Source organism: Chryseobacterium oncorhynchi (assembly GCF_002899895.1).
Classification (GTDB): Bacteria; Bacteroidota; Bacteroidia; order Flavobacteriales; family Weeksellaceae; genus Chryseobacterium; species Chryseobacterium oncorhynchi.
The window spans coordinates 288,357-346,027 of sequence record NZ_PPEI02000001.1; the positions used below are offsets into that span (position 1 = coordinate 288,357).

Sequence of the window (57,671 nt, forward strand, 5' to 3'; positions counted from 1 at the left end):
TACTTCCAAACCTGCTTTTTTAAGAGCGATAGGCAATGCCTTAGCTGGTGCAGTTGTAAAGTTTTCAGGCTCTTGTGCTGCATCAGCATAAGAAACGATTTTTGCTAATGGCTTAAGGCCTAGTTCTTCCATTTTTTCCTTAGAAACAAGAATTAATGCAGAAGCTCCATCATTTAATGTAGAAGCATTAGCTGCAGTTACTGTTCCTCCTTCTTTTTTGAAAACAGTAGGAAGTGTTGTAATTCTGTCAAAGTTTACCGCTTTGTATTCTTCGTCTTCAGCAAAAATTACAGGCTCTCCTTTTCTTTGAGGAATAGAAACAGGAACAATTTCTTCGTTGAATTTACCTTCGCTCCAAGATTTTGCAGCTCTTTTATAAGATTCTATAGCAAAATTATCCTGATCTTCTCTTGTGATGCTGTAATCCTCTGCGCATTTCTCTGCGCATACACCCATATGTACTTTGTTATAAACGTCTGTAAGACCGTCCAGTACCATACCATCCAACATTTTGATATCGCCTAGTTTTGTAGCAACTCTTGCATTATAATAATGAGGAACTAAAGACATATTTTCCATACCTCCTGCAACAATTACTTCTGCATCACCAGCCTTGATAGCCTGTGCTGCCATTGTTACAGCCTTCATTCCTGAAGCACAAACTTTATTTACGGTAGTAGAAGGTGTATTGATTGAAAGACCTGCTCCTAAAGCAACCTGACGAGCTGGCGCCTGTCCTTCACCTGCCTGCAAAACATTCCCCATATAAATTTCCTGAACATTAGCAGGATCTAAACCGATTTTATCTAATGCTCCTTTCACGGCAGTAGCTCCTAGTTTTGTAGCTGGAACTGTTGACAAACTTCCCATAAAACTCCCCATAGGTGTTCTTACTGCGGAAACAATGAATACTTCTTTCATGTATATAATTTTTATTTTTAGCTAAAATGAAACTACTGCTCCATTTTAATAATTAAATTTATTTTACTTTTATGTAAACTGCGTTAAATTCAGATTTTTCAATCTTAATATTGACTTTAAGAAGATTATCCTGTGTGGCAACCACTTGGTTATTAAAAACATCTCCTATCTGAACCGGATCATTTTTATCAGTTTTTTCCATTACAATTGCTTTATAGTTGCAATCATCTACAAAAACCAATGTTGATTTTATATAATCTTTACCATTGTTTAAATATTCGGTTTGAACATTATCCTTAATGGTCATATACCAAATGCTTTCCGGATAATTAGCCCGTAAAAATTTACCCTCCTTTATATTGGAACATTTAACAGGGTTATCTGGCTTTTTCTGCTCAGTTTTCTGAGATTTGGCTTGTGTTCCTGCCAAGAGTAAAATCCCAACTGAAAATACTTTAAAAAGGTTCATACTTATATTTGTGTTCGTTGATTTACTTTTTTACTATTTCCGGCTAAAACCATCATAAAAGCCCCTAAAAATTCTACAGCCCAACCCCACTTTAGTTTAACAACTCCTGCAAAGGTCTCTCTCCAGGATTTAAAGGGTAAAAAGCTGAAGTATTCTAAAGACTGCATTTTGACAGCTACCAAGGTGAATGCAAATAAAACAATAAGCAGAATACCAAAAAACCTTACGATTTTTGCACTGTTATTTACAATTCCAAAAACGGCACATGCGGCAAAGATCCAACATGCAATAGCCAAATAATGATCGAGCTTCCAATAGTTCCAGTTACCTATGATAGGAACATGCACCAAAGGCAAAAAACTCCCTACCACTACTAATAACAATCCTAATAATTGAATATTTTTCATATTTACTAAAGTGCCAAAATACAAAAAAAAACACATTTTTAAATCATCTGTTTCTAAACATACATTTCACTTCCCTAACAATCATTAGTTATAACAAAACATGTTTAGATTTAAAAATTTAACAATAATAAATGTATTTTATTAAATAATTAAAAAATAAGATTTATTGATACGATAATTTTTAAATCACTTTTTATGCTTATCAGAAGTTAAACTTAATTATGGAATGGTTTTCAAATAAAAAAATTGCACTCTCTTACGAAAGTGCAATTTTATATTTTATTATTTAATTGAATTAATGCTTCACTGAAGATACGTCTTCAGGCTTATGCTTATGTTTAAATAAAACCGCAAAGAATATAGCAAGAACCAATGAGTAGATTGCAAATGAAAGCCATATCTGATGCCAATCTTTTACCATAACAACAGAAGAAAGGCTACCGTCAGAGTTTACCACTGCATTAAAGCTATTTTTCAGAATTCCCAAGAACGTAGGGTTATCTGGAGTAGTTTCTAAATAGGTAGACAGATCTGTAGCTGTTGTAAATTTATGGGTAAAGAATTTATCGATAGCCCAACCTGCAATATAACTGCCAAAAACAGCTCCAAAACCATTGGTCATCATCATAAACAATCCTTGTGCTGATGAACGAATCTTCCTGTCTGTTGTAGTCTCTACGAAAAGTGATCCTGAGATATTAAAGAAATCGAAAGCCATTCCGTATACGATACATGAAAGGACAATTAAAGATAATCCAAATCCGTCCGGAACTCCATAGGCAAAGAATCCAAATCTTAATACCCATGCCAGCATAGACATTAGCATTACTTTTTTGATACCAAATTTTTTCAGGAAGAAAGGAATTGCTAAAATAAATAGCGTCTCTGAAACCTGAGAAATTGACATAATGATTGTAGACCTCTGTACTACGAATGAATCTGCATATTTCGGAAAGTGAGCAAATTCACTTAGGAATACATCTCCATAAGCATTCGTTAGCTGAAGTGCAGCTCCCAAAAGCATTGAAAACAAAAAGAACAATGCCATTTTATAGTCTCCAAAAAGCTTAAATGCATTTAATCCTAATTGCTCTGATAATGGTGAATTTTTATCGATTAATTTTTGAGGCGGACATTTCGGCAATGTAAGAGCATAAATTCCTAGAAATATAGCAACCGCTCCACCGATATAAAATTGTCCTTCCGTCGCTTTATTTCCACTAAGGTTGGTAATCCACATGGCTACAATAAAACCGATGGTTCCCCATACACGAATCGGTGGGAAATCTTTTACTACATCAAAATTATTATTCTTCAAAATCGTGTAAGAAATTGAATTAGCTAGGGCAATGGTAGGCATATAAAAACACATCGCAACAAGCATTACCGAGAAAAAAGAATTCGGGTCTGCAGAATGCGGCAATATGAAAAGTATAACCCCGTAAAGGATGTGTAGTACTGAAAAGATACGCTCGGCATTTATCCAACGGTCAGCGATAATTCCAGTAATGGTAGGCATAAATATGGAAGCAATTCCCATTGTTCCGAAAACAGCTCCAAACTGTGTTCCTTCCCAATGTTTTGTGCCAAACCAGAAGTTTGCCATCGTAATCAGCCATGCTCCCCAGACAAAAAACTGGAGAAAACTGAGGATGGTCAGTCGTAATTTTAAATTCATAGTCTATATAAAATATCTCTTTTTAGTCAATTTTCTTTTTCCTTCTCTTGATTTCCTCCTGGATTTCAAGAGCGGTATCATAATCTTCTTCTTTAACGGCATCATCCAATAATTTCTGAAGTTCTTCCATGGAAAGAGATGTTAAGGCATCTTCGGTTTGTACCGTTTCTGAGAAAGTCTGTTCTTCTTTCGAAACATCTTCCAATTCTAATAAAATCCCAGCCTCGTTTAGCACTTGCTGTGTTGTAAAAATTGGCGCATCAAATCTCACGGCCATAGCAACAGCATCTGAAGTTCTTGCATCAAGGATTAATTCTTCTTCGTTAACCTTATTTTTAAAGTTAATATTTGAAAAGAATACACCATCTACAATCTGGTAAATGATAACAGAAACCAGCTCATAATTGGTAGAAACTATAAATTTTGTGAATAAGTCATGGGTAAGGGGACGCGGTGGATGGATATCTTTTTCCAGTCCAAGAGAGATAGATTGGGCTTCGAAGTTTCCTATAACAACAGGTAATTTTATGTGTGTTTCTTCATGCTCCAGTAACAATGCGTACGCCCCTGATTGTGTCTGGCTGTACGATATTCCGCGAATAATTAGCTGTTTATAATCCATAGCTACAAATATAGATTAATTTTTTATTGTGATTTCACTTTTTTACACAAAAATAAAAGCCCGGAAAGCCGAGCTTTTATTGTATTGTATATGATTGTCAATGGTCAATCGTGAATTCTAATTCGCTGGTGAATTACTAAAATTTACAAGCAAAATGAATTGACTATTCACCATTTCTTATCTATCCTTTTATTGCTTTGATTTTCTCTGTTAATGCAGGAATAATCTGGAAAGCATCTCCTACTACTCCGTAATCTGCAGACTTGAAGAATGGTGCTTCAGCGTCGCTATTGATTACTACGATAGTTTTTGAAGAGTTTACTCCGGCAAGGTGCTGAATTGCTCCTGAAATCCCTACTGCAATGTAAAGATTCGGTGAAATAGCTTTACCTGTTTGCCCTACGTGCTCTGTGTGAGGTCTCCACCCGATGTCAGAAACAGGCTTAGAACATGCTGTAGCAGCTCCTAAAACGTTTGCTAAATCTTCAATCATTCCCCAGTTTTCAGGTCCTTTCATTCCTCTACCAGCAGAAACAACAACTTCTGCTTCTTTAAGGTCTAATTTACCTGAGCTTTGTTCGTGAGAAATCACTTTAGTATCTTCATTGGCTACTGATAAGTTCTTAACTTCTTCTGAACCTGATACTGCGTTTTCTTTAACTCCAAAAGCGTTCTGAGAAACAGTAATAATTACTCCGTTCCCTTCAGCTTTTGCATGCATGAATCCTTTTCCTGAGAATGCTCTTCTCTTTACCTGAAAAGGAGAAAGGCTTTCTGGAGCTTCCAAAACATTGGTAATTAAAGAATAGTTCTTCATAATTGCCAACATTGGTGCTACTGAAGAAGCATCTGTAGTGTGAGGGAAAACAATAATGTTTCCATCTGCTACTTCATTTACAGCTTGTGCAAATGCCTTAGCTGAAAAGTTTTTAAGACTTTCGTCCTTAATATTGATAACATTTGATGCTCCATATTTGTATAATAAATCTGAAGAATCGGTAGGGTTTACAGAGATCGCGGTAACAGTGTCACCAGCTTTATCTGCAACAGCTTTAGCATAAGAAACTGCTTCAAAAGCTGCTTTTTTGTAAACTCCATTTATATTTTCTGCGTATACGAATACTGCCATTTTCTTAAATTTAAAGATTAAAAAATTAAAGGATTAATGATTAGATCACTTTAGCTTCTTCGTGAAGTAGTCTTACCAATTCATCTAAATTGTCTGGAGAAACCATTTTCACAGCAGCTCTTGGAGGAACGCTATCATAAGATACTCCCTGAACTTTTACTTCAGATGAAGTAGGTTCTACTACCTGCAAAGGTTTTGTTCTTGCAGACATAATTCCTCTCATGTTTGGAATGATAAGGTCTTTTTCGTCTACCAATCCTTTTTGACCTGCAATAATTGCTGGCAATTTAACAGAAATAGTTTCTTTTCCTCCTTCGATTTCTCTAATTGCAGTAGCTTCGCTTCCGTTTACGTCTAATCCTACAGATGCATTTACGAAAGGTTGGTTTAGCAATTGAGCTACCATTCCCGGAACAGAACCTCCGTTATAATCGATTGATTCTTTACCGCAAAGGATAAGATCATATCCTCCGTTTTGAGCTACAGCAGCAATTTCTTTTGCCGTAGAATAGCTATCCTTTGGATCAAGGTTTACTCTTACTGCATCATTTGCACCGATTGCTAAAGCTTTTCTGATTACAGGTTCTGTAGCAGCATCTCCTACGTTGATTACTGTTACAGTTGCTCCCTGAGATTCCTGAAGTTTAACCGCTTTTGTTAACGCAAATTCATCTAGCGGGTTGATTACCCACTGAATTCCATTTTTGTCAAATGCAGATTTATCTGCTGTAAAGTTAATTTTGGAAGTAGTATCCGGAACACTACTAATACAAACTAATATTTTCATGTGTACTATTTTATTTTTTCTCTTTTATGCATAAAATCATGACAGTTTATGCAGAGATTTTGTTTCATTTAATTTTTGCTAATATAAATAAAAAATATATTATGCATGCATAATACTTACTAAATTATTATTCAATACATTAGATGTATTTACTACGCTGGTTTCGTTGCCCTAAACTCTATTTTACTAGGTAAAACCCTCGAATTCATCTTTAAAATATCTAATACCAGATTCCCCATATCTTCAGGCTGAATCTTCCAATTATCTTTTTCCGACGGAATATTTCCATTAAAATGGGTGGCTACTGATCCGGGCATAATCACTGTAGATTTGATATTATATTTTCTTAGATCAATCATAGCTGCCTGAGTAAAACCTACGACTCCAAATTTTGAAGCATTGTAGCCTGTACCGTTTTCAAAGAAGTTGGCTCCTGCTAAACTTGAAATAGTAATATAATAACCCTCTGTCTTTTTCAATTCTTCCACAGAGGCTTTTAAAGTATAGAAAACACCTGTAAGATTGGTTTCTATCATATCATTCCATTCTTCAGCAGACAACTCGTCTACAGGCTTAAATATTCCCAATCCGGCATTGGCTATCACATAATCCAGCCGTCCGAATTTTTCAGTAATATGTTTTACTGCTGTTTCTTCACTTTCCAGGCTTCGTACATCAGATACAATTCCTAGTACATTTTCTGAATACTTCTTTAGTTCTTCCTCGGCTTTCAGCACATCCTCACTTTTTCGTCCTGAAAATGCCACTGAGATTCCATTTTCGAGTAAGATTTTGGCGATTCCAAAACCGACCCCTTTTGTTCCTCCCGTGATATAAGCTGTTTTATTTTCTGACATTGTTCACAATTTATTTCTCTAAAATAACAAAAACGCTCCAATTGGAGCGTTTTACTGATACTAAGATTTATCAGGTATTATTTTTTGATGAATTTATCGGTAGTTTTACCGGCTTTCGTTTCAATATTAATGATATAGCTTCCTGCATTAAGGCTTCTTACATCAACTTTATTTTCAACAATGTTTACGTCCACTTTTCTTCCTCCCATATCAAATACTTCAACTTTGTTGATTTTTTCTCCACCTTTAATAGATAAGTAATCCGAAGTTGGATTTGGAGAAACTGTAAGGCTTTCTTTTTTAGCTGCTGTTTCAGAAGTCCCAAGATTTACTCTATTAACCAAGAACGTATCTAGTCCTATGATATCAGAGTTAAGTCCACTTGGCCCTCCATTAGTTACAAAATATCTAAAGCCAAACTTCACAGGAACAGGAACAGTTCCTACACCACTCATTACAAAACTATATTTTGTCCATGTTTTAGGATAAACAAACCCTCCTACTAAATTTGGATTAACTGAAACCCCAAGATTGGTAAAAGAACCTACATCTGTAGCCCCTGTAGAAGGAACCACTGTAGTTGCTGCAGTACTATAGCGCAATTCTAATCTATCTGGATAGTCCTGAGCCGCATCTGTTCCCTTTCTAGAATAGAAACTTACTTCATCGCCATCTTTTACATTAATAACTGGCGTAATTAACCAATTGCTAATATTCCCAGCCCCTGAAGTACTGTTAAAATTTACAATGGCAAAAGAGTTCGCACCTCCAGCCTGTCCTACAGGAAGGGTATTAACGTTTCCACTACCAAATATAGCAGCATCTAAAGGAAGAGTAAAACTTCCCGGACCCCACAAAACTGTAGTAGCAGGAGTACTTTGATTAGTTCTCGTCCAGTCTACAGGAAAAGCACCATCGAATCCATAGCTGAACACCGTTTGAGCATTTAAAGAGCATAGTCCTAAAAAGGCTCCCAATAGTAAAATTTTCTTCATGATAAATTATTTTTTAATTATTGTAAATATATAAAATCCCAACCATACAACCAAATAAACAATTAAAATTTCATAAAAAAAAGAAATAAATTGAATTATATATTTCAATTTAAAGGAAAACATACATACTCATCATATATAAAAAGCTCGACATCCAAAACATAAAATAAACACATATATCAATTTATATTAAAAATTTACATTTAAGCAAATGTTTTGCTTAATTTAAATTCATTTTTATAATCAATTGATTCTTCTATGTCAGAATTTAATCTTTCTATACTCATTATCAAACGAATAAAAGTGCTATACAAAAAAACGCTCCACATGAAGCGTTTCATTGTTATTAAAAGTGATGGTCATTATTTTTTAATAAATTTTTCGGTAAAGTTCCCTTTTTCTGTTTCTATATTTAATAAATACTCTCCAAATTGTAAATTTCTTACATCTACTTTACCATCATTTAATGTAACATCAATCTTTTTCCCAACCAGATCATAAACTTTAATATTTTTGATCTTATTTGAAGAATTGATGTGTATAAAGTCGACTACAGGGTTAGGATATAGTATTATTTCCTTTTTATTAAATCCTGTTTCTTTCACAGACATCACTGTTTCACTATTTATCTTAATATTATCAATATATGCTATCCCCAATCCATTATTATGAACAAATCGTAATTGATCAATATTAAAAGCAGAAACTGAAGCCCCTGTATAAACCAAGACGTCATTAAGGTAATATCTAATATCCGTAAGTGTTCCCACTACCTTGATTCTATACCAGGTATTGGGGCTCCAAATTACCGAGGTAGCTATCAGCCCCGGAACACCTGAAACGGAATTTAAAATCTTCATCTTTCCTGCTTTATCAAAATCCATTCTTACAACATATTTTTCTTCAAGGCTATTCATCGCCTGAAATCCGAAAACAGATCCATTAATCTGGGACATATTGATATCAAATGAAACTGAAAAATTGGTAAAATCCAGTGGTGTTGGCAAGTTATAAAAACCACCAATAATAGGCTCCGATTGCACTCCGAAAGTAGCTTCCCTAACGATTTTCAGGGAATTGTTACCATGCGTTGCATTATCTACACTGATGGTTTGGTGGGTTACATTTTCAGGAACTCCTCCTGTTGGAGTACTGATCCATGCTCCTTGACCGTGAATATTTCCGTTTATAAACCCTTCATTGTTTTCAAAGGAAATAGTTTGCGCAAAGGAAAGCACTGTAAACAAGGCAAATGCGATTGAGTAATAAGTTTTCATATGGTTTCAAGTTTGGAATAAAAATAAGAACTTTCCACATAAAGTGAAATATCTTTAATGAAATAATAACTAAAGCTTTTAATTTCAATGAATTTAATTTTAAATCCCCATTAAAAACACTATTTAAACCACATGATACCATTCGAAATAAAGCAAAAAATGAGGTGCTTCTTTACAGAAACACCTCATTTTATATAGTCTAAGAATTTAATTACTTTGAATAATTTTCAAAGAACAATGGGATACTCTCAATTCCTTTATAGAAATTAAATAACCCATAATGTTCGTTTGGAGAGTGGATCGCATCAGAATCCAAACCAAAGCCCATCAATACAGACTTAGCTCCTAAAACCTTTTCAAACATAGAGGTGATCGGAATACTTCCTCCACTTCTGTATGGCAATACTTCTTTACCAAATGCAGTTTCCATAGCTTGCTTAGCAGCCAAGAATTCTTTGGTATCGCTTTGTAGAACATAAGGCATACCTCCGTGGTGAGGAGTTACTTTTACTTTTACTGTATCTGGTGCAATTTTCTCGAAATACTTTGTAAACTTCTCTGTAATTTCTTCCGGAGTCTGATAAGGAACCAGACGCATTGAGATCTTTGCAAAAGCCTTTGATGGAATAACCGTTTTAGCTCCTTCTCCTGTATAACCACCCCAGATACCATTACAGTCTAAAGTAGGACGAATTGAAGCTCTTTCCAGTGTTGTATACCCTTTTTCTCCTTCTACTCCACTTAATCCGATTGATTTTTTGAATTCTTCAGGATTATCCTTCAGTTTATTCATTTCAGCTCTGTCAGAATCTGATACAACTTCTACATTATCATAGAACCCGTCAATAGTAATATGCCCGTTTTCATCAATAAGATTAGCAATCATTCTGGAAAGTACATGAATCGGGTTTGGAACTGCTCCACCATAAAGCCCTGAATGAAGGTCTCTGTTTGGTCCTTCCACCTCTACTTCTACATAGCTTAATCCTCTTAAACCAGTAGTAACAGTAGGCTGCTCGTTGCTGTAGATATGAGTATCAGAGATTAGAATACAATCACAAGATAATTTCTCTTTATTTTCATTCACAAAGTCTCCTAAGCTTACAGAACCTACTTCTTCTTCACCTTCTAAGATAAACTTAACGTTACAAGGAAGTGTATTGGTTTTCATCATAGCTTCAAAAGCCTTCACATGCATAAAGAACTGTCCTTTATCATCTGCGGAACCTCTTGCAAAGATGGCACCCTCTGGATGAAGCTCAGTTTTTTCAATATAAGGTTCAAAAGGAGGTTTTCTCCATAACTCCAATGGGTCTGCCGGCTGCACATCATAGTGCCCGTATACCAATACTGTTGGTAGGTTTGTATCTATAATTTTTTCTCCAAAAACAATAGGATATCCTTTTGTTTCGCATACTTCAACATTATCAGCTCCTGCATTTCTAAGGTGTTCTGCACATACATCTGCACACTTCAATACGTCATTTTTATAAGCCGGATCTGCAGAAATGGAAGGAATTCTCAATAACTCAAATAATTCATCCACGAAACGCTGCTTGTTTTCGTTAATGTAATTTAATGTCTCTTGCATTGTAAAAATTTGTTTGGTTAAAATTAAAAAAAAAGCCCCGCAGGACCAAGCAAAAACAGAGGATTTTCTGAACAATTAGATTATTTCCTTGTAATTTACCTATGAACCAATTTTTTTAAATAAAAATGCCCTGTAAAGAAACAGGGCAATTGTATATGGTATACTTATAATTAGTGTTTAGCTTCTGGAGCCTTTTCTGTAGTTTCAGCAGGCTTTGCAGCAGCAGTACTATCTTTTTTAGGAGCCGCAGCTTCAGGCTTTGCAGCCTCTTCTTTGTGTTCAGCAGCAGCTTCATGTCCGTGAGCTTTCCCTTCTCCCTGTACATCATCAGAATATCTTTCTACTCCTTCTTCTAGTTTCAGAGTGTTTTTATTTCCCCCAGCAGGTATTTTTTTACAGCTTACAGCTACCGTTGCAATCGCTAAACATATAATTAATTTTCTCATGCTTAAATTTTAGATTGCCCAAAATTAAGAAATCCTGCTTTTTTCGGCAACATTTTTATACTGATTTTAAAATTATTTTCCCTTTTTTGGATTGTGTAAAAATAAGGTAGTCATTTCCGCCGTCTTTTAACCCATATTTCTTCTTGATTTCTTCAGGCTTTAGAGGGTAGTTTTTTGAAATAATATTAAAGTGGCCTTTCTTTTTAATATTCTTAGAATCAATAGCTTCCATTTCAAAAATACGTCCTGGAAATTCTTCTTTTTTTTCAGAAGATGTATAAAGGTGAGTATTGGGATGAAGTTTTTTCAATCCAAATTTTTCTGATATTAAATTAAAGATTCCGGCCTTTAAAATGGAATTGTTTGGGATATAAATGAATTTTTCAGGTTCGGAATACTCTGATTTGGCATTTTCCTCTTCCCCAAAAGTGAAGCTAAAAGCAGATTCACCACTTTCTAGGTTCACACAATTGCAAATAATATCTTTCTTATTTTCTTTGGATAAAAAGATCACAACTTCTTTTACATCATTTTTCAGGGCAATACAATCAATCCTGAAAATATTGGATAAGGCTGAGACAAGATATTTCAGATCAATTAACGGCGAAAGTTTAATGATAACCTGATCTGATATTGATAATAACTTTTCATGAATCTCAAGGATATTCGGAGAAAGATCCTCTAAAAGAAAGACTTTATTTTTATTTTGGTCCCTGCGTGCCGGATCTAAATAAATAGTATCAAAACTTTCTTGATTTTCATTTAAAAAGTCCTCTAATTTCTGATTAATAAATCTTGCTTGCTTTCCTAATGTATTCCAATTGTGCTCTACAATCTCTAAAAGCTCTGTATTTTGCTCTATTAAAGTAATATCATCAAAATTTTGAGACAGGTAATAAGCGTCTATTCCAAAACCACTTGTGAGATCTATGAACTTTTTTCCTTTTAAAATTTCAGATTTATAAAAAGCTGTCTTTTCAGATGATGACTGCTCTAAACTAAGCTGTGGAGGGAAAATAATTCCATCTTTTAATAAAAAAGGAAACTTTTTCTCTGCAACCTGCTTTCCTTTGATTTGCTGTACGATTTCTTGTATGGAAACCTCCGGAAATGGTGATTTTTTCAATAATAATGAGTGCAGATCTGTCTTTAGATTTGCGTTGATATAATTTTGAACGTCTTTGTTTAATAGTTTGTTTCCCACAGATTTGTTCCAGATTGTAAATAATAATATGAATACTTCGATTCCGCTTAGCATGGCATCTCTAATACTAATTGTTTTATTCTTACAATTAATTTGTAAGAATGTCATGCTGAATGGAATCGAAGCATCATTATATTAAAGTTTTCTCTTATAAAAAATATAGTCAGTCAATACAGGGGTTATCCCATTCTGTTTGAGCAAAGAATTGATTTGCCCTCTGTGATAGGTAGAGTGATTCACTGCATGAAAAAGTATTTCAAAAATACTGTTCTCAAATTTCGTTCCTCTTGAATTCTGATATTCTATTCTCTTTTCGAGATCAAGATTGGTGATAATATCAATACTTTTAAGAAAATTCTCGTGATTAATTTCTACCAGAGATTCAAAGGGATTAATCTGCCAGACTTCAAAGGTTACCTCCCTCAATATCCGGGCATTCCAGATCTGTTGTGCATTAAGCGTATGATTAATTAGACTGATCGTTTTATCATCTACGATTTCTCTATTTTCAGAGACCGCTTTAATCATCTCAACATTGAAATGATAGGTATATTCAAATAAATCTATCAGTTTTTCTTTCATTACTAAAAACTATAAGCTTGTATCTTTATGCAATGTCAATACATTTGGAGACGTGGGATCAATATCTTTCGGTTTTTTATTTTCAAAATCAAAGAACAATAGAAATTCATCCTCGTTAACAAATTTAATAAGTCCACTTAAAAATTTACTTTCTTCAAGTTTATTATTGAAATCATAGTAGGTTGCTATTAAGCTAAATGTAACAACTTTTTTTGAAAAATCAGTAGTATATTTTACATGTGCTACTTTGCCTTTATTGGGTCCGTCAGAAATTATATGATTTCTACCATCAATATTCAATCCATTAAGTTCTACTTTTACATAACCATCGGAAAAAAATGTAAATGAACCATAGCTACCAGCATCTGTTCCAATCCATTTCCCATATAAATCTTTCTCAGTTTGAGAAAAGCATAATCCAAAACACAATAAAAGGCAAATTAGAAATTTTTTTTTCATAGTGTATAATGAATGTCTTACTCAAACATTTCAGCCCAACGAACCGCCTTTATTTCTTTTTCGTTGTAAAGTTCTTCAATTGACTTTTTAATGTCTAATTTGGGGTATAAATTAACTCCAATCAGCTTTATCTTGCCCTCTTCGATCCATTGTTGTTCCTGAATAGCATGTTCATAAATCTTTTTCTGAACAATTCCTTGTTTTAAAAGTTCAAGATATCCGCCTGCATCTTCCATTTCCACAAATAAAGCCCAAGATTTATCTGCTATTTGCTGAGTCGTGTCTTCAACATAATAACTTCCGTTGGATGCATCTTCAAATACATTGATGATACTTTCATAAGCCAAAACAATCTGTTGTTTGAAAGAAATTTCTTCAGAATTATCTGTACTTCTGCTTACAAGATAATTGTTGGTATACACTGCATCTGCCCCACCAATCATGGCTGCAGCAAGCTCTAAAGTAGATCGAATCAGGTTATTTTCATTGTCGGAAATAGCCTTATTTCTAAAGGAAGTTTCAGCGAAGATATAAGGAACTTCATCCAGATTGTATTCCTTGGAAAGCTGGTTAAAAACCATTTTAAAGGCTCTCAACTTTGCCATTTCGAAGAAGTAGTTACCTCCTACAGCTATTTTGAAGATAAGTTTGTTCAAAATTTCCGGGCCATATGCTTCTATCAGTTCTTTAGTTTTTGCCAAAGCAATACCAAGTTGTTGATAGATGGCAGCTCCTGCATTTTGATGTAAGGAAATATCTACACAAATACTTCTTTTAAATCCTTTTGCCAGTAATTCTTTCGCTAACTGATCATCAATACTTCCCTCTTTTTCATTAAAAACATCGATAAGGGAGAAATACTGATCTTCTTCTCTGGGGCTAATATGTCCTGCAAGATCTTTATTATTGACAAAAAATGTCTTCTCATCGAGATTTTCTACGTTCTGATCCAGCATAAATGCAAATACTTCGTCTTCCAGACTTTCATGGTATTTAGCCACCAAATGGGTACTTTCTTCAACTTTCGGCAAGTTTGCCAAAGGCTTCTGAACGTCTGTGTAAAAAGGCCTTACCTCTATTCTTTCCAGATTTTCCTTTTCTAAAATAGGGTAAATATCCTCTGTTTTAAGTTGCTTTTTTACTAAATTTTCCCAAGTTGGAAGTGTAGCTGTATCTGACATTAGTTTTATTTAATTTATGAATCGATAATAGTGAATTTCGCTTTGTAAATAAAGTGAAATTCACTATTGCCGCATTCTATTCAATTGTATTATTTTTTCGCGACTTTTGTACTGTCTACCACCAAAATAAAGATTTCTTCATTCGGTTTTTTCATAAAATAATTTTCTCTTGCGTATTTTTCCTTTTCTGACTTGTTGTTCATCAGTTTTTTATAAAAAGCATCATTTTTTGCGTATTCTTTTTTATAATACTCCAATTGCTCTTCATACTTATGAATCTCACCATTCAGTTCATTAATTACAAGAAATGAGGTTTTGTCAAAGAAAACCATCCATACCAAAAACAGACAGATCGTAATGGTATACTTATTCAGGATGTAGGTCTGGATAAGTTTAAACGTTTCAGATTTCGGCTGAATGTCTTTGATAAGTTTGTTTTCTTCCATTTTTTTAATGTTTTCTCAACGAGTTTTTAATAACAGTGGTTAAAAAATCAATCGCTACGGAATTCTGTTTCATATTAGGGATAATAAGATCGGCATCATTTTTAGATGGCTCGATGAATTCCTGGTGCATTGGTTTCAAGGTGGTCTGATAACGGTGTAATACTTCACTCAGATCTCTTCCTCTTTCTTGGGTATCTCTTCTGATACGCCTGATTAGCCTTTCGTCTGAATCTGCATGAACAAATACTTTCAGATCAAATTCTTTCAGTAATTCTTTGTTGGTAAGAACCAAGATTCCTTCTACCACCAATACGTTTTTAGGTTCTACAGTCACATGATCTCCTGTTCTGGAATGCGTTACAAAGCTGTAAATAGGCTGTTCAATAGGCTCATTATTTTTTAAAGCTTTAACGTGTTTTATCAGTAATTCAAAATCGATGGACTTCGGATGGTCATAGTTTAGGGCCTCTCTTTCCGTCAAGGTTAGATTTTGATTGTCGTGATAATAATTATCCTGAGAAAGGATATTCATTCCTTCAATATCAAGCTGCTGAAGTATTTTATCAACAACTGTAGTTTTGCCAGATCCTGTACCTCCGGCAATTCCTATTACAAGCATTATTTTTTTGTTTCTTTATAGTTGGTACAAATATACTATTTTAGATAAAATATGGCAATGTAAGACTATTGAGAAATTAAAAGATTAAATAATTAAAATGTTGAAAAATTTTTCGAAGTGGCTATTATCCTTTATTATCTAGTGTTATTACTCAAGTTTCACCTGCGAATTCAATAAAAAAATCCGACAATAAATTGTCGGATTTTATTTTATACTATTTCGCTTGTTAATTCGCGTGAAATTAATTTTTCGTGCATAGGCTTCAAAACATCTAATGAGCCTGTTTTTACGGTGCATTTGCCTTTATAATGAACAAGCATTGTACATTGCTCTGCCTGTTCCATGGTGTGCTTGCATATATCTATTAAAGAATCAATCACATAATCAAATGTGTGGATATCATCATTATGCAACACTAATTTATAGACATCATCCGTATCATCCAATACAAGGACTTCTTCTTCATATTGACGTTTCGGGTTTTCGTAGTCTTTTATGGTATTATAAAAATTCATTCTAAGTTATTTTAAACTTCGCCAATTTTATCTGCTAAATTATCAATGGCATTGGGCTCCTGATACACCAATTCTACAAGTTCAACACTCTTATTGTTCATCTTCAATATTTTGAAATGATAGTTATCAAGATCAAACTCCTGATTTTCTTCAGGAATCTCTTCTAATGCGTGAAGAATGAATCCTGCTAATGAGTTGTACTCACTTTCTTCTGAAAGAGCAAGTTTTTTAGGCAAGAATTCATTAATCTCGTCCAAAGGTTGCGTAGCTTGTACCCAATAGGTATCATCAGCTATTTTGTCTACTATTTTTTCTTCGTCATCTTCTTCATCCTGAATTTCTCCTACAAGTTCCTCAAGAATATCTTCTAATGTAATAATTCCTTCAGTTCCACCGAATTCGTCGATAACAATAGCGATATGTTGTTTTTTAAGCTGGAACGTTTTCAATAAGTCTGAAACTTTTTTACTTTCCACCACAAAAAAGGCATCACGCATCAAATCTCTAAGATCCTCATGATCCAGATCTCCTTTTCTTTTCACAAATTCCCTGATAATTTCCTTGGTATAGAAAATACCGATTATATTATCAATAGAATCAAGATATACCGGAATACGGGAATAGCCGCTATCCATTATTGTATTGATAATATCATTAACGTCTTCTTCAAAATCGATTGACGTAATATTCTGTCTGGGAACCATGATCTGCTTGGCAGAATGATCTGTAAAATCAAATGCATTCTTGATGATCTCATAGTTTTCTTCTTCAATCTCACCACTGTCTGCACTTTGTTTTACCAAAAGCTGAAGTTCTTCAGTAGAGTGAATTTCCTGCTCTGATGCGGGATGAATCTTTACCAATCTCAAAAATGTATTGGACATTGAATTCATCAACCAAATAAATGGTTTAAAAACAGTATAAAAAACCCTCAATGGAACTGCTGTTGCCATTGTAGTTGCTTCCGACTTTCTAATCGCAATTGACTTTGGAATAAGCTCACCAAATACAATGTGCATAATGGTAATTAATACAAAACTAGTTACCACTGAAATGGTGGTAATGGTAGTTTGGGTTAAATCTACATTTAAAGAGTGAAAAATGTTTTCAACAATATGATGCAGGGCACTCTCTCCTACCCAACCCAGGGCAAGGGATGCCAACGTAATTCCTAATTGTGTAGCGGAAAGATATTCATCCAAATGTTTGATGATATGTTCTGCCTGCTTTGCCATAGAATCTCCTTCTGCGGCTTTTAATTGAATTTGTGAGTAACGAACTTTAACAATTGAAAATTCTGCGGCTACGAAAAAGCCATTTAGTAATACAAGAAATAAGGCCAGCAAAAGCCTGACTATGTCCGAGTCCATTTAGAAGTTGTATAATTTTATTAGGTACAAAGATATGCAAAATATAAATAACCTGGGATAAGTTATTTTAATGTCCTGTTTTTCACCCTAAAAAATGACGCTGTGAGATGCTTCTATTTTAGATTTAAAAAAATAATCGGACACCGTATTCATTTTCTATATAAAGAGTGGGTTTTTGAATAGCAAATGAGGGTTTTCACCTTTATCTCACAAAAAAAGCATCGATAATATCGATGCTTTTGATAGTATGTTAAAATAATTCTTACGAATTTTTCAAAGCTTCTGCTCCGGAAACAATTTCCAAGATTTCGTTGGTAATTGCAGCCTGTCTTGCTTTGTTATAGAAGATCTTAAGATCATTTCTAAGAGCTTCGGCATTATCTGTTGCTTTATGCATTGCCGTCATTCTCGCTCCATGTTCAGATGCTACTGAGTCTAAGATTGCTTTGAAAACCTGAGTTTTGATAGACTTTGGAATTAAATTATCCAAGATCTCTGCTCTGTTAGGTTCAAAGATATAATCTGTTTCTACTTGTGGCTCTGTTTGTTCAGGCATTGAGATTGGAAGAAGCTGTTCTGTAGTTACTTCCTGAGTGGCAGCATTCACGAATTTGTTATAAATAACATAAACTTCGTCAAATTTACCTTCCTTGAAGCTTGTCATTACACCTTCTGCAACATTAGCAACTACATCAAAGTTCAGGTTATCATAAACAGAACTTGCATTAGCATATACTGAACGGTTTCTTCTTACAGCATCATATATTTTTTTACCTACAGGAAGAACTTCAATCTCATACTGAGAATTGTTCTGAAACTGATGGTTAAGTTCTTTTACGATAGAAGAGTTAAAAGCTCCCGCAAGACCTCTGTTTGAAGTAACAGCGATGAAAAGTATTCTTTTAACCTCTCTTTTCTGAGCATATACAGAAACCTGGTCAGGATCAGAGCTAGAATTCACATTCTGGATAAGTTCCTGTAATTTTTCAGAATAAGGTCTTAACATTACAATTGCGTCCTGTGCTTTTTTAAGTTTCGCAGCGGAAACCATCTTCATAGCACGGGTAATCTGCATCGTAGATGAAATTGACGTAATTCTGCCTCGTATTTCTTTTAAGTTTGCCATTAATTTGGGTTCAAAGTTTAAGGTCTAAAGTTTAAGGCTTAAAACTTTATATTTTAAACCTTAAACATTGAATTTTTTTAGTTGTATTTAGAAGCTAAATCGTTAGCTGCCTGCTTAAGAACGCTTGTAATATCGTTATCGATTTTCCCAGCCTTAATTGCAGCCATTGTATCTGGGTGCTTAGATCTTAGGAATTCGATATATTCGTGTTGGAATTCTTTAATTTTTTTGATAGGAACGTTTCTCATTAAGTTTTCTGTTCCAGCATATACGATTGCTACCTGACTGTCTACAGGAAGCGGAGCATTTACCGGCTGCTTAAGGATTTCTACGTTTCTTTCTCCTTTAGAGATTACAGCTAAAGTAGAAGCATCAAGGTCAGAACCAAACTTAGCAAATGCTTCAAGTTCTTTATATTGAGCCTGGTCTAATTTTAGTGTACCAGAAACTTTTTTCATTGATTTGATCTGAGCATTACCTCCTACTCTCGATACAGAGATACCAACGTTAATTGCTGGACGAACTCCTGAGTTGAATAGATCAGACTCCAAGAAGATCTGTCCGTCTGTAATAGAGATTACGTTTGTAGGGATATACGCAGAAACGTCACCAGCCTGAGTTTCGATAATTGGAAGTGCAGTTAATGAACCACCACCTTTTACGATTGGCTTAAGAGACTCTGGTAAGTCATTCATCTGGCTAGCGATATTGTCATCAGCGATAACTTTCGCAGCTCTTTCCAATAGTCTTGAGTGAAGATAGAAAACGTCTCCAGGGTAAGCTTCACGGCCCGGTGGTCTTCTTAATAGTAGAGAAAGCTCACGGTAAGCAACTGCTTGTTTAGATAAATCATCATAAACAATCAAAGCTGGTCTACCAGTGTCTCTGAAGAACTCCCCAATAGAAGCACCTGCCATTGCAGAATATACCTGCATAGGAACTGGATCTGATGCGTTAGCCGCAACAATTACAGTATATGCTAAAGCTCCTTTATCAGAAAGGGTTTTAACGATTTGTGCTACTGTAGAAGCTTTTTGACCAATCGCAACATATATACAATATACAGGTTTCCCTGCATCAAAAAATTCTCTTTGGTTGATGATCGTATCGATCGCAACAGTAGTTTTACCTGTCTGTCTGTCACCAATGATAAGCTCTCTCTGTCCTCTTCCTACAGGAATCATCGCATCAATTGCAACGATACCAGACTGTAAAGGCTCAGTTACGGGTTGTCTGTAGATAACCCCAGGAGCTTTTCTTTCTAATGGCATTTCGTATAAATCTCCTGTGATAGGACCTTTACCATCGATAGGGTTACCAAGGGTATCTACTACTCTTCCTAACATACCTTCTCCTACTTTGATAGAAGAGATTCTGTTTGTTCTTCTTACTGTATCCCCTTCTTTTACTAATTTACTTTCACCTAGTAAAGCAACACCTACGTTGTCTTCTTCAAGGTTAAGTACAATACCTTCTACATCACTAGAAAATTTCACCAACTCTCCGTATTGTACGTTTTCTAACCCGTATACACGAGCAATACCATCACCGATGGTTAAAACTGTACCTACTTCCTCAACGTTTGATTGAGTATCGAAGTTGGCCAATTGCTGTTTTAAGATCGCAGATACTTCTGCCGGATTTATTTCTGCCATTGTATGGTTGTTTTTCTTAATTTAATTGAAAATCTTTTTTAACTTGGTTCAATTTTGTCTTCACAGACGCATCTACCTGCTGATCACCTACTCTTAGGATGTATCCTCCTAAAATATCCTGGTTGATATTTACTTTCAAATCAAAACTTGAATTAGCATTTACCAAGTCTGTAGATCTTAGGATCTGATCAATATTCTCTTTGGAAAGAGGTGTTGCTGTAGTAAGTGTTACTCTTTGTACACCGTTGATATCTTCAACTTTGTTTATGAATTCCTGAGCGATATTTTTTAATTGGTTTTCACGTCCGTGCTTAATAACCAATGTGATCAAATTCTGGGAAGATGTTGAGAAACCTTTGAAAATTTCGTTTGCTACCTCTATTTTCTTTTTTGCATCAATGTAAGGCGTAAGGAAGAATTTGTTCAAATCTTTAGATTCAATCATGATCTTCACTACATCTTTCATTTCAGAAAATACGGCAGCTGTTTGACCTGATTCATTAGTGAAATCAAGTAAACCCTGTGCGTATCTTTTCGCTACTTTAGATGTAAGCATTCTTAGTTAAGGTTAGATTTGTTGATATAATTTTGAACTAATTCATTTTGAGCTTCAGTGTTATCTAGCTTTTGCTTCAAGATAGATTCTGCAATGTTTACAGATAAAGCACCGATCTGATTTTTGATGTCTGCCATTGCAGCATTTTTCTCAGCATTGATAGTTTGCTTAGCAGCTTCGATTAATTTATCTCCTTCAGCTTTAGCAGCGTCTTTAGCTTCACCTACGATTCTGTCTTTAATTTCTCTAGCTTCTTTAAGGATAGAATCTCTTTCAATTTTAGCTTCACGAATGATTCTTTCGTTGTCAGCTTTAAGATCTTCCATTTCTTTTTTAGCCAATTTAGCTTGGTTTAATGCATCAACGATAGAAGTTTCTCTTTCATTAACAGCACTAACAATTGGTTTCCAAGCGAATTTAGCTAGAAGAAACAATAGGATAACAAAAGTAAGGGTCATCCAAAATAAAAGTCCAATTCCAGGTTCAATAATTCCCATATCTGTAAATTCTTTTTTTAAGTGTTATTTATGGATTGTTTTTTAAAATTCTTAGCAGCAGCCAACCGCTTTACTGCTAAGAATGTTTTTTGAGGATAGATTACTTGATGAAAGCACCAAAGATGATCGCGATAAGACCAGCACCTTCAATAAGACCAGCAGCAATAAGCATTGCTCCTTGAATCTTACCAGCTTGTTCTGGTTGTCTAGCGATAGCGTCCATTGCGTGACCACCGATTTTACCGATACCTAGACCTACACCTAGTACTGCTAAACCGATACCTACGTAAATTAATCCTGCTCCTGTTGATAAATCCATGATAAATAAATTATATTAGTTAAAAAATTATTTTAATTTTAATTAGTGAGCGTGTTCTTCGTGACCGTGCTCATGGTCGTGTTCTGCAACTGCAATACCGATAAATAATGCGGATAATACAGTGAAGATATATGCCTGCAATGCAGCAACCAATAATTCCAATACAGAAACAAATAATGCTAATGGAACTGACGCAAACCCTAAGAATGGAGATTTGAAAATGAAGATCAATGAAATGATCGCCAAGATCATAATGTGTCCTGCTGTAATGTTAGCAAAAAGTCGCATCATTAAAGCGAAAGGCTTTGTAAAGATTCCGATAATCTCGATTGGAACCATGATTGGGTACAATAAGATTGGAACCGGCGGCATAAAGATGTGTTTCCAGTAATCTTTATTCGCACTGAATAATGTAATTAATAATGTAATGATACCTAATACAGCTGTGATAGCAATGTTACCGGTAAGGTTAGCTCCCCCAGGGAAGAACGGCACCAATCCGAAAAGGTTATTGAACCAGATAAAGAAGAAAGCCGTTAATAAATAAGGCATATATCTTTTATACTTTACTGACCCGATGTTTGGGATAGCCACTTCATCTCTGATGAATACAATTACAGGTTCCATTAATTTTCCAATCCCTTTTGGAAGTTGTGACTTCTTGTAATTTCTAGCCATTCCTATAAACACTACTGCCATAAAAATCACTGACAAGAACATTGAAGCTGCATTTTTTGTTATTGAAAGATCAAAAAACACTTCGTTTGATTTTTGCTTCCCACTGATGATTGAAAATAAAGTTGCTTTTTCAACACCTTTAGTAGAAACTACTTGTCCGTGCTCTAAAGTATACCCATCATGTTCGTGTCCGTGAGCAATACTGCTTGAAAGAAAAGTATGCCATCCTTCATTATCTTTAATGATAACTGGCAAAGGGATAGAAACGTGATGTTCTTCACCACTATCATCTTTTGTAGTCCATAAATGCCATTCATTTGAATCACCAATGTGCTCCATGATCATCTTGGTCGCATTGAAGCTATCCTGTGCCTCTTTGTTCTCTACTTTTTCAGCTAATTTTTCTCCTTCAGATTCGTGTTGCGCAGAAGCTAAACCACTAATAAACACAAATAAAAATGCGAAAAATAATGAAGAAATTTTTCTGTTCATATCTCTTTTTTAATCGTGTGCAAATATATCGATTTTATTAAACTTTACCAATATTAAAAATTGATTTTTATCATCAAAAAATTCAAGACTTATTAATGAGTTTTATTATAGGTAAATAAATGAGGAATGATGCCACTACAAAGCAGATCACTATAAAGAGAAAATTAGACTTGGTCTTTTCTATAATTAATAAGGAAACAGCCAGCCAAATAATATCTTTAGCGATATTCACAACAAGAAACTTCATTCCCGCATCAGCCTTACCAAAGAAATACTTTTTAAATATCATATATACTATTATATTAAAAAATACTGCTAATAATATAATAATGAAACAATCTAGAAAATTCATGCTGCAAAAATAAGATTATAATTTTTTAAACAAAACAAATCTAAAGTTCTTCTATATTATATAAATAAGGAATAAGGAACAAAAACCACAGACAAAGTAAAATAACAGACTAAGACACCATTATAAACTATAAAAGTACCCCGCTCCCACCTTTTTTCTTCCTGTCTTTCTCTAAATCTTACCCCAATCCTTATAATATTAAGTCTATAATACTCTGGTTTCTTAAAAATTCCTTATTTTTGCAAACCTATAATTTACAATAAATATGTTTAATAGTTTACAGGATAAATTAGACAAGGCATTACATAATATTTCCGGACGTGGAAAAATTACCGAAATCAATGTAGCGGAAACCGTAAAGGAAATCCGTAGAGCATTGGTGGATGCCGACGTTAACTATAAAGTAGCAAAGGATCTTACTAAAAGAGTTCAGGATAAAGCATTAGGAGAAAACGTTCTTACATCGCTTACTCCAGGACAATTGATGACGAAAATTGTTCATGATGAACTAGTAGATCTAATGGGAGGTTCTCACGAAGGAATTAATCTTTCAGGAAAACCATCTGTGATCCTTATTGCAGGTCTTCAAGGTTCCGGTAAGACCACTTTCTCCGGAAAACTTGCTCATTATTTACAAACAAAAAGAAATAAAAAGCCCTTATTGGTAGCTTGTGACGTTTATCGTCCTGCAGCAATTGACCAGCTTAAGATATTAGGAGGACAGATTAATGTTCCTGTTTATACAGAAGATGGAGCTACTAACCCTTCTACCATTGCTGAAAATGCGATCAACTTCGCAAAAGCCAACAATCATGATGTCGTAATTGTGGATACTGCTGGTCGTTTAGCAATTGATGAGCAGATGATGAACGAGATCAAGTCGGTGCATTACTTCATCAAGCCACAGGAAACACTTTTCGTAGTAGATTCCATGACAGGTCAGGATGCCGTGAACACTGCTAAGGCGTTCAACGATGCTCTGAACTTCGACGGGGTTGTTCTTACCAAATTAGATGGTGATACCAGAGGGGGTGCTGCATTAACAATCCGTTCTGTTGTTGAAAAACCAATCAAATTTATATCTACAGGAGAAAAAATGGAAGCTCTGGATCTTTTTTACCCAGAAAGGATGGCAGACAGAATCCTGGGAATGGGAGACGTTGTTTCCTTAGTAGAAAGAGCACAGGAGCAGTTTGATGAAGAAGAAGCTAAGAAACTTCACAAAAAAATTGCTAAAAATGAGTTTGGTTTTGACGACTTCCTTAAGCAGATCAACCAAATCAAGAAAATGGGTAACATGAAAGACCTTATGGGAATGATTCCTGGGGTTGGAAAAGCAATTAAGGATGTAGAGATCAGTGATGATGCATTTAAACATATTGAAGCAATCATCTACTCTATGACTCCTGATGAGAGAAGAAGACCATCCATTATCAATACTCAGAGAAAGAATAGAATTGCAAAAGGGGCAGGAAGAAAGATTGAAGATGTAAATCAACTGATGAAGCAATTTGAGCAAATGGGTAAAATGATGAAGATGATGCAAGGACCTCAAGGAAAGCAAATGATGCAGATGATGAGCAAAATGCCAAACATGCCTGGAATGGGTGGAATGTTCGGGAAATAATTTAAAACGAATTATATTTTCATAAAAAAACTCTCAGAAATTCTGAGAGTTTTTTGTTTTTATCTAAGCCAGGTTATTTAAACTTATATCCTACTCCAACCTGAAGGAAGTTCATTTTCAGCTTTTCACCATCTACAGGATTCTTAATCATATTGGTAAGACCGAAGCTATAACGGGCATCCAAAAATAAACCTTTATAAACAGTATAATCTGCCCCAAGAAACAAACCGAACTCTGTAGATTTAAGATTGTCATCAAAAGTTTTTTCAAGGTATTTTTCCCCTTCATTTAAAGCAGTCTGATTAGAAGCAGCTCCACTAACTTCCATCTTAACTTTTGTATTGGTCCTAAAGCTCACATACGGACCAGCATAAAGCCCCAATTCTGGTGTTGCATAATATCTCGCCGATACAGGGATTACAAGTCTGTTAAAGTTAAGTTTTTCTGTTACTGTAACACCATAAGCGCTCACAACAGCCTTTCCTCCCAGATTTGCATATTCTAATTCTCCCTGTAATGCAAACTTATTATTGAATTTATGCTCAACCAATCCTCCAACATAAAAGCCGGATTTTGATTCCATACTAGCTTTGACACCTCCAACTTCAAAGCTATCATCATTAGAATTTAATGTTGATAAAGCATAACCTGCTTTTACACCAAATTTTGTTTGTGCATTTAATCCTGCAAATAAAGCAATTGCAGATGCTAATAAGATTTTTTTCATGATTATTAATTATTTTTTTATATGTAAAAAAAGCCCCAAGAAAATCTTAGGGCTCTATTTTATAAATGTTTTGTTAATTACTTAGCAAATACATATTTAACTCCGAAAGTTACAGAAGATAAATTCAATCCGAATTTATAGTCGTTTACTCTCTTAGCTCCGTCAACATTTAATTTGTTTGTGTTGTAACCAAACTCACCAAAAGTAGCTTCAATAGACCAGTTTTTGTTTAAGAAATAATCTAAACCTGGCTTAATGTTAACTCCGATTGAAGTGTAGTTAGATTTATCAGAAGTAGAGCTTGTAGTTGTAGTAGAACCAGTAGTAACTGTAGATTCTTTTTCAGACTTGAACTGACCGAATTCCATAGGAACTTCTAATTGACCGAAGATGTATAATTTATCACCTAAAGTCCAGTATTTTCTTACGAAAGGAGCTACAACGAATGCAGAAGTTGTATTTTTGTTTTCGTTAACAAAGCTTGAACCTGCTAAAGCACCATCTGTAGTTACAGTAGTCTTATCGTTTTTGTAACCTACACCTAAACCTACTGCTAAGTTAGTGTTTACGAAATAACCTACTGTAGGAAGAACTTTGAAGCTTTCAACTTTAGTATCGTTATTGTTATTTTCGTTCTGAGAATACCCTAATTGTCCTGAAACATATGTAGTACCTTTAGCAATCTGAGCATTTGATAAACCGAAAAGTGCAACAGCACCCGCTAATAATATTTTTTTCATTTTAAAAAATTTTAATACTTTCTGGAGGCAAATTTACAGTGGTCCCCACTAATATTAAAATTTGTTAATGTGATTAATATCATTGTTAAAATTTAGCGTTTTGTAAAGATAAATCGTACCCAATAGAGGCCTTTGAGTTTTTCACAATATTATGAATAAATAAACTCTAATTTATCAACTGGAGCTGAATATGTTTGGTTTTTCAAATTTATCAATTTTGGTAAAATTTCCTCAAATCTCCCTAATATAGCTAAAAACATCTTCTTAAAATATTAACATTTAAGGTATTAAGTCTTAAAATTCAAACAAATGTTTATGATTTCAACTTGTTTTCAGCATCTCAAAAGGATGCAATAATAAGATACTGAGAACAAAAGCCAAAACACTATACTATCAAAAGATCAATATTAATAGAAAACTCCGGCCTTTCAGCCGGAGTTCCCTATATTCTTTATATAAGCTTCTTATTTAATGAAGAAGTTATATCCTAAGTTTACAGCACCAATATTCCAGCTGTCTCTGTACCAACCGTGGTCACGTCTGTTGCTAACAGACTGGTATCCTATGTATAGTTCACCTTTAGACATTTGATATCCAAATTTTGGCTGAGCATAGAACCCACCATCAATACCATCTTTTGTAGAAATTCCGTATCCTAAATCTAATCCTACAAAAATAGGCGCTCCTTTAAATTTATATTTACCGGAAACAGCCACAGGGATAAATCCGAAATCATCAAAATGATCTTTTCCAAAGAAATGAGAGTATCCTGTCGTCACCCCAAGGTCAAAACCTTTAGCAATATTCCACATATAAGCAGCATCTACCCCTAATGTAAATGAAGATACATTGCTTGCATCAGATACAGGAACACCAATGTGTCCACCTAATTTTAAACCCTCCTGTGCTTGAACAGCACCTCCTAAAAGTGCAAAAGCACCTATTAATAATACCTTTTTCATTTTTTTAGCTTAAATTCTGGTTCAAAAGTACTCATTATTTTCATTATAGAGATCACATTTCTATAGGTGACATTCCTCACAATAAAAAAGCAGGACAAAATTTGTCCTGCTTTATATAATGATTTTTATTTCTAAAATCTAAGAATTAGTTTCCTCCAAATTTGAAACCTACACCTACCTGAACGAAGCTATTTTTTAATGTTCCGTTTTCCCCATCTTCTTTCTTCATAAGATTAGAAACACCTAAGTTATATCTTGCGTCAAAGAATAATCCGTTTTCAAGAGTGTATTCAGCACCAGCAAAAGGAGCTAAATTCAACTTATTCATGTGGCTTTTCACGTCTTCAGTTTCAGTTGTTGAGTCAGAGAAAGGTTGGCCTAGCGCTGTTCCTGATAATGTTGCTGTAGTTTTTATTTTCGCTGAAATAATAACCCCCACATTCAAACCAACTCCGAAAGCTAAGTTTTCAGTTACATAATATTTTGCACTCACAGGAACCTGTACAGTCCCTAATTTCCAATCAGACTTTTCAGTACCTGTAACGTCAACACCCATTAAACTATAAGAAACCGCCTCTTCTTGTTTACCACCTATTGGAGAGTATAAAACTTCTCCCTGTACAGCAAACTTGTCATTGAATTTATATTCAGCCATAGCTCCTGCGTAGAAAGTAGACTTTGCATCAAAATTGTAAGTTTTCCCTTCTCCACTTGCTTTAAGCATTGATAAAGAGTAACCAGCTTTAGGTCCGAATTTGAATTCTTGTGCGTTTACAGAAATTCCCAATACAGCGATTGCTGCAGTAAGTAAAAGTTTTTTCATTGTTATTAGTTATATTTTAAGGACAGCAAAGCTAATTATTTTTTCCAAATTAACAAACTTTAAAAAAAATATAAAGGTTAATAAAAGGTTAATAGAAACTTTTACTCATTGGAAACTAGTCATTTCTTACCCTCTTATCTTCGTCATTATAGGCAAGGATAATTTTTCTAACAACAGGATGTCTTACCACATCTTCCTCTGTAAGATGCACAAAGCCAATCTCATTTACTCCATGCAGAATCCTCATAGCTTCTTTCAATCCTGACTGTTGGTTTTTCGGAAGGTCAATCTGGCTTGGGTCCCCTGTAATGATAAACTTAGCATTCATCCCCATTCTTGTAAGGAACATTTTCATTTGTGCATGCGTTGTATTCTGCGCTTCGTCAAGGATCACAAAGGCATCATCAAGGGTACGCCCTCTCATAAAAGCCAATGGAGCAACCTCAATGACCTTTTTCTCCATGAATCCCTCCAGCTTCTCATGAGGAATCATATCACGAAGAGCGTCATATAAAGGCTGTAAATACGGATCCAGTTTCTCTTTAAGGTCTCCAGGTAAAAATCCAAGACTCTCCCCTGCTTCTACAGCGGGTCTTGTAAGGATAATCCTTTTCACTTCCTTATCTCTTAAGGCTCTTGCTGCCAATGCCACACTGGTATATGTTTTTCCGGTTCCGGCAGGACCAATGGCAAAAACCATATCTTTTTTCTCGGTTTCTTTTACCAGTTTTTTAAGATTGGTGGTCTTAGCCTTAATAATTTTCCCGTTTACCCCTTTTACAATAATATCCTGATCGAAAATAAGTTGCTTCTCATTTTCATCTTTAATATTGAGTATATTTTCAACGTCTTTTAGACTTATTGAATTATTTTTAGAGATAAACTTGACAATATCATCGAGTTTTTGCTTTAATATATCTAAAACTTCCTGATTTCCCATAGCAAAGATAACATGATCTCTTCCTGTAATCTTAAGAGTTGGAAAGCTTGATTTTATTAAGTTGAAATATTGGTTACTAACTCCATAGAAGATTTTCGCATCGATATCTTCCAAATCATATGTTAATTCAAACATGCAGTATTTTTATTTTTAGATTTTAAAATTAAAGCTTTTTTTCAAATTTATATTAAATTCTTTTCAACAATCTTTCGGGCTTTCTTTTTATTTTAAATAACTTTGCAATACTACACTATTCTATAAATTGCTCATGTCAATTATTACCCTTACTTCGGATTTCGGAAATTTAGATTACAGAGTTGCCGCTGTGAAAGGCAAAATTCTGTCTCTAAATCCTGAGGTTAATATTATTGATATAACCCACGACATCCAGGCATTCAACCTTATACAGACCTCATACATTGTAAGAAATGCTTACAAATACTTTCCAAAGGGAAGCATTCATATTGTTTCTGTGGATAGTTTTTATCATAAATCAAGAAAAAATATTATCTATAAAGCAGACGGTTCTTATTTTCTGGCCTCTGACAATGGACTTTTGAGTCTTATATTTTTCGATATAAAACCCGAAGCGATCTATGAACTCACGCTGAATAATCGTTTTGATGATATCATCGACTTTACTTCAACAGACATTTTTGTTCCGGCAGCTGTACATTTGGCAAACGGAGGTCTTCCTGAAGTTATCGGAAGAAAAATAGATACCGCAAAGCAATTAATGTTTCCAAGGGCCGTTTATAATGAGTCTGAGGGAATGATCATTGGCGAGGTTACGTATATTGATAATTTCGGAAATATAATCTCAAATATCAACAAAGATTTCTTTGAAAACATCAGCAAAGGATACAACGGTTTCACCATAAAATTCAGAAACTTGAGTCTTTCGAGGATATTTTCCAGCCATACGGAAGTAGTTTCAGACTGGGAAAGAGAGACTGAATTTCACGGGCAGTCAGCCGCTATTTTCAATGACAGTCAGTTATTGGAGCTTACGATCTATAAAGGAAGTAAGAAAAACGGCGCGAAAAGCCTGTTTGGATTGAATGTAGGGGAAAATATCTACATTGAATTCAGCTAAGATTATATATTTCATAAAAAAACCGATTTTTTTTATATATTTGTCAAAATCTAAAAATCAAAAATGGCAGAATACAAATTATTGCTTCCTTCCATGGGAGAAGGGGTTATGGAAGCGACAATTATCACTTGGTTATTCAATGAAGGTGATAACGTAAAAGAAGATGACTCTGTAGTAGAAATTGCAACAGATAAAGTAGATTCAGACGTTCCGACACCGGTTTCGGGGAAAATCGTAAAAATTTTAAAGCAAAAAGACGAAGTTGCAAAAGTAGGTGAGGCCATTGCTATTTTAGAAATTGAAGGAGAAGGCACTGCATCAGAAGAAGTAAAAGCGGAAACACCGGCTGCTACTCCTGATACTGAAACACTAACAACAATTGAACAGCCTTTACAAACTGTTGCTGTTTCAAATGTAGAATTCTCAGGAGATCTTTACTTATCTCCACTTGTAAAATCAATTGCACAACAGGAAAATATTTCTGAAACTGAACTTAAGACTATCAAAGGAAGCGGTTTAGAAGGAAGAATTACTAAGGAAGATATATTAGCGTATGTTGCCAACAGAGGAAGCCAACCTGCTCAACAGGCTGCTCCGGTACAGGCAGCAACTACGCCAAAACCGGCAGTTTCTGCGCCTACAGCTACTATTCCGGTAAGCGCTGGTGATGAAATCATTCCAATGGACAGAATGAGAAAGATCATCGCTGAAAACATGGTGAAAGCAAAACACATTGCTCCACACGTAACTTCTTTCATTGAAACAGACGTTACTAACGTTGTAAAATGGAGAAATAAAAATAAGGCGATCTTCGAAAAGCGTGAAGGTGAAAAACTTACTTTCATGCCAATCTTTGTAAAAGCGATTGTAAAAGCGATTCAGGATTTCCCAATGATCAATGTTTCTATAAGCGGTGAAAATATCATCAAAAAGAAAAACATCAACATTGGTATGGCAACTGCTCTTCCAGACGGAAACCTTATTGTTCCTGTAATCAAAAATGCTGACCAGTTATCACTTTCCGGTCTTGCAAAAGCAATCAATGACTTAGCTTACAGAGCAAGAAACAAGAAATTAAGACCTGAAGATACTCAAGGAGCAACTTATACAATTTCTAACGTAGGAAGCTTTGGAAACCTTATGGGAACTCCAATTATTCCTCAGCCTCAGGTTGCTATTCTTGCAATAGGAGCTATCGTTAAGAAGCCGGCTGTTCTTGAAACCGCAGATGGTGATGTAATTGCTATCAGAAACTTAATGTTCATGTCTCACTCTTACGATCACAGAGTGGTAGACGGTTCTCTAGGTGGAATGATGCTGAAGCATGTTCACGATTATCTTGAAAACTGGGATCTGAACACAGAAATATAAAACAGAAGATTTTCTTTTGAAATTGAATCCAAAAAGGAATCCTAACCAATAACCAAAAAAGCTGAGATATGAAAAATGCAACCTTAATCGCAATAATTTCTTTAAGTGCACTTATTCTTATTGATCTTATTCAGTTTATTCTCAGCTTTTTCGAGATCTATTCCATGTGGATGTACCGTATTTTTGGAGTTTTAAACCTTTTAGGATTTGTGGGAATTCTGCAGTTTTTTGTTAAATTATACAATAAACAGAAAGAATGAGTCCTGAACTAAGAGAGCTTTTTGAAATAAAGCAGGAGGAGAAAAAAAATAATCCACCAGCCCGTCAAAACGTAGGAACTCATGTTTCAATACGTCTTGCCGTACTTATTTTGGGAACTATCGCATTCTCTATTGCCATGAGCATGGCAAGTGGATGGGGTGTTTTAGGTGTTGCAATCTATATGGTTATTTTTCATTCGCTCTGGTTTCTTTTCATTCTTATTGAAGCAATAGTTCTTCAAAGCATTGAAAAATTGAAACTCAGGAATGCTAATCTAACTCTCAGTGGAATTCTTTTATTAATCTACGGCATAGCTGCTATTATGATATTCCTGGATTAATAGAAATCTTCAATATAAATCATAAAACGCTTCCAAAACTGGAAGCGTTTTATTTTTTTAAATGCTCAATGGTTAACAGTCTTGGATCTTTAGAATTCAGCATTACATTTTTATTATAATGCTTTTTCATGAAACCTCTTCCTGTTTTCCAATCACTTTTTCTCTATGCAACTTTCCCCAGTTCATAAGCTCCATAATGAGAGGCTTCAATGATCTTCCGTGGTCTGTAAGTTCGTATTCTGCCTGAGAGGAGTATTTCGAAGTTCTCTGTACCAGAAGATTAATTTCCAGCTTTTTAAGTTCAATGGAAAGCATTCTGTCTGTAATACCATCAATCAAAATCGAAATTTGTTTAAATCTTTTAGGCTCATCCAGAAGAGCAGCAATGATCTTAATTCTCCACTTACCATTTACAGCTTCAAGAGCATCTCCAATAGATAACATTATTTTTGAGGAATACAATGGGCATTCAGTATTTTCAATTTCTTTTTCTTTCATACATTGATCTTTTAATATCTATAAAATTAAGAAACCTCACTGACTGTAAAAATAGAGTTAGCTAAATTGGCTTAATTTTATAAAATCTTTGAATTTCTTAGGCTTTCTTCCTAAAATTTCTTGAATACCATTGCCTATATTTTCATTTCTTCCATCTAAAATTTCACCAAAAGCAATAGTCATATGTTCTGCAACAAAATGGGGTAAACCTATATTTTTCAACAGCTCTAAATATTCGTTTTTATTAAGAAAATGATACTTTACATTACGGCCAAGACTATTTCCAATGGTTTCAACAGCTTCTTCAAAGGTCAGTAATTCATCTCCAGTAACTTCATAGATTTTTCCATTATATTTTTTATGAATCAGGCATTCCACCACAGCATCAGACAAGTCATCCAAATCTACAAATGGTTCTTTCACGGAACCTGCCATAAAAGTAACAGATCCCGACTGTATACCATGCAGAAAGTGCCCCTCACTAAAATTCTGATTAAACCATGCCGAACGAATAATCGTCCATTCCAATTGGGAGTTTATGAGAATTTCTTCACATTTCCGAACTGATTCCTGCCCTCTTCCGGAAAGCAATACAGCTTTCGAAACCCCTTTCTTCACCATACAATTTATCAGCAGATTAATGTGTTCGTATGCATCCGGAGTAGAAGTATCAGGATGTACAATGTATACTTTATCAATATTACTCACAGCCAGCTCGTAGGTTGACACATCGTTCCAGTCAAAAAAAAGTAAATCTGCTTTCACTTCCTCTTTTCTTCTGGTTGTCGAAAATACGCTACATCCCATATTCCTTAATTTCCCCACAACTCGACGACCATTTTTACCCTCTCCTCCAATGACTAAAATATTTTCATTCATTTTTATAATTTTTAATTGACAATACAAATCTATGGATGGCTGATGATTCATATGGCTTAACTATAATCAAGTATAGTTGTCTTTCTTTTATTATGCTCAAAACAATCAATTCTCGCAAAAGGTATCTTTAAAATATTCAATAAATTTCATTCATATTAAGTGGGACTTTATCTTTACAGTAATCATTTTATCATTAAGCTTTAAACCTATATAAAAAGTTATCAATTTTAAGCTCCATAAACTTTAAATCTTAAATTTAAAATTGTAATTTCATGCCTGATAACAAGTAAGCACATACATGGATTTAGATTTCAGAAAACTATATGTCACTAAACTATTTGATTTTTCTAAAGAAGAGGAAAAATTAATTATTGAAATTTATGATCAACTTTCTAAAATCTATAGTATCTCAGTAGTAGAAATTAAAGACTCACCCTACCATCAGTTCTGCTTTGATAATGCAAATCCTCTAAAAACACCAAAGATTTGTTACTACATAACAAATAAAGACAAGACCAATACGTTTTACCTTTTTATTACTAATACGATCATTAATACGATCGGAGCATCCAGCACAGGCACTCGTACAGCCGACAAATACGATTCCTTAGAAATTTGGGGCCTAAAAAAACTAGATGATGATTTTGGATTTATTTCCGTCAAGCGAAAAAGTATTGCTGATAAAATTGCAGCCATTTTCAGTAGTTCTAATATTCATTTTAAAGATTTTAAAGACTTTTGTTTTCAGGGAAGTGATTCATCCAAAACCGTAGCATTTTTAAATACAAGGAGGAGAGAAATCATAAAATATTTTCCGGATGAGGACTTTAAGCTTGAGATTAAAAACAATATTTTAGAATTTGGATTACCAAAGACACTCAATGTAAATAATGCATTAATTGTTTCAAAGTTTTTAAATGAAATATAATTTTCATAATTTAACTGTAATTTCATCCCACAACACAAACAAATGCTGAAAATCTTTACCCTTATACAGAAATCCCTTAAAAAATCTTTCGATAATATTCGGAATGAGCAACTGAAGTACAATCTTCTTCAGGCAATCCCCTTTTGGATTGGGTCTGTTATTACAGGTTTTTTTGCAGTACTATATGCTCAGGTATTTGCTTGGGGTGAACATCTCATGAACTTCATTTTTGACTGGCATGCATGGATGATCTTCATTATTGCTCCCATTGGCTTTGTTCTTTCGTGGTGGCTGGTAAAAGAATTTGCCCCCAACGCTAAAGGAAGTGGCATTCCACAGGTTATGGCAGCAGTAGAATTGGCTAATCCGAAAGAACATACAAAGATCAGAAGCCTTTTAAGCCTTAAAATCATCATTTTTAAAATCATTTCCTCTGTTGTATTGGTTATTGGGGGTGGTGCGGTAGGTCGTGAAGGGCCCACCATTCAGATTGCAGGTTCCGTTTTCAGAAAGGTGAATGAATATTTACCTGAATGGTGGCCCAAGATTTCCAAGAAAAATATGATCATGACCGGAGCAGCAGCCGGACTGGCGGCTGCATTTAACACCCCATTAGGAGGAATTGTATTTGCCGTAGAGGAATTATCAAAAACGCATATTAATTACTTTAAAACAGCTTTATTTACAGCCGTTATCATTGCCGGTTTAACAGCTCAGACATTAGCGGGATCTTATTTATACCTTGGTTACCCTAAAACAAATGACGTCTCTTTAATGGTGATGTTTCCCATTGTTCTTGTGGCTGCTACAGCAGGTATTCTTGCAAGCCAGCTCTCTGTTATTATGCTTAAGATCAATGGCTGGAAAAAGAAAAAACTGAAAACAGATAAAGCCAATGTTATATTTTTAGTGATTTGCGCTTTAATCATTGCTTCCATTGCTTATTTTATCAATCGGGAAGTTCTGGGTTCTGGAAAGGAGATTATGGAACGGGTTCTTTTTACGAAAGATAAACATGAAGACTGGTATGTTCCTATCTTAAGAATGTTGGGTCCTGCCCTATCCTTTACTTCCGGAGGCGCGGGAGGTATCTTTGCGCCGGCTCTTACTGCGGGGGCTAGTATCGGGTCTGTTATTTCTGGGATGATCCATTTAACACCCAATGAAACCAATGTGGTAATCCTTGGCGGTATGGTTGCTTTTCTCACAGGAATTACCCGTGCACCATTCACATCAGCCATTATTGTATTGGAAATGACCGACAGGCATTCTTTAATATTCCATCTGATGCTTGCCGGAATGGTTTCTTCTATTGCATCCCTATTAGTAAGCAGACATTCTTTATATGATGTATTGAAAGTGAACTTTTTAACGGAAATCAGGTCAAAGGATTAATTGGAAATGAAAGAAGATTCCCACCTACCCAGCCATTCAATCTTCAATTTCATCAATATATAACTTTCAACTATTTCACCAATAGTATTGTATATTACAAATATATTCTCTAATTTTGCACCTCGAAATAATTAACAAATTCATTTAACATTATGAACAATTACGAAACTGTTTTCATTTTAACTCCCGTTCTATCTGAGGCACAGGTAGAGGAAGCAGTGAACAAGTATGTAGATCTTATCAAAGAAAAGAACTGCGAAATCGTTGCTAAAGAAAATTGGGGCTTGAAAAAGCTAGCTTACCCTATCCAATTAAAAAAGAATGGGTTCTACACTTTAATCGAGTTTAAAGGTGAAGGTACTGTAGTTGCTGATTTAGAATTAGCATTTAAGCGTGACGAGAGAGTAATCCGTTACCTTACTACAAAACTTGACAAACACGCTGTTGAATACGCTGTAACAAGAAGAGCTAAAGTAAAAGCAGCTAAAGCTTAATTATTAACCCTATTTTTTAAAAAAGACAAGACATGGCAATAGATGAAATGGCTAAACAAGCCTCTGCAGGAGGAGAATCAGAAGTAAAATTCCTTACTCCACTTGATATCAATACAAAATCTGAAAAGAAATATTGTAGATTCAAAAAATACGGAATTAAGCACGTTGATTACAAAGATGCTGATTTCTTATTACAATTTGTAAACGAGCAAGGTAAAATCTTACCAAGAAGATACACTGGAACTTCTTTAAAATACCAAAGAAAAGTTTCTGCTGCTATCAAAAGAGCAAGACACCTTTCTTTACTACCTTACGTAGCTGACTTATTGAAATAAGACAAAAAAATAAATAAAAGAAGAGAGCAATCTCTTCTTTTGTTGCTGAATAAATAATTAATTCTAACTTGATTTTAGATCATTCTAAAATCTTAAAAAAGGACAACAACAATGGATATCATCCTAAAACAAGACGTAGAAAACTTAGGACTTGAGTTTGATACAGTAAGTGTAAAGCCAGGTTATGCAAGAAACTTCTTACTACCTAAAGGAATTGCACTTTTAGCTACACCTAAAAATAAAGCTGCTTTAGAAGCTACTTTAGAAGCTAGAAAAGAAGAAGAAGCTAAATTAATCGCTGCTGCTAACGCTGTAGTTGATCAATTAAAGAAAACTTCTATTACTATCCCTGCAAAAGTAGGTTCTGGTGATAAATTATTCGGATCTATCAACAATGCAGATCTTTCTGCTGCTCTTGCTAAAGCTGGAGTTTCTGTAGAGAAGAAATATATCAAAATCCCAGGTAACACTATCAAGAGAACTGGTAAAGTAGTTGCAAACATCAGATTACACAGAAACGTTGAGTACAATTTCGAATTCGATATCGTATCTGACGCTCCAGTTGTAGCTGCTCCTGCTGCTAAAAAAGAAGAAGTTAAATCTGAAGAAGCTTAATAAGCGACTGAAAATTTTTCACAATACAAGACCACTTCAATTCAATTTGAAGTGGTTTTTTTTGTGTAATCTTAGAACCAAGAGTAAGGAATCAGGGTAAATTATTCCCCATCAATTCTAAAACCCATCAACTCGACAATCTCATCCAATTACCTATCCCCTCTTAATTTCTGCTGATATTCTGTAGGAGCTACTCCAATTACCTTTTTAAAGATATTGCTAAAAGAAGATAAACTATTGTACCCAACCATCATGGCTATTTCGTACATATTGTATTTACTTTCAAGCATCAGCTCAAGGGAACGGGTAATTCTTAAGGCTCTTAAAAAACGAACGTAATTCATCCCCAAAATTTCCTTGAACTTTCTGGAAAGGGTTCTCGTACTCATTCCGAATTCCTTGGCTGTAGATTCAATGGTAAGAGGCTTTTCCAGGTTAGCATGGATATATCTTGCAATCTTCAATAAAGTTTCATCTTTTGGAAAGGGATGCTGAACAGGAAATGCCAGCTTTTTATCTCTTTTTTCAGGTAAAATTCCTTTTAAGGCTTTAAGGAAATAATATTTTGGACCGTCATTTTTTGTGATTTTTCCATCCCAGTCTTTGGTATATAAAATCATCTCCCGAAGCAAATCATTAACTGAATAAATATTAATTTCATCAAAAAAGCCACTTTCGCATTCCTCTTTTTTAAAGTAAAAATTATATAAATCTACTTTAGGACTGGTTGAGAAAAGATAATGGGGCGTTCCTGCAGGAATCCACATGAAGCATCTTGCCGGAAGATACCAATGCTTCAGATCTGTAAAAACATGGACAATACCACCCTCAGCATACACTAACTGTGCAGAACTATGATAATGAATATCTGTTGTAATGTTTCCGGTAAGAACATGATAGACATAAAATTCAGCGTCTTCCTCTTCTACTTCTTTAAAATGGCTGTTATTCATAAAATAAAGGTATGAATAAATTTCAAAATGGCGTAAATGAACAAATCTTTTTCTTGTTTCACAAATACTGTCTGATATAGTCCGTCGTACCTTTGCCCTATCAAAATCATTTTAGCAAAAATCCTTTAATTAATTTATGAATATGATATTTAACGCTTGCCGATATCAGTGCATAGCGTTGTGCCTACTATTGAGCAATTTTTTTAACGCACAGATGATAGACTACCAACATCTTGGCCTACAACAGGCTATAGAAATTGGTTTAAAGAATAACAAGAATATTCAGATCAGCCATCTCAAACAGGAAATGTCCGCTACCAAAGAGAAAGACCTTAAAATGGAAAAGCTTCCGGACATTGAGTTTCATACGAGCTATACACAGGTTACCAATCTTTTTCAGTATCAGGATGGCGTATTTAGTAAGCCTACAAAATATGATGCCATCAATGGGATGTATGACTTCACCTTATCAGCCTCCATTCCGGTATACATGGGTGGAAAGATTAAAAATACAGAGAAAAAAGCGGCTATTGACACTGAAATTTCAACCTTAAGAACGCATCTTGATGAAAGACTTTTAAAGATGGAGATCATTACTGCTTTTTTACAAATTCATCATCTAAAGGAACAACAGATTCTTATTAATGACAAGATGAAGGAAGACTCTGTAAACATCAAGCAGGTAAAAGCTCTGAAAGCAAACGGTGTGGTAACAGTGAATGAAGTTTTAAGAACATCCCTACAGCTTTCTAACCATAAAATGAGCTGGACAGAGCTGGATAACGACATACAGATTGCTGAGCATAAGCTGAAAACAATGCTTTCACTTCCAGAGCCTCAGGAGATGCATGTAGATACAGAGGATTTGATCTCAGATAGAGCAACAATCCCTTACATCAATGATCTTACAGAAACAGCATTAAGCAAAAATGAATCTGTTGAAATTACCCACAAAAATCTTTCGTTAAAGGAACTGGACCAGAAAATCACTAAGGCAAATTATTTACCCAAAATAACTGCTGGCGGAGAATATTTCTTAAAGTATCCAAATATGATGTTTTTCCCACCCGAACCTTATGCCTATCGTTTAGGGATGCTTGGGGTGAATTTATCCTATCCTATCGAAAACCTGTACAAAAATAAATATAGAATGCAGGAAGCAAGGGAAAATATTGATCTGGCAAAGCTTCGAATAGAAGAAAATGAGGAAAAAATAAGACATACCGTATACGAAGCTTACAAAAAGTTTGAAGAAACCGATCAAAAGGTAAAAATTGCTGAAGAAGCCATTGATCAGGCCAAAGAAAACTATCGTATTGTAAGAACAAAATATGCGAACAAATTAAGCCTTATCACTGAACTTATAGACGCAGACAATACCTATCTGGAAGCTGAGTCTAACCTTATCTCCGTAAAAATTAACAGACAACTAAAATACTATCAACTCCAATATACGATTGGAAACTTATAAAAACTATGGCACAGAAACAACTGACACAAAAGGAAAAAAGAATCAACAAAACGATTACCTTACTGGCCTGGATCCTGATCATCAGCGGAGTTACTGGAATGGTAAGCTTTTATCTTTTTACAAGGAAAAATATTACAACCAATGATGCTCAGATAGAACAATATATTACTCCAGTATCCAGTAAAGTTTCAGGATTTATCAAAAACATAAAGTTTAATGAAAATCAATTTGTACATAAAGGAGATACCTTACTGATTATAGACAACAGAGAATTTGTGAATCAGGTACATATGGCTGAGGCCAATCTTCATGCAAATACTGAAAATATTACAACCATCCAAAGTGGTGTAAATACCAAGGAAAGTGATACCAAAATAATTGATGCCAAGATTGCTTCCGCAAAAATTGACATCTGGAGAACTGAACAGGACTATAAAAGATATAAAAATCTACTGGCAGAAGATGCAGCCACAGAACAGGATTTTGAAAATGTAAAAGCTTCCTATGAACAGTCAAAAGCCAATATGCTGGCACTGGAACAACAGAAAAATGCGGTAAGAGCTGGAGCCAGCGAACAACAAACCAAGGTTGCTCCTGCAAAAAGCCAGATTCAACAGAGTTCTGCCAGCCTGAATAATGCCAAACTTTTTCTTTCATACACCGTGATCACAGCTCCTTATGATGGCTGGGTGGGTAAAAAAACGATTCAGGAAGGACAGCTAATTAAAGAAGGACAGGCTTTGGTACAAATGGTGAGCAAGGAAAAATGGATTATTGCCAATTACAAGGAAACTCAGCTTGGACAAATCGACCAGAAACAAGAAGTTATCATCACAGCAGATGCTTATCCCGGTATTGAATTTAAGGGAAAGATACTTTCTGTTTCCCCAGCATCAGGTTCTCAGTTTTCTCTGGTAAAACCAGATAATGCCACCGGAAACTTCGTAAAGATTGAACAAAGATTTCCTGTAAAAATTATTCTTGACAACAATAAAGAAAACGAAAAGCTGCTTTCCGGAATGAATGTTCTGGTAAGCGCGAAGAAGATATAAGTCTGCGTGTGGGAAAATATTAGAGTACAAAATTACCTTCAACCCAAAACGTTTCAGACTTAATAATTAAATTATTTTTTTTAGCGAAAAGGCAAAACCGCAAAATAGCGAATCTGCAAATTTTTTCTTTTAGCATATTTGCCATTTTACCTTTTACTTTTACACCTTTGCCCTTTTGTCTTTTCGCATTTTATATTCATACAAAAAAAGGAGAAACCTAATCCTCCGTTTACAATTTTACAATTCCTCTTTTTCTCACCTTTTAAAAACTATGCAACATAATACTGTCTATCATAAATGGGTACCACAATGGCTAAAGCTACCACTTCTTGTGCTGGCTTTGTTCCCCCACCTGATGTTGTTGTCACTGCTACATTCCAATAGTGCTTTCACCTCTTCCTTTATGGATGTAGATTCAGATGACATTCAATACCTAATGATTTTGATGTACGGAACATTTGTGGTTACCCTTTTAGTATTACAGCGATTTATGGCTTACTTCAGTGTAAAATACTATGTTCTGCTGATGTCTTCCATATCCGTCATTATCCTTTATGTGTTATCCGTCACCAATGATTATCATGTTATTTTAGTGATCAGATTTCTGGAAGGTATTTTTGGACTGCTTGAAGGTGCTATTTTCCTTCCTTTAATTATAGCAGAATTAAAAACAAGGCATGCTAAAGTCTTTGCCTACTTATTTATGTATGCTATTATGCTAACGGGTGGAACAGTAACCACTTCTTTATTAAAATCCAGCATTGAAAACTATGACTTCCAGCATATGGTTCTCATGATGGTTTATTTTCATGTTTTTGTTCTTATCATTGGGATAGCCATTTTTAATAAAAACAGATTCTTCCCTAAAAAACCATTGTATCAATTGGATATTTCGAGTTGGTTTCTGCTTTGGGTATGTCTTCAGGCCGGTGGTTATGCTATAATTTACGGAAAAAGGCTGATGTGGTTTGAATCTGATACTATCATCATGTGTCTATTCATATTCTTGCTTTCCGGAGGATTATTTATGCTTAAACAACGAAACTCAAAAAGACCATTGTTCCATTTTGAAGTTTTCAGTTCTAAAAATGTAATCGCAGGAATGATCCTGTTTTTCATCTTTTATTTGATTCGTTCTGGGTTGAATAATGTCTACAGCATTATGGCAACGGTATGGAAATGGCCTTGGGATTATATTGTAAATATCCAATACTGGAACGTTGCAGGAACACTTTTAGGCGTTCTTTTATCAGGGATATGTCTTATTAAAGGAGTTTCATCAAGAATCGTTTTCTTTACAGGATTCCTTTTACTGGCAGTGGATTGCGCTTGGTTTACCTATACTTTTTATCCGGACACTACCCTTTTCACCATTTGTCCACCCTTATTTTTACAAGGAGTAGCACAAGGATTATTGTTTACTCCGCTTGTATTTTTCTTAATCTCAGGAATGCCAGAGCAATATGTGGCCAATGCTACCGCCCTGGGAACAACAACCCGTTTCTGGACCACAGCAATTGGATATGCCTTGATGCAAAATCTGATGCTTTTTTTAACACTCAAACATACTGATACCCTGAGTTTTAATCTTACAGATACCAATCCAATTTTCTTCAGCCAATGGAATCAGATTTTTGGATCCAATATTTCAAAATTACCCATCAATGAATCACTTTCTATGACTGCAGGAGCTTTTAAAGCAAAAATGAACGCACAGGCCATCTTACTTTCCAATATGGAGATCTTTACGGGATTATTCTGGCTAGCTTTAGTGACAACATTTGTGATTTTGTTATATCATCCGGTAAAAATTGCAGTAAGAAATATTATGTAACTTTAAACAGCAATATCGCACAAGCCATCTTCGTTTAATACAAAAAAGCTTACGTATGGAAATTGAAAGAATAGTACAGGATCAAAGAGATTTTTTTAAAACACAGCAAACCAAAAATCTTGCATACAGAAGAATGTATCTTGAAAAACTCCGAAATCTTATTATTTCCAATGAAAACCTTCTATATGAAGCAATTTATAAAGATTTTGGCAAGTCCAAATTTGATACTTTCACCACAGAAATTTCCTTTATTTTAAAGGATATTGATTATTATCTGAAAAATTTAAAATCACTTTCAAAACCCAAAAAAGTAAGCACCAATCTGGTCAATCAATTGGGAAGCAGTAAAGTTTATGCGGAGCCACTAGGTTGTGTTCTGGTCATAGGAGCCTGGAATTATCCTTATCAATTATCTCTATCTCCTATTATTGCGGCATTAGCTGCAGGAAACTGCTGTATTCTAAAGCCCAGTGAAATTGCAGAGAATACCATGAAAGCAATGGCTAAAATCATCAATGAAAATTTTCCATCCGAATATCTATATGTGTATGAAGGAGGTATTAATGAAACTACAGAATTGCTAAAAGTGAAGTTCGATAAAATATTCTTTACCGGAAGCACCAAAGTTGGAAAGATCGTGTACAAAGCTGCTGCAGAACATTTAACCCCTGTTGTTCTTGAACTGGGTGGGAAATCTCCTGCCATCGTAACAAAAAATGCTAATTTAGATGTTGCAGCCAAAAGAATTGTTTGGGGAAAATTCTTAAATGCCGGACAAACCTGTGTAGCTCCCGATTATCTACTGATAGAAGAAGCCGTTCAGGAGCAGTTTCTGGAAATGCTGAGAAAATATATTCAGGAATTTAAATATGATGCTGATTCTGAGCAGTACACCAAAATCATCAATCAAAGAAATTTTCAGCGATTAGCGAATCTTATTGATAAAGATAAAATATACTTCGGGGGAAATCTCAATGAGGAAAAACGATACATAGAACCTACAATTCTCAATACTATTGATTGGAATGACGAAATCATGCAGGAAGAAATCTTTGGACCTATCCTGCCTGTCATTAGTTTTAAAAACTACAACATTGCCCTGAATGCTATTTTGGAACTTGAAAAACCTCTTGCAGCCTATCTTTTTACAAATAACAATGAAGAAAAAGAACAATTTACAAAAAAACTTTCCTTTGGCGGAGGATGCATCAATGATACTGTGATGCACTTAAGCAATGATAATCTGCCATTTGGAGGCGTAGGAACTTCAGGAATTGGAAACTATCATGGAAACTATGGTTTTGAAGCTTTCTCTCATCAGAAAGCTATTCTTGAAAAAGCAACATGGGGAGAACCGAGTATTAAATATCCGCCTTATTCTGAGAAAAAACTAAGCTGGATCAAAAAACTGTTATGATCATCTTCATTTTATCGAAGATTTTTCTGACTTAATAAATGAATTAGAATTTCAAGCAATAAAAAAAGGTTGTTCCTATTTGAAACAACCTTTTTTATTTATCCTTTAGGTTTCCAAGTATTAAAGAACTCTTTTACCTTTTCTGAACTGTATCCTTTTCCTTCTTCAAATACATCACTTTGCTGCACCTTTATCATTTTACCATTTTGGTCCAAAACGATAAATACAGGATATCCATATTTTTCACCAGGATTGTCATATTGAGCAAAAACCTTTTCATTTTTATTATCCGGAGAAAAATTCAAATGATAATATAAAAAGTTTTTATCTACAATCCCTTTCAATTCAGGGGTTTCCTGTACAAAATTATTAAAACGAAGACACCAGATACACCAGTTTCCTCCAGCTTGGATCATAATATTTTTTCCCTCTTTTTTAGCTTGTGCTACCAATTTTTTAATATCAGCCTGAGCATCAGCTTTTGGGTTATAAGGCTTAGGAAGTTTAGCTTTTTCTTCAGCTGATTTCTTCTTTGCATCCAATTCTTTCTGTTCAGTTGGTACAATAAGAGCTGTTTTTTGCTTTCCTTTATCCGGTAAATTCTTTGCATCCTGCGAAAAAGCAAAAGTGCTTAGTCCCAGAAAAGCGATCAATGTCAATTTTTTCATAACATAAAAGTAAAAAAATAATACTTATCCCTCTGCAAAAATAGAACCATAATTTTATTATTACTAAATTTGCCTGTTTTATGAGCTTCTTAATTAAAATATTATATTTCATCTCAAAACTTCCGCTTAGAATATTATATATTTTCTCGGACGTTATGTTTTTTCTAAACTACTATCTGGTAGGTTACAGAAAGGCAGTTATTACCCAAAATCTGAGAAATTCTTTTCCCGAAAAATCTGAGGAGGAAATTCGAAAAATACGAAAGGAATTCTATCGTAATTTCTCCGATTATCTGGTGGAAACAATAAAATCATTCAGTATTTCTGAAACGGAATCCAGGGTAAGAATGCAGCACATCAATCAGGATGTGTTTCATGATATCCAAAAGGAAGGCAAAAATATTATTTTGCTGGCAGGACACGTTTTTAATTGGGAATGGATTAATGCCCTGGCAAAAATTGTTCCTCAGAAGCACTGTCATCCTGTCTACAGAAAAGTAAACAGTGATTTTTGGGAAAATCAAATGAAGAAAGTCCGTAATAAATTCGGAAATGAGGCTTTGGAAGCTAATGAAGTGATTCTTAATATTTTCAGAAATAAAAACGACGGAGATTCTATCTATATGTTTGTGGCAGATCAAACGCCACACTCTTCCCATGTCAATTACGGACTGGAATTTCTTAACCAAAGAACTCCTGTTTTCGTAGGCTATGATAAGCTGGCAACAAGAATGGACCTTGCTTTTATCTACTGCGAAATGAAGAAAGTAAAACGAGGCTACTATCAGGTTAATTATTATAGAATATATCCGGACAAGGAAAAATTTACGGAGCATGAAGTGGTAAAAAAGTTCCACAAAATGCTGGAAAACACTTTACACAAACATCCGGACAACTACCTTTGGTCACACAGAAAATGGAAGTATCAGGATTCTATTAAGACCTATGATTCTGAAAAAAAATAGATTTACATGCAGAAAAAACTGGCTGTTGCCATCTTAAACTGGAACGGAAGAAACTGGCTTGAGAAATTTCTTCCAAGTGTAGTTCAATTTTCCCAAAATGCAGATATTTATGTTATTGATAATCTTTCTACTGATGATTCACTAGAATTTCTGAGTACTCATTTCCCTGGTGTAAGAATCATTAGAAATACTAGTAATCATGGTTTTGCAGGTGGTTATAATGAAGGATTAAAGGAAATTAAAAATGAATACTATTGTCTTCTTAATTCCGACGTAGAGGTTACAGAAAACTGGATAGAGCCTGTATTGGAACTCCTTGAAAAAGATTCTTCAATCTCTGCAGTTCAACCAAAAATTTTATCTTACAACAATAAAAATTATTTTGAGTTTGCCGGGGCTGCCGGTGGATTGATCGATAATTTAGGCTATCCATACTGTAGAGGGCGTATTTTCGATGATGTGGAAGAAGATAAAGGACAATACAATGATGAAACAGAGATTTTCTGGGCTTCAGGATGTTGTTTTTTTATCCGTTCAAAGGATTTTTGGGACCAGAATGGTTTTGATGCAAGATTTTTTGCTCATCAGGAAGAAATTGATCTTTGCTGGAGACTTATCAATTCAGGAAAAAAGATTTTTTATACCGGAAAATCTAAGGTATATCATGTGGGAGGTGGAACTTTAAACAAGCAAAGTGCCCAAAAAACCTATTTAAACATCAGAAACAATCTGTCTATGATGCTTAAAAACCTTCCTTTCCCTAAGCTAATCTGGCTGATTTTTTTCAGGCTTTGTCTGGATGGAGTTGCCGGGATTTATTTTGGCTTAAAAAATGGATTCCCTCACCTTTGGGCTGTAGTAAGAGCTCATTTTGGTTTTTATGGACAGCTTCCGGGTACGTGGAAACTCCGCCAGAAACATCAGAAAGACAAATTCTACCAATCGGAATGGTTGATTTTTAAACATTTTTTGGGAGGAAAATAAAAGGTAATAGGCTGTAGAAGTTAGGAAACAAATATTCTGCTATATAAGAAGTCGAGTTTTTAGTAAAAAATACACATCTTAAACTTTGAACATTAAACTAGAAAACCAGCAACTGGTAACAACATATAATTTAAAATAATGGATTTTTGTGCTATAGATTTTGAAACTGCTACTCATGAGAAAAGTTCTGCTTGTGAAATGGGAATTTGTATTGTACAGGATTCTAAAATTGTAGAGACTAAAACCTGGCTGATTAAACCTCCAAGTTTTCCATATTTTAATAAGTTCAATATTGCGGTGCACGGTATTCATCCGGAAGATGTAAAAGATGCACCTACTTTTGACGAGATATGGCATGAGGCTCAGGAAATGATGTACGGAACATTAATGATAGCCCACAACGCAGGTTTCGATGCCTCTGTATTAAGAGGATGTCTGGAACATTACGGCATGTTTACTCCCAATCTGAATTATCTTTGCAGCATTCAACTTGCTAAAAAATCATGGAATTATCTTCCTAAATACGGCTTGAAACCTCTTGCTGAATATCATAAAATTGATTTCAAACACCATAGAGCCGGTGCTGACGCCGAAGTGTGTGCAAAGATCTCTTTACTGGCATTTGAGAAGCTCTTCCTCACCAGCAATGATGAGGTACAAGAGTATATGAAAGCAAAAATCAAAAGACTATAGTAGTCATACAAATAAACCCGGGTTCTTATTCTATAACTGATCTTTTGTCTTAAATTTTCTTACGACAAAATCAAATACTTTGTACTTTTTACATTGTACAAAAACAACTAGTTACTTAAAACTTCAGACAACAGGTTGAACTTTGGAATATCAATTTCGAAAGTTTCCTGTGTTTCCAGGTTTTTAACAAGGTATTTTCCACTCATATTTCCTACTCCGGAACGAAGCATTACATTGGAAAAGTAAGCGAAATTTTCGCCGGTTCCGATCTCAGGAGTCAGACCTATTATTCCGTCACCTATGATCTCTGTGTATCCAAATCCTACATCGAAGATTAACCATTTTCTTTTCAATACTTTTATAGGAAAGCTTCCGTCATTTTCTATAGTAATATTGTATTTAAAAACATAACGGTTTTCGGATGGATAACTATTCTTGCTATCATATTCAGGTATTACTGAAACTTTGATATTGGAAGTCATTTTTGAAAACATCATTGTAGTATTTTCTAAATTAAATACAAAAATCTCGCCTTTTTTAGGCGAGATTATATATTTATGTTATAATTTTATTAAAACTATAAACCAAGGCCTTTTCTTTCGTCACCTCCCATTAATATTTCAACAGGATTGTCGATACCTTCTTTTACCGCTACAAGGAACCCTACGGATTCTTTACCATCGATAATTCTGTGGTCATAAGACATTGCAACGTACATCATTGGTCTGATTACAACCTGTCCGTCAACAGCAACTGGTCTCTGGATAATGTTGTGCATTCCAAGGATAGCAGATTGTGGAGGATTGATGATTGGTGTGGATAACATAGATCCGAAAGTACCACCATTTGTAATCGTGAAAGTACCACCAGTCATTTCGTCAACAGTAATCTTACCGTCTCTTACTTTTGTAGCAAGATCCTTGATGTTTGCTTCAACTCCGCTGAAAGACATGTTTTCTGCATTTCTCAATACAGGAACCATTAATCCTTTAGGACCTGAAACTGCAATTGAAATATCGCAGAAATCATAGTTTATTTTGAAATCTCCGTCGATAGATGCGTTTACATCCGGATACATTTGTAATGCTCTTGTCACTGCTTTTGTAAAGAAAGACATGAAACCAAGTCCTACTCCGTGTTTTTGAGCAAATTCTTCTTTATATAACTTTCTTAATCTGAAGATTTCAGACATGTCAACTTCGTTGAAAGTAGTTAACATCGCTGTTTCGTTCTTCACAGAAACTAATCTTTGAGCGATTTTTCTTCTTAAAACTGAAAGTTTAGTAGTTGTAGTTGTTCTAGCACCTGTAGCTGTCATAGGGCTTCCTCCTAATGCAGGAACAGCCGCTAATTCAGCATCAGTCTTAGTGATTCTTCCGTCTCTTCCAGTTCCAGAAACCTGACCTGCAGCCATTCCTTTTTCGTCAAGGATTTTCTTAGCAGCCGGAGATGGAGCCCCTGTTGCGTAAGTTTGTGGAGCAGCAACTGGAGCAGCTGGTTTTGGAGCTTCTTGCTTAGCTGGTTCAGCAGCTTTTGGAGCTTCTTCTGTCTTTGGAGCTTCAGCAGCAGGTGCAGCACCTTCTGGTCTAGCAGCATCCATATCAATTAAACAAACTACCTGACCTACTTGTACCACATCACCTTCTTCTGCTTTTAAAGTGATGATACCACTTTGTTCTGCAGGCAATTCAAGAGTTGCTTTATCTGAGTCTACTTCAGCGATAGGTTGATCTTTTTCTACATAATCACCATCTTTTACAAGCCAAGTTGCAATTTCAACTTCTGTAATTGATTCGCCGGGTGAAGGAACTTTCATTTCTAAAACTGACATATTGAGTATTTTTTATTTTTTAATTGATTATTATTTAAATTAAGCTGTAACTGGTCTTTTTGCAGGTGCATCATCTCTGTCGAAAACTCTGTTGATCACTGCGTTTTGGTTTTTCTCAAACATTTTGTGGCTACCTGGAGCCGGAGCACCGCTCGGTACCGGAGAAACGACCTGAATCCCTGTATCTCTGAAGTTTCTTAGGATATAAGACCAAGCTCCCATGTTTTCTGGTTCTTCCTGAGCCCAAACCAATTGTTTTTTGTTCTCGTATTTATTGAAGATAGCTTCAATAGCATCTGTCTGAAGCGGATATAACTGCTCGAATCTTACTAAAGCAATATTTTCACAGTTCAATTCTTCTTTCTTCGCTAATAATTCGAAGTATAATTTACCTGAACAAAGAACTACTTTTTCTACTTTTTTAGGATCTGCAGTTGGATCATCTAAGATTGGCTGGAATGAACCTGTTGCAAAATCTTCAAGTGGAGAAACCACTTTCGGGTGTCTCAATAAAGATTTAGGGCTCATTACGATTAATGGTTTTCTAAACGCCCACTTCAATTGTCTTCTTAATAAGTGGAAGTAATTGGCTGGTGAAGTAATGTTAGCTACTACCATATTTTCATTAGCACAAAGTGTTAAGAATCTCTCCAATCTTGCTGAGGAGTGTTCTGCACCCTGACCTTCTGAACCGTGAGGTAATAACATAACCAACCCATTTTGAAGTTTCCATTTTTCTTCTGCAGCAGCTAAATACTGGTCAACGATGATCTGAGCACCGTTCACGAAATCTCCGAACTGAGCTTCCCAGATTGTTAATGTATTTGGAGAAGCCATTGAGTATCCATAGTCGAAACCTAGAACACCATATTCTGAAAGGTGAGAGTTGAATACATCAAATCTGCTTTCTGAAACATGTCTTAATGGGATATATTCTTCCTCTGTATCTTCTGTTTTTACAACTGCATGTCTGTGAGAGAATGTTCCTCTTTCAACATCTTCACCAGAGATTCTTACATTGTGACCTTCCACAAGAAGTGTAGCATATGCTAACCATTCTCCTAACGCCCAGTCTAATGAATTTCCATTAATAGCCTTGATACGGTTTTCGAAAAGTCTTGTAATTTTATTGATGAATTTTTTATCTGCAGGAAGTGTAGACATTGTAAGCGCTAGCTCTTTCAATTTACCCAGGTCATACTTTGTATCAACTGGTAATTGAGTTACTCCTCTTTTTCCAATTGGATAATTTACCCAATCTTCAGCCATAAACAAATCCATAACGTTTTTCTCAATCTCCTTGGAAGCATCAAAGTCTTTATCTAAAAGAGCTTTGAAGTCTACCTCCATCTTTTTGATGATATCATTAGAGATTACGCTGTCGTTAATTAATTTATCTTTATAGATTTCTCTTGGGTTTGGATGCTTAGAAATAGCTTTGTAAAGATTTGGTTGTGTAAATCTTGGCTCATCTCCTTCGTTATGTCCATATTTTCTGTATCCTAAAAGGTCGATATAAACATCTTTTCCAAACTTTGCTCTGAAATCAGCAGCGAAATGGATAGCATGAACTACTGCTTCAGCATCGTCAGCATTTACGTGCATTACAGGAGATTCTGTAACTTTTGCAATGTCTGTACAGTATGTTGAAGATCTTGCGTCATGGAAGTTCGTGGTGAAAGATACCTGGTTGTTTACAACGATATGAACAGTACCTCCCGTTCTGTATCCTTCAAGAGTCATCATCTGCGCTACTTCGTAAGCAATACCTTGTCCTGCAATAGCTCCATCTCCGTGAATAATGATTGGTAGTACTTTAGAATAATCTTTGTACTTATCATCTACTTTTGCACGGCAGATTCCCTCTACAAGAGCGGCTACTGTTTCAAGGTGAGACGGGTTAGGAGTAAGGTTAATACACACCTCTTCTCCTGAAGCTGTTTTGATCTTTTTAGATGATCCTAAGTGATATTTAACGTCACCTGAGAATACATCCTCTTCGAATTCTTTTCCTTCAAATTCTGAGAAGATCTGCTTGTAAGATTTTCCGAAGATGTTTGATAATACATTTAATCTTCCTCTGTGTGCCATTCCTAATACCACTTCATCTACTCCTAATTGAGAAGATCTTGAGATCAACTGATCTAAAGCCGGGATTAACGACTCCCCTCCTTCTAGTGAGAATCTTTTCTGACCTACAAATTTTGTATGAAGATAGTTTTCAAAGGCAACAGCCTGATTTAATTTTAATAAAATTTCTGTTTTCTCATTTGCAGAAAGGCTTGCGTGGTTTTCGTTTACCTGAAGCCATTTCTTAATGAAATCTTTTTCTTCAACATTGTTGATGTACGTATATTCTACTCCGATAGAATCACAGTAGATACTTTCCAGGTGCTTGATAAGATCTGCTAAAGTAGCAGGCTCTTTCATTCCTGTTTCAACTGCACAGTTGAATTTTGTATTTAAATCTTCTTTAGAAAGACCGAAGTTCTCGATGTCTAAAGTAGGTGTATAGTGTCTTCTTTCTCTAACAGGATTTGTTTTTGTAAACAAGTGCCCTCTTGTTCTGTAAGCCTCAATAAGGTTTACTACTTTAAATTCTTTCTTAATGTGTTCAGGAACTTCTCCGCTTGTTACTGCCTGAGAAATTTGTTGTACTGCAGGAGCAGCGTTGGCCGGAGCCTGAATAAATTGGATGTTATCGTCATCTCCATAATTCTCCAAAGCAAAATCGAAGCCTTGAAAGAAAGCTTTCCATGATGGTTCTAAAGAATCTGGGAATTTTAAGTACTGTTGGTATAAATCCTCAATTAACTGAGAATGAGCTGCGTTTAGGAATGAAAATCTGTCCATTATTACAGTTTATCTATTTATTAAAATTTATTTGTAGAATTAATCTTCAAATTTAATAAAAAAAACCGAGTTAGAACAGTCTGAAACCGTTAAAAAAAATTAAGAAAAAAATTATTGAAAAAAAATCACTTATACACTGATAATGAGAGCTTCATGTTTACCTCCTGTCCTTCCATCGGACGTTCGATAAAGGTCTGGCGGATATCTCCGAAGCGCATCTCATCTTTTTTGGCTTTCTGAATCAGCTGCTGAATGGCCTTAATTCGGCCTTCGTAGTTTCCTTTGTAGTACATCACGTAGTTTTGGGACGGATTTACGGACCTAAAATTGAAGTTATTGTCAGACACCCCAATTTTCTTGGAAAGTGGAATTCCGAGGAAGTAAGAAACCTCCTTGTCTTTGTAATTATCCGCATCGGTCATCAGAATCGGATATCCGAATTCATCATCTCTTTTTCCAAGGTCCATTGTTACAAAATTGTACACCTTGTTGTAGTTCATTACAATATTTTTGTAAAGAGCATCTTTCTTGTTGGAAGTACTTACATTAATCCCCAATAACAGCTTATCCTCTTCATTTTCTACTATCAGACTATCATACTTAATGGCAGCCATTTGATTGTCCTTTTCAACCTTATTTCCTAGTGCATTTTTAAGATTCACCATACTTTTGGTGATATTTTCGGCAAACCGATCCTCAGTCCAGAAGTTTTCTACCCTTCTCCAGACAGACAGCTTTGGAGTATGTACGTACCAGATTATTTTTGTTTTTTCAGCGGAAACAGGCTTAAATTTAACGTCAACCAGCGTTGGATTTTCGTTTTTATCCTCAAAAAGTTGGTATTTTAAAGTCTTATTGAGGTTTTCATATCTGATGAACATCTCACCATCCGTATCATTTTTAGAATCCACATAGCTGATGGCACTTCCCTGTCCTTCATAAGGCGTATAATAATCTATATCCATAGACTGTGAACTGGTGAAAAAATTATTCCACCTGGTAAAACTCTGCAGATTATTAAACTGTGCAAAGACTTTATCTACCGGATAATCAATCTCTTTTTCAACGGTGAAATTTTTGTTTTCATCCACAAAATAATACATGGAAGCAGCATAAGCTCCACCCAAAAGAAGAAGAATTACAGTTATTATTTTAAAAATACGCATCGCACAAAAGTAATACAAATAAAAAAAGTGAACAATATGCTGTTCACTCTTGTTTTATGTTTAACAATAATTAACCTATATGAGTTCCCGGAGGAAGTACTGCTCCTTTTTTCACTACTACAATTCCGTCCTGTACAGAATGGGTTCCGTAGTCTCCATCAGGAATATGCTTTCCACCAATAATCTTTACATTGTCACCAATATAGCAGTTTTTATCAAGGATTGCTTTTTCAATATAGCAGTATTTTCCGATTCCCATATTTGGACGTCCGCTTCTGTCATTCATTACAATTTCTGTTGTATTTTGATAGAAATCGGCCCCCATTACATAGGAATTAACAATGGTACTACCCTTATCTATTCTTGTCCTGTTTCCAATCACAGAGTTTTCAATTTTATCTGCCATGATGATGCATCCGTCTCCGAAAACTGCCTTACTTACATAAGAACCATTGATTTTTGATGGTGGCAACATCCTTGCTCTTGTATAGATCGGTGAGGAAGAAAACAGGTTAAATTGCGGAAGATCCAGGCAAAGATCAAGATTGGCTTCGTAGAATGATTCTATCGTCCCGATGTCTGTCCAGTATCCTTCGTACTGATAACTTAAGGTTTTATATTTTCCGATGGAACTTGGGATAATGTCTTTTCCGAAATCATCGCCTGCTCCTTCACCAAACATCTTTTTCAGGATATTTTTGGTGAAAATATAAATTCCCATAGACGCTAAAAACTCTTTCCCTTTATGTTTATTTTCATCTGAAACTTCAGATTTTAAGCCATCCAGCGTATCATAGCCCGGCTTTTCATAGAAAGAGGTGATATTTCCTTCATCATCAGATTTTAAGATCCCAAAACCAGTGGCATCTTTAGCATTTACAGGAATTGTTGCAATGGTGAGATCTCCTCCGTTTTCGATATGAAAATCGAGCATTTCTCTGAAATCCATCTGATACAACTGATCTCCTGAAAGGATTAAAATATAGTCATAATCATATTTTTCAAGATGCTTCATAGATTGACGCACCGCATCTGCCGTTCCCTGATACCAGCTTTCGTTTTCTACATTCTGCTCTGCAGCCAGAATATCTACAAAGCCCTTGCTGAAGATATCAAAGTGGTAAGAATTCTTAATATGAGAATTTAGGGAAGCTGAATTAAACTGGGTTAATACCAATATTTTATTCAGTCCTGAATTGAGACAGTTTGAAATGGGAATATCCACCAATCTGTATTTTCCTGCGATAGGTACAGCTGGTTTTGACCTTGTAAATGTTAAGGGGAATAATCTTGTTCCTCTGCCGCCTCCCAATACAATAGAGATTACATTTCGATTCATAATTATCTTGCGTTTTTTTATTTTATTAAGTCAACTGTTCTATTCTGGGTATCTACGTTTACCCTGAAACAAATTTTATTTTCATATTTCAATTCCGGATTTAATACAGTTACCTCATATTTCCCAGGGTCTTTCAAAGCTGTTATTTCATTATTTACATCATCGAAAGAAACATTATAATCTCTCAGTTTATTCCGGAATAGTTTATTTACAATCAGAACATCCATTACATCGGCTCTTTTCATGGCATACTCCTCTATATCCTTATCATATCTTGCCTCCCAGTCTCTACCATATTTCTTTGTAATAGCTGCCAGAGTTTTTTTATTGGCGTCGGCTATTTCTTTTAGTGTTTCATAACCAGTCGTACAGCCTCCGGCATCTACCCATTTTATTTTCCACTTCTCAGATATAGCATTGGTTGCTTCTTCTCCATACATATCCTTAAGACCTGCTCCATACAACCAAAAGTAGCCGTTACGAAGCCTATCATCTTCTTTTTTACAGGAAGACAACATAATTATGATCAGTAAAAAAGGAAAAACACGTGTCATATCAGCTATTATATAAAGCTAAATATTTTTCTGCAGATTTCTCCCATGAAAAATCAAAATTCATATTGACATGGATAAGATCTTCCATCACTCCTTTTTGTTTATAGATTTCAAGTGCTCTGTTCATTGCATGAACAATATCATCTACTCCCGGATAGGTAAAGTTTAATCCCGCCCCGCCTGTTGAAATATCTTCCACGGTATCTTTCAATCCGCCGGTATATCTTACTACGGGAACGGTTCCGTATCTCATGGAATACATCTGATTCAAACCACATGGCTCTACCCTTGATGGCATCAGTAAGAAGTCTGCCGATGCGTAGATCTTATGTGAAAGATGCTCTTTATATCCTACATCCAGAGCAAAATTGGTATAGGTATAATCGTATTCCTTTAATTTATTTTCAACATAGGTATTTCCTGAACCTAAAATCATAATATTTAAGGCTCCATAGTTTTGCTTAATGCTTCTCCATACTACATCAGGAAGCAGATCGGCTCCTTTTTCTGTAGCAAATCTTCCTATGAAAGCAAACAAGGGAAGTTCCGGCTTCAAGCCATATTCCTTACACAATTTGTCTTTATTTTTCTTTTTTTGGGCGACTGCATTTTTACTATTAAAATTAAAGTCCAGCATGGGATCTGTTTTAGGATTCCAGACTTCTGTATCAATCCCGTTGATAATTCCATAGGCTTTCCCAAATTCCTGACGAACCAAACTTTCCAATCCACGGAAGCTTATGAAAAGTTCTTCCAGATATCCTTCAGAAACAGTAGTAAAGGCATGGGAACATTTAATCATACTTGCCAGTGGATTGATAAACCCGTTCCAATCCATCAATCCCCATTTATAGGCATCAAAGGATGGCATATAGTTCGCCATGTTCCAGCTCATCATTCCCTGATATTCTCCATTATGAATGGTTCCTATGGTTTTTACGCCTTGTAGAAATCCAAATTCAGGGCAATGCTCAATCATAAAAGGCACCAATCCGGTGTGATAGTCGTGACAATGCAAAACATCCGGCCTTATTTCCATGGCACACAGCCAGTGGAGAATTCCCTGCTGAAAAGCGAGAAACTGAAAACTCTCATCCTGATAACCATAAGGATTGTCCCTATCCAGCAACCCCGGGATTTTCACCATATAAAGCTCAAACCCCAAAACATTGGATGTTTCTTTCATAACCTGAACTTGCAGCATATTTGATCCCTGATGAATAAATCCATCAAAAACTTTCTCAAATTCATGATCATGGACAAAGGCTTTATTATACCAAGGCATTACCACCTTAGCATTTATTCCTTTTATCTTATTCTGATACTTTGGCAGTGCTCCAACGACATCCGCCAGACCACCTACTTTTGCTACAGGATAACATTCTGTACTTAAATGATAAACAACCATTTTTACCTTTTGTGTTTAATTCTATGTAATTTATACTTTTTATCTTTCTTCTGCCTCAGGATAATAGCTGCCAGTGGAGGTAACTTTACAGTCATGGATTTTTGGTGTCCCATCCAGTCTTCATGTTTTTCATCCAATATTTCAGGCTGTACTCCGCTTCCGCTATATTGTTCATCATCTGAGTTTAAAATAACCTCCCAATGTGTTCCTGCCGGAATCCCTATTCTGTAATCCATTACTTTTGGAGACAAATTCAGAACTACCATTACAATATCTTCTCTTTTTTTTCCTTTCCTAAGATAGACATACACCGAATTTTCCAGATCGTCTGCTTCTACCCATTCAAAGCCTGTTTTATCAAACTGATTTTCATAAAGAGCAGATTCTGATCTGTATAGGTGATTAAGCTCTTTCACAAGATCCTGTAGTCCTTTATGAACAGGATATTTCAGTAAATGCCAATCCAGACTTTGGGTAAAGTTCCATTCGCTGGTTTGTCCAAATTCATCCCCCATGAAAAGCAGTTTTGCTCCCGGATGGGTATACATATATACATACAAGGCACGGAGATTGGCAAATTTCTGCCACTCATCCCCTTTCATTTTATAGATCAAACTTGCTTTTCCGTGTACCACTTCATCGTGAGACAAAGGCATCATATAATTCTCATTATACATATACATGGAAGCAAACGTAAGTTTATGATGATGGAACTTTCTGTTAGTAAAGTCTTCCTTAAAATAATCCAGCGTATCATGCATCCAGCCCATCATCCATTTCATTCCGAAACCCACTCCACCTTCGTGTACAGGCTTGGTAAGCAATGGGAAATCTGAACTTTCTTCGGCAATCGTTATAATACTGTTTCCAAATTCCTTATAAACAGCCGTATTGAATTCCTGAAGAAAAGCTTTTGCTTCAAGGTTTACATTTTCACCATATATATTAGGTTCCCATTCTCCCTCGTTCCTTGAATAATCCAGATGGAGCATTGAGGTTACCGCATCTACACGCAATCCGTCAGCATGATAACGGTCCAGCCAGAACATCGCATTGGAAATCAGAAAAGATTTAACTTCATTTCTTCCATAATTGAAAATGTGTGATTTCCAGTCCGGATGAAAGCCTTTTCTTGGGTCTTCATGTTCATATAGGTAGGATCCGTCAAAACGGTAAAGTCCATTGGCATCTCCCGGAAAATGAGCAGGTACCCAATCCAGAA

61 protein-coding genes (2 of these 61 cut by a window edge) are annotated in these 57,671 nt (G+C 35.2%); 17 read left to right on the forward strand and 44 right to left on the reverse strand.

The genetic code is table 11. From position 1 onward, the window contains the following. The 27 genes from C1638_RS01335 to C1638_RS01465 form a co-directional block, all read right to left on the reverse strand. Window positions 1-921: the 5' portion of an acetyl-CoA C-acyltransferase gene (locus C1638_RS01335; protein WP_109617502.1), read on the reverse strand. The gene continues 258 nt to the left of window position 1, outside the view; the window shows 921 of its 1,179 coding nt (coding positions 1-921); its start codon is at window positions 919-921; its stop codon lies beyond the left edge, outside the window. Window positions 922-979: 58 nt separating this feature from the next. Then, window positions 980-1,390, reverse strand: coding sequence for a hypothetical protein (locus C1638_RS01340; protein WP_109617504.1), 411 nt, complete (start codon window positions 1,388-1,390; stop codon window positions 980-982). 2 nt (window positions 1,391-1,392) lie between these two features. Continuing rightward, a complete protein-coding gene (locus tag C1638_RS01345) occupies window positions 1,393-1,797 on the reverse strand; it encodes a hypothetical protein (protein WP_109617505.1) in 405 nt (134 codons plus the stop codon). A 295-nt stretch (window positions 1,798-2,092) separates the two neighbouring features. Continuing rightward, window positions 2,093-3,475, reverse strand: coding sequence for a nucleoside permease (locus C1638_RS01350; RefSeq protein ID WP_109617507.1), 1,383 nt, complete (start codon window positions 3,473-3,475; stop codon window positions 2,093-2,095). Between the two features lie 22 nt (window positions 3,476-3,497). Further along, a complete protein-coding gene (locus C1638_RS01355; RefSeq protein WP_109617509.1) occupies window positions 3,498-4,097 on the reverse strand; it encodes a bifunctional nuclease family protein in 600 nt (199 codons plus the stop codon). A gap of 181 nt (window positions 4,098-4,278) precedes the next feature. Then, window positions 4,279-5,226 carry an electron transfer flavoprotein subunit alpha/FixB family protein gene (locus C1638_RS01360; protein ID WP_109617511.1) on the reverse strand — a complete coding sequence of 316 codons (948 nt, stop codon included), beginning with the start codon at window positions 5,224-5,226 and terminating at the stop codon, window positions 4,279-4,281. Window positions 5,227-5,266: 40 nt separating this feature from the next. Next, a complete protein-coding gene (locus C1638_RS01365) occupies window positions 5,267-6,013 on the reverse strand; it encodes an electron transfer flavoprotein subunit beta/FixA family protein (protein WP_047494853.1) in 747 nt (248 codons plus the stop codon). A 152-nt stretch (window positions 6,014-6,165) separates the two neighbouring features. Then, window positions 6,166-6,870 (reverse strand): SDR family oxidoreductase, encoded by a 705-nt coding sequence (locus C1638_RS01370; RefSeq protein ID WP_109617512.1) that lies wholly within the window; start codon window positions 6,868-6,870, stop codon window positions 6,166-6,168. A 77-nt stretch (window positions 6,871-6,947) separates the two neighbouring features. Beyond that, window positions 6,948-7,865 carry a T9SS-dependent choice-of-anchor J family protein gene (locus C1638_RS01375; protein WP_109617514.1) on the reverse strand — a complete coding sequence of 306 codons (918 nt, stop codon included), beginning with the start codon at window positions 7,863-7,865 and terminating at the stop codon, window positions 6,948-6,950. Window positions 7,866-8,227: 362 nt separating this feature from the next. Beyond that, complete coding sequence (locus tag C1638_RS01380) at window positions 8,228-9,142, reverse strand: T9SS type A sorting domain-containing protein (RefSeq protein ID WP_109617516.1); 915 nt, start codon at window positions 9,140-9,142, stop codon at window positions 8,228-8,230. A 211-nt stretch (window positions 9,143-9,353) separates the two neighbouring features. Then, window positions 9,354-10,733, reverse strand: a complete 1,380-nt coding sequence (locus C1638_RS01385; protein ID WP_109617518.1) for a dipeptidase — start codon at window positions 10,731-10,733, stop codon at window positions 9,354-9,356. A gap of 170 nt (window positions 10,734-10,903) precedes the next feature. Next, the gene (locus C1638_RS01390; protein WP_109617520.1) at window positions 10,904-11,179 is read right to left on the reverse strand and encodes a hypothetical protein; all 276 of its coding nucleotides are present in this window, start codon (window positions 11,177-11,179) and stop codon (window positions 10,904-10,906) included. A 55-nt stretch (window positions 11,180-11,234) separates the two neighbouring features. After that, a complete protein-coding gene (locus C1638_RS01395) occupies window positions 11,235-12,437 on the reverse strand; it encodes a class I SAM-dependent methyltransferase (RefSeq protein WP_109617522.1) in 1,203 nt (400 codons plus the stop codon). An 81-nt stretch (window positions 12,438-12,518) separates the two neighbouring features. Next, window positions 12,519-12,965 (reverse strand): DinB family protein, encoded by a 447-nt coding sequence (locus tag C1638_RS01400; RefSeq protein WP_109617524.1) that lies wholly within the window; start codon window positions 12,963-12,965, stop codon window positions 12,519-12,521. A gap of 9 nt (window positions 12,966-12,974) precedes the next feature. Beyond that, window positions 12,975-13,424, reverse strand: a complete 450-nt coding sequence (locus C1638_RS01405; RefSeq protein WP_109617526.1) for a hypothetical protein — start codon at window positions 13,422-13,424, stop codon at window positions 12,975-12,977. A 17-nt stretch (window positions 13,425-13,441) separates the two neighbouring features. Continuing rightward, window positions 13,442-14,605 carry a methylmalonyl-CoA mutase family protein gene (locus tag C1638_RS01410; RefSeq protein ID WP_109617528.1) on the reverse strand — a complete coding sequence of 388 codons (1,164 nt, stop codon included), beginning with the start codon at window positions 14,603-14,605 and terminating at the stop codon, window positions 13,442-13,444. Window positions 14,606-14,694: 89 nt separating this feature from the next. Further along, a complete protein-coding gene (locus tag C1638_RS01415; protein WP_109617531.1) occupies window positions 14,695-15,051 on the reverse strand; it encodes an FtsB family cell division protein in 357 nt (118 codons plus the stop codon). Window positions 15,052-15,055: 4 nt separating this feature from the next. Further along, window positions 15,056-15,670 carry a uridine kinase gene (gene udk / locus C1638_RS01420; protein WP_109617533.1) on the reverse strand — a complete coding sequence of 205 codons (615 nt, stop codon included), beginning with the start codon at window positions 15,668-15,670 and terminating at the stop codon, window positions 15,056-15,058. A 209-nt stretch (window positions 15,671-15,879) separates the two neighbouring features. Beyond that, window positions 15,880-16,185, reverse strand: coding sequence for an ATP-dependent Clp protease adaptor ClpS (locus C1638_RS01425; RefSeq protein ID WP_109617534.1), 306 nt, complete (start codon window positions 16,183-16,185; stop codon window positions 15,880-15,882). An 11-nt stretch (window positions 16,186-16,196) separates the two neighbouring features. Further along, window positions 16,197-17,555 carry a hemolysin family protein gene (locus C1638_RS01430; RefSeq protein ID WP_109617537.1) on the reverse strand — a complete coding sequence of 453 codons (1,359 nt, stop codon included), beginning with the start codon at window positions 17,553-17,555 and terminating at the stop codon, window positions 16,197-16,199. Between the two features lie 262 nt (window positions 17,556-17,817). After that, a complete protein-coding gene (atpG, locus tag C1638_RS01435; RefSeq protein WP_109617538.1) occupies window positions 17,818-18,681 on the reverse strand; it encodes an ATP synthase F1 subunit gamma in 864 nt (287 codons plus the stop codon). Between the two features lie 77 nt (window positions 18,682-18,758). Further along, entirely contained in the window at window positions 18,759-20,336 is a 1,578-nt protein-coding gene (atpA, locus tag C1638_RS01440; protein WP_109617540.1) for a F0F1 ATP synthase subunit alpha, read from the reverse strand. A gap of 16 nt (window positions 20,337-20,352) precedes the next feature. Then, a complete protein-coding gene (atpH, locus tag C1638_RS01445) occupies window positions 20,353-20,892 on the reverse strand; it encodes an ATP synthase F1 subunit delta (protein ID WP_109617543.1) in 540 nt (179 codons plus the stop codon). Window positions 20,893-20,894: 2 nt separating this feature from the next. After that, window positions 20,895-21,389, reverse strand: coding sequence for a F0F1 ATP synthase subunit B (locus C1638_RS01450; RefSeq protein WP_076351695.1), 495 nt, complete (start codon window positions 21,387-21,389; stop codon window positions 20,895-20,897). A 100-nt stretch (window positions 21,390-21,489) separates the two neighbouring features. Then, window positions 21,490-21,708 carry an ATP synthase F0 subunit C gene (locus C1638_RS01455; protein ID WP_007844726.1) on the reverse strand — a complete coding sequence of 73 codons (219 nt, stop codon included), beginning with the start codon at window positions 21,706-21,708 and terminating at the stop codon, window positions 21,490-21,492. 42 nt (window positions 21,709-21,750) lie between these two features. Beyond that, entirely contained in the window at window positions 21,751-22,878 is a 1,128-nt protein-coding gene (atpB, locus tag C1638_RS01460) for a F0F1 ATP synthase subunit A (protein WP_109617545.1), read from the reverse strand. Window positions 22,879-22,960: 82 nt separating this feature from the next. Next, complete coding sequence (locus tag C1638_RS01465; RefSeq protein WP_123838305.1) at window positions 22,961-23,167, reverse strand: hypothetical protein; 207 nt, start codon at window positions 23,165-23,167, stop codon at window positions 22,961-22,963. A 328-nt stretch (window positions 23,168-23,495) separates the two neighbouring features. On the opposite strand from C1638_RS01465, the gene ffh reads away from it, so the two are divergent. Next, window positions 23,496-24,857: a signal recognition particle protein gene (gene ffh / locus C1638_RS01470; protein ID WP_109617548.1), complete on the forward strand. Its 1,362-nt coding sequence runs from the start codon at window positions 23,496-23,498 to the stop codon at window positions 24,855-24,857. 73 nt (window positions 24,858-24,930) lie between these two features. Here the strand turns inward: ffh and C1638_RS01475 are convergent, their stop codons facing one another. The 5 genes from C1638_RS01475 to C1638_RS01495 all read right to left on the reverse strand — a co-directional run bounded on the left by C1638_RS01475 (window position 24,931) and on the right by C1638_RS01495 (window position 29,184). After that, the gene (locus tag C1638_RS01475; protein WP_109617549.1) at window positions 24,931-25,584 is read right to left on the reverse strand and encodes a porin family protein; all 654 of its coding nucleotides are present in this window, start codon (window positions 25,582-25,584) and stop codon (window positions 24,931-24,933) included. Between the two features lie 77 nt (window positions 25,585-25,661). Next, entirely contained in the window at window positions 25,662-26,324 is a 663-nt protein-coding gene (locus C1638_RS01480; protein WP_109617552.1) for an outer membrane beta-barrel protein, read from the reverse strand. Window positions 26,325-26,788: 464 nt separating this feature from the next. After that, window positions 26,789-27,286 (reverse strand): hypothetical protein, encoded by a 498-nt coding sequence (locus C1638_RS01485; RefSeq protein ID WP_109617554.1) that lies wholly within the window; start codon window positions 27,284-27,286, stop codon window positions 26,789-26,791. Between the two features lie 145 nt (window positions 27,287-27,431). Beyond that, window positions 27,432-28,109 (reverse strand): porin family protein, encoded by a 678-nt coding sequence (locus tag C1638_RS01490; protein ID WP_109617556.1) that lies wholly within the window; start codon window positions 28,107-28,109, stop codon window positions 27,432-27,434. Between the two features lie 115 nt (window positions 28,110-28,224). Next, a complete protein-coding gene (locus C1638_RS01495; protein WP_109617558.1) occupies window positions 28,225-29,184 on the reverse strand; it encodes a PhoH family protein in 960 nt (319 codons plus the stop codon). A 133-nt stretch (window positions 29,185-29,317) separates the two neighbouring features. Between C1638_RS01495 and C1638_RS01500 the strand changes: the two genes are divergently transcribed. The 4 genes from C1638_RS01500 to C1638_RS01515 all read left to right on the forward strand — a co-directional run bounded on the left by C1638_RS01500 (window position 29,318) and on the right by C1638_RS01515 (window position 32,117). Further along, window positions 29,318-30,145, forward strand: a complete 828-nt coding sequence (locus tag C1638_RS01500; protein ID WP_109617559.1) for an SAM hydrolase/SAM-dependent halogenase family protein — start codon at window positions 29,318-29,320, stop codon at window positions 30,143-30,145. 63 nt (window positions 30,146-30,208) lie between these two features. After that, window positions 30,209-31,516 (forward strand): dihydrolipoamide acetyltransferase family protein, encoded by a 1,308-nt coding sequence (locus tag C1638_RS01505; protein WP_109617561.1) that lies wholly within the window; start codon window positions 30,209-30,211, stop codon window positions 31,514-31,516. A gap of 68 nt (window positions 31,517-31,584) precedes the next feature. Beyond that, window positions 31,585-31,776, forward strand: a complete 192-nt coding sequence (locus tag C1638_RS01510; protein ID WP_109617563.1) for a hypothetical protein — start codon at window positions 31,585-31,587, stop codon at window positions 31,774-31,776. Next, window positions 31,773-32,117: a hypothetical protein gene (locus tag C1638_RS01515; protein WP_109617565.1), complete on the forward strand. Its 345-nt coding sequence runs from the start codon at window positions 31,773-31,775 to the stop codon at window positions 32,115-32,117. The genes C1638_RS01510 and C1638_RS01515 overlap by 4 nt, the downstream gene beginning before the upstream one ends. A gap of 126 nt (window positions 32,118-32,243) precedes the next feature. Here C1638_RS01515 and C1638_RS01520 read toward each other — a convergent pair whose 3' ends face one another. Further along, complete coding sequence (locus C1638_RS01520; protein WP_109617567.1) at window positions 32,244-32,615, reverse strand: winged helix-turn-helix transcriptional regulator; 372 nt, start codon at window positions 32,613-32,615, stop codon at window positions 32,244-32,246. 57 nt (window positions 32,616-32,672) lie between these two features. Further along, window positions 32,673-33,494: an NmrA family NAD(P)-binding protein gene (locus tag C1638_RS01525; RefSeq protein ID WP_228427976.1), complete on the reverse strand. Its 822-nt coding sequence runs from the start codon at window positions 33,492-33,494 to the stop codon at window positions 32,673-32,675. 298 nt (window positions 33,495-33,792) lie between these two features. Between C1638_RS01525 and C1638_RS01530 the strand changes: the two genes are divergently transcribed. From C1638_RS01530 to rplI, 5 genes are all read left to right on the forward strand, one after another. Continuing rightward, a complete protein-coding gene (locus C1638_RS01530) occupies window positions 33,793-34,422 on the forward strand; it encodes a hypothetical protein (protein WP_109617569.1) in 630 nt (209 codons plus the stop codon). Between the two features lie 42 nt (window positions 34,423-34,464). Beyond that, window positions 34,465-35,817: a chloride channel protein gene (locus tag C1638_RS01535; RefSeq protein ID WP_109617571.1), complete on the forward strand. Its 1,353-nt coding sequence runs from the start codon at window positions 34,465-34,467 to the stop codon at window positions 35,815-35,817. Between the two features lie 152 nt (window positions 35,818-35,969). Beyond that, on the forward strand, window positions 35,970-36,311 hold the full coding sequence (rpsF, locus tag C1638_RS01540; RefSeq protein WP_034695444.1) for a 30S ribosomal protein S6: 342 nt from the start codon (window positions 35,970-35,972) through the stop codon (window positions 36,309-36,311). Between the two features lie 32 nt (window positions 36,312-36,343). Then, window positions 36,344-36,646: a 30S ribosomal protein S18 gene (rpsR, locus tag C1638_RS01545; protein ID WP_034706728.1), complete on the forward strand. Its 303-nt coding sequence runs from the start codon at window positions 36,344-36,346 to the stop codon at window positions 36,644-36,646. A gap of 111 nt (window positions 36,647-36,757) precedes the next feature. Further along, entirely contained in the window at window positions 36,758-37,261 is a 504-nt protein-coding gene (gene rplI, locus C1638_RS01550; protein WP_109617572.1) for a 50S ribosomal protein L9, read from the forward strand. 149 nt (window positions 37,262-37,410) lie between these two features. Here rplI and C1638_RS01555 read toward each other — a convergent pair whose 3' ends face one another. After that, window positions 37,411-38,214 carry a helix-turn-helix domain-containing protein gene (locus tag C1638_RS01555; protein ID WP_109617574.1) on the reverse strand — a complete coding sequence of 268 codons (804 nt, stop codon included), beginning with the start codon at window positions 38,212-38,214 and terminating at the stop codon, window positions 37,411-37,413. Between the two features lie 214 nt (window positions 38,215-38,428). Between C1638_RS01555 and C1638_RS01560 the strand changes: the two genes are divergently transcribed. The 4 genes from C1638_RS01560 to C1638_RS01575 all read left to right on the forward strand — a co-directional run bounded on the left by C1638_RS01560 (window position 38,429) and on the right by C1638_RS01575 (window position 43,988). Beyond that, complete coding sequence (locus C1638_RS01560) at window positions 38,429-39,685, forward strand: TolC family protein (RefSeq protein WP_109617576.1); 1,257 nt, start codon at window positions 38,429-38,431, stop codon at window positions 39,683-39,685. Between the two features lie 5 nt (window positions 39,686-39,690). Further along, window positions 39,691-40,737 (forward strand): HlyD family secretion protein, encoded by a 1,047-nt coding sequence (locus tag C1638_RS01565; RefSeq protein ID WP_109617578.1) that lies wholly within the window; start codon window positions 39,691-39,693, stop codon window positions 40,735-40,737. 271 nt (window positions 40,738-41,008) lie between these two features. Then, on the forward strand, window positions 41,009-42,571 hold the full coding sequence (locus C1638_RS01570) for an MFS transporter (RefSeq protein ID WP_123838306.1): 1,563 nt from the start codon (window positions 41,009-41,011) through the stop codon (window positions 42,569-42,571). 37 nt (window positions 42,572-42,608) lie between these two features. Further along, window positions 42,609-43,988: an aldehyde dehydrogenase gene (locus tag C1638_RS01575; RefSeq protein WP_228428041.1), complete on the forward strand. Its 1,380-nt coding sequence runs from the start codon at window positions 42,609-42,611 to the stop codon at window positions 43,986-43,988. A 98-nt stretch (window positions 43,989-44,086) separates the two neighbouring features. On the opposite strand, the gene C1638_RS01580 is transcribed toward C1638_RS01575, so the two are convergent. Then, window positions 44,087-44,656 (reverse strand): thioredoxin family protein, encoded by a 570-nt coding sequence (locus C1638_RS01580; RefSeq protein ID WP_109617583.1) that lies wholly within the window; start codon window positions 44,654-44,656, stop codon window positions 44,087-44,089. Window positions 44,657-44,736: 80 nt separating this feature from the next. Between C1638_RS01580 and C1638_RS01585 the strand changes: the two genes are divergently transcribed. The 3 genes from C1638_RS01585 to C1638_RS01595 all read left to right on the forward strand — a co-directional run bounded on the left by C1638_RS01585 (window position 44,737) and on the right by C1638_RS01595 (window position 47,298). Next, window positions 44,737-45,621, forward strand: coding sequence for a lysophospholipid acyltransferase family protein (locus C1638_RS01585; RefSeq protein ID WP_109617585.1), 885 nt, complete (start codon window positions 44,737-44,739; stop codon window positions 45,619-45,621). 6 nt (window positions 45,622-45,627) lie between these two features. Further along, on the forward strand, window positions 45,628-46,605 hold the full coding sequence (locus tag C1638_RS01590; RefSeq protein ID WP_109617587.1) for a glycosyltransferase family 2 protein: 978 nt from the start codon (window positions 45,628-45,630) through the stop codon (window positions 46,603-46,605). A gap of 138 nt (window positions 46,606-46,743) precedes the next feature. Then, the gene (locus C1638_RS01595) at window positions 46,744-47,298 is read left to right on the forward strand and encodes a 3'-5' exonuclease (RefSeq protein WP_109617588.1); all 555 of its coding nucleotides are present in this window, start codon (window positions 46,744-46,746) and stop codon (window positions 47,296-47,298) included. Window positions 47,299-47,405: 107 nt separating this feature from the next. On the opposite strand, the gene apaG is transcribed toward C1638_RS01595, so the two are convergent. From apaG to glgB, 8 genes are all read right to left on the reverse strand, one after another. Then, window positions 47,406-47,795, reverse strand: a complete 390-nt coding sequence (gene apaG / locus C1638_RS01600; protein WP_065394208.1) for a Co2+/Mg2+ efflux facilitator ApaG/CorD — start codon at window positions 47,793-47,795, stop codon at window positions 47,406-47,408. 80 nt (window positions 47,796-47,875) lie between these two features. Continuing rightward, on the reverse strand, window positions 47,876-49,129 hold the full coding sequence (gene odhB, locus C1638_RS01605) for a 2-oxoglutarate dehydrogenase complex dihydrolipoyllysine-residue succinyltransferase (RefSeq protein WP_109617590.1): 1,254 nt from the start codon (window positions 49,127-49,129) through the stop codon (window positions 47,876-47,878). Window positions 49,130-49,168: 39 nt separating this feature from the next. Continuing rightward, window positions 49,169-51,982 carry a 2-oxoglutarate dehydrogenase E1 component gene (locus C1638_RS01610; protein WP_109617592.1) on the reverse strand — a complete coding sequence of 938 codons (2,814 nt, stop codon included), beginning with the start codon at window positions 51,980-51,982 and terminating at the stop codon, window positions 49,169-49,171. Window positions 51,983-52,107: 125 nt separating this feature from the next. Continuing rightward, entirely contained in the window at window positions 52,108-53,148 is a 1,041-nt protein-coding gene (locus C1638_RS01615; RefSeq protein ID WP_109617594.1) for an SRPBCC domain-containing protein, read from the reverse strand. Between the two features lie 70 nt (window positions 53,149-53,218). Further along, entirely contained in the window at window positions 53,219-54,487 is a 1,269-nt protein-coding gene (locus C1638_RS01620; RefSeq protein WP_109617597.1) for a glucose-1-phosphate adenylyltransferase, read from the reverse strand. Window positions 54,488-54,504: 17 nt separating this feature from the next. Then, complete coding sequence (locus tag C1638_RS01625; protein ID WP_109617599.1) at window positions 54,505-55,041, reverse strand: FEKKY domain-containing protein; 537 nt, start codon at window positions 55,039-55,041, stop codon at window positions 54,505-54,507. Window position 55,042: 1 nt separating this feature from the next. Then, on the reverse strand, window positions 55,043-56,449 hold the full coding sequence (locus C1638_RS01630; protein WP_109617601.1) for a glycogen synthase: 1,407 nt from the start codon (window positions 56,447-56,449) through the stop codon (window positions 55,043-55,045). Between the two features lie 2 nt (window positions 56,450-56,451). Then, window positions 56,452-57,671, reverse strand: the 3' portion of a protein-coding gene (gene glgB, locus C1638_RS01635) for a 1,4-alpha-glucan branching protein GlgB (RefSeq protein WP_185140404.1). It continues 727 nt past the right edge of the window; 1,220 of the gene's 1,947 nt are visible here — the last part of the coding sequence; its start codon lies beyond the right edge, outside the window — the gene reads right to left on this strand; the stop codon is at window positions 56,452-56,454.

Bases quoted from the DNA above. Each gene is read 5' to 3' on its own strand.
- C1638_RS01340 (WP_109617504.1), bottom strand. From the start codon at position 1,390: ATGAACCTTTTTAAAGTATTTTCAGTTGGGATTTTACTCTTGGCAGGA.
- C1638_RS01345 (WP_109617505.1), bottom strand. From the start codon at position 1,797: ATGAAAAATATTCAATTATTAGGATTGTTATTAGTAGTGGTAGGGAGT.
- C1638_RS01350 (WP_109617507.1), bottom strand. From the start codon at position 3,475: ATGAATTTAAAATTACGACTGACCATCCTCAGTTTTCTCCAGTTTTTT.
- C1638_RS01355 (WP_109617509.1), bottom strand. From the start codon at position 4,097: ATGGATTATAAACAGCTAATTATTCGCGGAATATCGTACAGCCAGACA.
- C1638_RS01360 (WP_109617511.1), bottom strand. From the start codon at position 5,226: ATGGCAGTATTCGTATACGCAGAAAATATAAATGGAGTTTACAAAAAA.
- C1638_RS01365 (WP_047494853.1), bottom strand. From the start codon at position 6,013: ATGAAAATATTAGTTTGTATTAGTAGTGTTCCGGATACTACTTCCAAA.
- C1638_RS01370 (WP_109617512.1), bottom strand. From the start codon at position 6,870: ATGTCAGAAAATAAAACAGCTTATATCACGGGAGGAACAAAAGGGGTC.
- C1638_RS01375 (WP_109617514.1), bottom strand. From the start codon at position 7,865: ATGAAGAAAATTTTACTATTGGGAGCCTTTTTAGGACTATGCTCTTTA.
- C1638_RS01380 (WP_109617516.1), bottom strand. From the start codon at position 9,142: ATGAAAACTTATTACTCAATCGCATTTGCCTTGTTTACAGTGCTTTCC.
- C1638_RS01385 (WP_109617518.1), bottom strand. From the start codon at position 10,733: ATGCAAGAGACATTAAATTACATTAACGAAAACAAGCAGCGTTTCGTG.
- C1638_RS01390 (WP_109617520.1), bottom strand. From the start codon at position 11,179: ATGAGAAAATTAATTATATGTTTAGCGATTGCAACGGTAGCTGTAAGC.
- C1638_RS01395 (WP_109617522.1), bottom strand. From the start codon at position 12,437: ATGCTAAGCGGAATCGAAGTATTCATATTATTATTTACAATCTGGAAC.
- C1638_RS01400 (WP_109617524.1), bottom strand. From the start codon at position 12,965: ATGAAAGAAAAACTGATAGATTTATTTGAATATACCTATCATTTCAAT.
- C1638_RS01405 (WP_109617526.1), bottom strand. From the start codon at position 13,424: ATGAAAAAAAAATTTCTAATTTGCCTTTTATTGTGTTTTGGATTATGC.
- C1638_RS01410 (WP_109617528.1), bottom strand. From the start codon at position 14,605: ATGTCAGATACAGCTACACTTCCAACTTGGGAAAATTTAGTAAAAAAG.
- C1638_RS01415 (WP_109617531.1), bottom strand. From the start codon at position 15,051: ATGGAAGAAAACAAACTTATCAAAGACATTCAGCCGAAATCTGAAACG.
- udk (WP_109617533.1), bottom strand. From the start codon at position 15,670: ATGCTTGTAATAGGAATTGCCGGAGGTACAGGATCTGGCAAAACTACA.
- C1638_RS01425 (WP_109617534.1), bottom strand. From the start codon at position 16,185: ATGAATTTTTATAATACCATAAAAGACTACGAAAACCCGAAACGTCAA.
- C1638_RS01430 (WP_109617537.1), bottom strand. From the start codon at position 17,555: ATGGACTCGGACATAGTCAGGCTTTTGCTGGCCTTATTTCTTGTATTA.
- atpG (WP_109617538.1), bottom strand. From the start codon at position 18,681: ATGGCAAACTTAAAAGAAATACGAGGCAGAATTACGTCAATTTCATCT.
- atpA (WP_109617540.1), bottom strand. From the start codon at position 20,336: ATGGCAGAAATAAATCCGGCAGAAGTATCTGCGATCTTAAAACAGCAA.
- atpH (WP_109617543.1), bottom strand. From the start codon at position 20,892: ATGCTTACATCTAAAGTAGCGAAAAGATACGCACAGGGTTTACTTGAT.
- C1638_RS01450 (WP_076351695.1), bottom strand. From the start codon at position 21,389: ATGGGAATTATTGAACCTGGAATTGGACTTTTATTTTGGATGACCCTT.
- C1638_RS01455 (WP_007844726.1), bottom strand. From the start codon at position 21,708: ATGGATTTATCAACAGGAGCAGGATTAATTTACGTAGGTATCGGTTTA.
- atpB (WP_109617545.1), bottom strand. From the start codon at position 22,878: ATGAACAGAAAAATTTCTTCATTATTTTTCGCATTTTTATTTGTGTTT.
- C1638_RS01465 (WP_123838305.1), bottom strand. From the start codon at position 23,167: ATGATATTTAAAAAGTATTTCTTTGGTAAGGCTGATGCGGGAATGAAG.
- ffh (WP_109617548.1), top strand. From the start codon at position 23,496: ATGTTTAATAGTTTACAGGATAAATTAGACAAGGCATTACATAATATT.
- C1638_RS01475 (WP_109617549.1), bottom strand. From the start codon at position 25,584: ATGAAAAAAATCTTATTAGCATCTGCAATTGCTTTATTTGCAGGATTA.
- C1638_RS01480 (WP_109617552.1), bottom strand. From the start codon at position 26,324: ATGAAAAAAATATTATTAGCGGGTGCTGTTGCACTTTTCGGTTTATCA.
- C1638_RS01485 (WP_109617554.1), bottom strand. From the start codon at position 27,286: ATGAAAAAGGTATTATTAATAGGTGCTTTTGCACTTTTAGGAGGTGCT.
- C1638_RS01490 (WP_109617556.1), bottom strand. From the start codon at position 28,109: ATGAAAAAACTTTTACTTACTGCAGCAATCGCTGTATTGGGAATTTCT.
- C1638_RS01495 (WP_109617558.1), bottom strand. From the start codon at position 29,184: ATGTTTGAATTAACATATGATTTGGAAGATATCGATGCGAAAATCTTC.
- C1638_RS01500 (WP_109617559.1), top strand. From the start codon at position 29,318: ATGTCAATTATTACCCTTACTTCGGATTTCGGAAATTTAGATTACAGA.
- C1638_RS01505 (WP_109617561.1), top strand. From the start codon at position 30,209: ATGGCAGAATACAAATTATTGCTTCCTTCCATGGGAGAAGGGGTTATG.
- C1638_RS01510 (WP_109617563.1), top strand. From the start codon at position 31,585: ATGAAAAATGCAACCTTAATCGCAATAATTTCTTTAAGTGCACTTATT.
- C1638_RS01515 (WP_109617565.1), top strand. From the start codon at position 31,773: ATGAGTCCTGAACTAAGAGAGCTTTTTGAAATAAAGCAGGAGGAGAAA.
- C1638_RS01520 (WP_109617567.1), bottom strand. From the start codon at position 32,615: ATGAAAGAAAAAGAAATTGAAAATACTGAATGCCCATTGTATTCCTCA.
- C1638_RS01525 (WP_228427976.1), bottom strand. From the start codon at position 33,494: ATGAATGAAAATATTTTAGTCATTGGAGGAGAGGGTAAAAATGGTCGT.
- C1638_RS01530 (WP_109617569.1), top strand. From the start codon at position 33,793: ATGGATTTAGATTTCAGAAAACTATATGTCACTAAACTATTTGATTTT.
- C1638_RS01535 (WP_109617571.1), top strand. From the start codon at position 34,465: ATGCTGAAAATCTTTACCCTTATACAGAAATCCCTTAAAAAATCTTTC.
- rpsF (WP_034695444.1), top strand. From the start codon at position 35,970: ATGAACAATTACGAAACTGTTTTCATTTTAACTCCCGTTCTATCTGAG.
- rpsR (WP_034706728.1), top strand. From the start codon at position 36,344: ATGGCAATAGATGAAATGGCTAAACAAGCCTCTGCAGGAGGAGAATCA.
- rplI (WP_109617572.1), top strand. From the start codon at position 36,758: ATGGATATCATCCTAAAACAAGACGTAGAAAACTTAGGACTTGAGTTT.
- C1638_RS01555 (WP_109617574.1), bottom strand. From the start codon at position 38,214: ATGAATAACAGCCATTTTAAAGAAGTAGAAGAGGAAGACGCTGAATTT.
- C1638_RS01560 (WP_109617576.1), top strand. From the start codon at position 38,429: ATGATAGACTACCAACATCTTGGCCTACAACAGGCTATAGAAATTGGT.
- C1638_RS01565 (WP_109617578.1), top strand. From the start codon at position 39,691: ATGGCACAGAAACAACTGACACAAAAGGAAAAAAGAATCAACAAAACG.
- C1638_RS01570 (WP_123838306.1), top strand. From the start codon at position 41,009: ATGCAACATAATACTGTCTATCATAAATGGGTACCACAATGGCTAAAG.
- C1638_RS01580 (WP_109617583.1), bottom strand. From the start codon at position 44,656: ATGAAAAAATTGACATTGATCGCTTTTCTGGGACTAAGCACTTTTGCT.
- C1638_RS01585 (WP_109617585.1), top strand. From the start codon at position 44,737: ATGAGCTTCTTAATTAAAATATTATATTTCATCTCAAAACTTCCGCTT.
- C1638_RS01590 (WP_109617587.1), top strand. From the start codon at position 45,628: ATGCAGAAAAAACTGGCTGTTGCCATCTTAAACTGGAACGGAAGAAAC.
- C1638_RS01595 (WP_109617588.1), top strand. From the start codon at position 46,744: ATGGATTTTTGTGCTATAGATTTTGAAACTGCTACTCATGAGAAAAGT.
- apaG (WP_065394208.1), bottom strand. From the start codon at position 47,795: ATGATGTTTTCAAAAATGACTTCCAATATCAAAGTTTCAGTAATACCT.
- odhB (WP_109617590.1), bottom strand. From the start codon at position 49,129: ATGTCAGTTTTAGAAATGAAAGTTCCTTCACCCGGCGAATCAATTACA.
- C1638_RS01610 (WP_109617592.1), bottom strand. From the start codon at position 51,982: ATGGACAGATTTTCATTCCTAAACGCAGCTCATTCTCAGTTAATTGAG.
- C1638_RS01615 (WP_109617594.1), bottom strand. From the start codon at position 53,148: ATGCGTATTTTTAAAATAATAACTGTAATTCTTCTTCTTTTGGGTGGA.
- C1638_RS01620 (WP_109617597.1), bottom strand. From the start codon at position 54,487: ATGAATCGAAATGTAATCTCTATTGTATTGGGAGGCGGCAGAGGAACA.
- C1638_RS01625 (WP_109617599.1), bottom strand. From the start codon at position 55,041: ATGACACGTGTTTTTCCTTTTTTACTGATCATAATTATGTTGTCTTCC.
- C1638_RS01630 (WP_109617601.1), bottom strand. From the start codon at position 56,449: ATGGTTGTTTATCATTTAAGTACAGAATGTTATCCTGTAGCAAAAGTA.